Raw genomic sequence first — 56542 nt, forward strand, 5'->3', positions numbered from 1 at the left:
CTGCTGCCGATCGCCTGCCATCGGCAAGGCCGCTACAGCACTTCCTGATAAATAGTCTGTGCGATACCCGGTTCCAGACTGCTGCCGATCGCCTGCCACCGGCAAAGCCGCTACAGCACTTCCTGATAAATAGTCTGTGCGATACCCAGCGCCAGACTGCTGCCGATCGCCTGCCATCGGCAAGGCCGCTACAGCACTTCCTGATAAATAGTCTGTGCGATACCCGGTTCCAGGTTGGTGCCGATTACCCGACGCGCGCGCGCCTTGATGGCGTCGTCAGCGTTGCCCATCGCCACGCCCAGCCCGACGTTTTCCAGCATGCTCAGGTCATTATAGTTATCGCCAAAGGCCAGCACATCGCTCATCCGATAGCCTTCAGATTCAACCCACTCCGCCAGCCGTTTGCCTTTGCTGTTGCCCGCTTTGGCAATATCGACCTGATCGTGCCAGGACCATTCGCAGGCCAGGCCCATTTCCTGCTCCACGCTGTCGGCAAACTGTTGCAGCGCGCGGGTATCGGGATGGGATATGGCAAATTTCCAGATCGATTCCGCTTCTTCTGCCGCCTTGCTCAGGCTCGGCACCTTAATAAACACCGGACGCTGATGTTCCGGCAGCGACAGCCCCCAGTTAATGGTGCGGGTTACATGGCCGGTTTCGGCCTGGTAAAGCATCGCGTTATCAACATACAGCAGGCCATGAATGGCGGCCTCGTCCAGCATCTCAATCACCCGCAGCGCCTGATCCTGCGGCAGCGGATCGGCAGATATCACCTTTTTTGCTTGATAATCATACAAATAGGTGCCATTACAGCAGATTGCAGGTGTGTCGAGCGCCAGCGCCTGATAAAAAGGGTGGATAGCGACGTGATGGCGGCCGGTCACTATCACAATTTTTACGCCAGCCTGCCGGGCCTTTTGCAGCGCTTCCAGCGATTCAGGAAGAATGGTCTTACGCGGCGTCAGCAGCGTACCGTCCAGATCTAAAGCAATAACGCGATAACTCATAAATCGTTCCGAATGTGGTTTGAAAACGAATTTTTGAGTCTACACCCTGTGGCGGCGCTGACAAAATCGTCCGGCACAAATCCGCCTGCGTGGCCTGCGAAAACGCGCTACGCTGAAGCAGACCCGATTGACCTGAAAAAGGAGCATTTATGAAACAAGTCGTTTATACCGCCAGCCCGGAAAGCGGGCAGATCCATGCCTGGCAGCTTGACCCGCAGGGCGCGCTGACGCTGCTGCAGGTGGTCGATCTGCCAGGCCAGGTTCAGCCAATGGTGGTCAGCCCGAATAAAGCTTTTCTGTATGTCGGTATCCGTCCTGATTTCCGCGTTATCGCTTTTCATATCGACAGCGAAGGCAAGCTGACCAAAGCGGCAGAAGCGCCGCTGCCGGGCAGCCCGACCCATATTTCTACCGATCGTCAGGGACGCTTTATTTTTACCGGTTCCTATAACGATGCCTGCGTCAGCGTCACGCCGATCGATGCGCAAGGCCTGCCGGGCGAACCGTTGCAGGTGATTAAAGGGCTGGATGGCTGCCACTCGGCTAACATCGATCTTAAAAACGAAACGCTGTTTGTCCCGGCGCTAAAACAGGATCGCATCTGTCTGTTTGATTTACAGGAAGACGGTCAGCTGCTGCCGCACGCGCAGCCTCAGGTCAATACGGTTGAGGGCGCTGGCCCGCGCCATATGGTGTTTCATCCGAACCAGCAGTACGCCTACTGCGTAAACGAACTGGACAGTACGGTCGACGTCTGGCAGCTGAATAACGCGCATGGCGAAGTCGAACGCGTGCAGAGCCTGGATATGATGCCCGCAGGCTTCAGCGACACGCGCTGGGCGGCGGATATTCGCCTGACCCCGAACGGCCGTCACCTTTACGCCTGCGACCGTACCGCCAGCGTACTGACCACGTTCAGCGTCAGCGAGGACGGCGGACTGTTGACGATTGAGGGCCATCAGCCAACGGAAACGCAGCCGCGCGGCTTTAACATTGACGCCAGCGGCCGCTACCTGATTGCGGCGGGACAGAAGTCGCACCATATTGCAGTCTATAGCATTGCGGAAGAGAGAGGGCTGCTGACGCCGTTGGGACGTTATGCGGTAGGGCAGGGGCCGATGTGGGTGACCATCACGGAAATTTAAAGGACAGGCGGCGATAAGGCCGCCTGTTTTTTATCAGCTGTAGATAGCGGTAAGCGAAGCGCTCGCCAGCTGATGGAAATGCACGTTAAAGCCCAGCATCGCGCCGCTCGCCTGTTCGTCCACCTCCAGCTTTTCCACGTCCAGCGCATAGACGGTGAAAATGTAGCGATGGCTTTCGCCTTTTGGCGGCGCCGCGCCGCCATAGCCCGCTTTGCCGAAATCCGTGCGGGTTTGCACCGCACCGGAAGGCAGTTCGGCCACGCCGGAGCCTGCGCCCTGCGGCAGCACGCGCGTGTCGGCAGGCAGGTTGGCCACGCCCCAGTGCCACCAGCCGGAGCCGGTTGGCGCATCGGGATCAAAACAGGTGACGACAAAACTTTTGGTGCCGGCGGGCACGTCATCCCAGGTCAGATGCGGCGACAGGTTATCGCCTTCGTAGCCCATCCCGTTAAAAACCTGGCGCGCCGGTAGCTTGTCGCCGTCGTTAAAATCCTGACTAAAGAGTTTCATTTCCCCTCCTGGCATTATTGATGAAGCAGTTTCAGCAGCTCCTCGGCTGCGGCGACGGAGGATGCGGGATTCTGGCCGGTCACCAGGTGACCGTCCGTAATGGCGAAACTGCCCCAGTCATGGGTTTTTTCATAGTTGCCGCCCAGCCCTCTCAGCGCATCCTCAACCAGGAAAGGTACCACATTCGTCAGCCCGACGGCGCTTTCTTCACTGTTGCTGAAGCCCGTCACGCGTTTTCCGGCCACCAGCGGCGAACCGTCCGGCTTTTTCGCCCGCTTCAGCACGCCCGGCGCGTGGCAGACCGCGCCGACCGGTTTGCCGTTAGCGTAAAAACTCTCAATCAGTTCAATGCTCTGCCGATCCTCCGCCAGATCCCAGAGCGGGCCGTGGCCGCCGGCATAAAACACCGCGTCGAATTTGCTGCTGTCGATGTTGCCCAGCTGCTGGGTATTGGCCAGCGCCTGCTGAGCGGCAATATCTTTACGGAAGCGTTCGGTATCGGCGGTTTGCGCATCCGGCTCGTCGCTTTTGGGATCCAGCGGCGGGTGTCCGCCAGCGGGCGACGCCAGCACCACGTTGATGCCCGCATCGCGGAAAATGTAATAAGGCGCTGCGAACTCCTCCAGCCAGAAACCGGTTTTTTTGCCGGTTTCGCCAAGTCGGTCATGCGAAGTCAGCACCATTAAAATTTTCATTTCAGGCTCCTGTTGGCGTGTCGCCAGCCACTTTAATCAGCACTTTACCGAAGTTTTTACCTTCGAGCATGCCGATAAAGGTTTCCGGCGCGTTGTCCAGACCCTCTACTATGTCTTCGCGGAAAACAAAACGATCCTCCGCGACCCACTGACTCATTTGCTGGAAAAATTCGTTAAAGCGATGACCGTAATCCTGATTGATAATAAAGCCCTGAACGTGCAGGCGTTTACGCAGGATGGCGCTCTGGAAAAGCGGCAGGCGATTTGGCCCTTCCGGCGCATCCTTGCTGTTGTAGTCGGCGATCAGGCCGCAGACCGGGATACGGCCTTTGGTATTCATCAGCGGCAGGACGGCGTCAAATACCGGGCCGCCGACGCTTTCAAAATAGACGTCGATACCGTCGCGGCAGTAGCGTTTAAGCGATTCTGACAAGTCGCCTGACCGATGGTTGAGGCAGCGGTCAAAGCCCAGCACATCTTCGGCGTAGCGGCATTTTTCTTCGCCACCGGCAATACCCACCACGTAACAGCCTTTCAGCTTCGCTATCTGGCCTACCATAGAGCCGACCGCGCCGGTTGCCGCCGCCACGACCACGGTTTCGCCCGGCTGCGGATTACCAATATCCAACAGGCCCATATAGGCGGTAAAACCGGTCATCCCCAGCATGCCGAGCGCCCACGAAGGGTGTTTCAGCACGGGGCCGCTGAGCTTAAACAGATCTTTGCCGTCCGACAGGGCAAAATCCTGCCAGCCGCTCTGGCTGACTACCCAGTCGCCAGGCTGGTAATCTTCATGATTTGATTGTTCAACGATGGCGACGGTGCCCGCGCCCATGACGTCGTTAACGGCGATCGGCGGCACATAGGAAGGCGCGTCGCTCATCCGGCCACGCATATAAGGATCCAGCGAGAGCCAGATCGTCCGAAGTAGAATCTGGCCTTTCCCTGGCGTTGGTACGTGCTGTGACTCCAGACGAAAGTTAGCTTCAGTCGGTGCGCCATGCGGGCGCGAGGCGAGCACGATACGGCGATTTGTCTGTTTGTCTTGCGGCATGGTTTTTCTCCTTTACAAAATACAACCCGTAAAAAGCGTAGTGCATATGTCTCGTGCTCGCTTTGCTCTGGGCCGTAAAACAGGTAAAACAGCGCCACTGAAATTTAGTGAGGCTTTTTAATCTTTTTCTGCTTGCCTGTGGGTTAAAAACTGGGTGGTGACGCAATCATTATTAACAATTTTTAAAAACTTTATCGCGCAATCAATGTAAAAGCGTTCATATAATTAACGCAAAAATAGAGCTTGTATTGGGATATAAATAGGTTAGTTATTGCGTATTTCCTGATGAAGATGTGCGTTTTATTAACAATGTTTTAATTATTGTCCGGGCGAGAAATTCAGAATTTTAGGTATAAATTATGAATCTTCTGACAAAACTTAGTTTAACTTAAGAGTATTGTTAGTTAATTAATGTATTTATATTTATTTTTATCGTTACCCTTAACATAATTTACTATTTATCTAAACAATAGCTAAGCTTTTTGATGGGACTGTTTAATTAGATTTGTCCTAAAAACTATTTACAAGAAATTAGAAATAGGGCGATAATAAGGCTCGGGGCCTTCTTAAGGAATGCTATATTCCTGAGCTGGAATGTTCTTGATGAATTTATATCTAAAAAGTCAGCCACATAAACATGTGAAGTAGAGGGAATTTATGGAAGAATTTAAAAAATTATTATTAGCTACCGCTATGGCGGGTACCCTTTTTACTGGCAGCGTATATGCAGCAACCGGCACCTCTGTCGCCGGGGGCACTATTACCTTTAACGGCGCGGTCAGCGACACAACCTGTAATGTCACCACGAATAGCGGGTCGGACTTTACCGTTAACGTGTCGCCTGTCACTAAAGAAGACATGGGCACCACGCCAGGCGTGATCGGCAGCAGCGCCACGCCTTTTACGATTACCGTTTCGGGCTGTAGCGGTTTTGATGACGCCAGCACGGCTGCACAGTCGTTGAATATTGTCTTCACCGGCGCCAATGTTTCGGATGATATGAATTACCTGAAAAACGAATCGGGTTCAGCCGAAGGTGTCGGTATCGCCATCACTAAAAACGGTAGCGATCTGGTAAAAATGAACGAGGCTCTGGCAACAGGACTGGCTACAAGCCAATCCGCTGCCAGTGGGAATTACGATACGGCTGCGGCAGGCGACATTAATCTTTACGCGCATTATTACAACTACGGCGGCAGCAACGTTTCTACTGGTTCAGTAGTGACTACCGCAACTTATACGTTCAGCTACGAATAATCTACCTTGCACCCGGACAGGAGAGCGTCGGCTTTCCTGTCTCTTCCGGACGGCATTTCAGGAGTGTTTGTGAAAAAGTTTTTGCTTATTATCGTCTGTTATGTCTTCAGCTGTGCCGCCAGCGCCAATGTTATTATTAATTCAACCCGCGTGATCTTTCCTGCCGACGCTAAAAGTGTTTCAGTGCAGCTAATCAATAAAAGTAAAGAACAGCATCTGGTGCAGGCATGGATAGATGACGGCAGACAAAACGAAAAGCCTGAAAATATCTCAACGCCCTTTATGGTGGTTCCCCCGGTGGTAAAAATTCAGGGTAACGATGGCCAGGTTTTAAGGATTAATCACAACGATCAGGTCAGAACCCTGGCCAAAGATCGCGAGTCTCTGTACTGGCTGAACGTGCTGGATATTCCTCCTGTACCGAAAAAGCTGGATGCGGCGGCTAACTATATGCAGGTCGCTATACGCAGCCGGATAAAAATTTTTTGGCGTCCGACAGGACTAAAGATCTCGCCTGAAAATATTGGTCGGTACCTGAGCCTGAAAAGGAAAAACCAGAATGTCTGCATCAATAATGCATCGCCTTTTTATCTGACTGCCATACAGCTGATGAGATGGGACGGAAAAAGCACGCGCGTTCAGCAAGGAAAAAAACAGGATAATCTGATTAGTAAAACCGTTTCGGTACCGCCTTTTACCTGTCAGCCTCTTGATGCAGGAAAAGTATCCGCTTCAGGCGGCAAGTATCAGCTGACTTATATTGACGACTATGGCAGCAGAGTCCCTGTTACAATTGATTTAGTAAAATAAAAGGAATTATTCAGGAGCAAATAATGAAGGCGACAGTAAATTTGCTTGCCCCAACAGGCTATGGAAAGCTATTTTATCTCACCTGTATTATTCTGAACTGCTCTGTAGTCAACGCGGCTGAAACATTCAATACCAGTTTGATGGTAGGGGATTCTTCTCAGGCTGACTGGAATAATCAGGGACAGACCATTTTATCCGGAGTTTACGATCTGGATATTTATATTAACGGCAGCTGGAGCGGTAATTTTCCGGTGAAAGTGGATTCAGGGGAAGCTTTCTGGCTGTCAGGCGCAACGCTTAAAGCTCTGCCAATTAAATATATTGATAAAAAAGCGATAACTAAAAAAGAGTGGGTACCGGTAGCCGAAATACTTTACGGCGGACAGGCCACGCTTAACAGAGGAATGCTGCGCCTGAATCTGACTATTCCTCAGGCCAGGATAGATAAAAAAGATCGCCGCTGGATCGCGCCGGAACTGTGGGATGCAGGGATTAATGGCGCTTTTACCAATTACAGCCTCAGCTATAATAACCTCCAACAGCATAACAACGATGGCAATGCGGATAACGTTTTCCTTTCGCTCAGCAGCGGCATTAATTTAGCCCACTGGCAGTTGGTCGATAACAGCCAGTTTCAACGTACGCGTAGTCGCCAGGGAGAATGGAATACGCAATCCCGCTATGTCGAACGCGCGCTGCCAGCTATTAATTCGTTATTCAGGATAGGGGACAGCTATACCAATTCGCCCTGGTTCGATAACGTACGTTTTCGCGGCGTCACCTTAAAACAAGACCAGCGCATGTATCCCGATTCTTATCGTACCTATATGCCGGTTATTCGCGGTAACGCCACGGCGAACGCCGTAGTCAGCGTTTATCAAAACGGCAGCGCCATTTATCAAACAAACGTGCCGCCGGGACCTTTTGTTATTGACGATCTTATGCCTGGCGGATCGCGCAGCGATCTCACGGTAGAAGTTGCCAACGCTGGCGGCATCACCGAGCGTTTTACCGTCCCTTACTCTACCGTTTCCGATATGTTGAGAAGCGGCTCGTCAGAGTGGCTGTTAACGGCGGGTAACGTTCAGCTGCATGACGTGGATTTACACCCGGTCTTTGTTCAGGGCAATGGCTCACACGGCATTAATAACTATCTGACGCTCTATAGCGGCGCCACACTAAGCCAGGATTATGCTTCTTTTCTGCTGGGCGGCGCGTTCAGTTTGCCACGGGTCGGGTCGTTTTCAACCAATGTGGACATGGCCCGCGCGCATCTGAACAGTGGGGAATCGATGCAGGGAGAGCGCTGGAAATTAGCTTACAGCCGCTTCTTTATGACCAAAACCAACCTGACGTTGGCGTCTTACTATTACAACACGGCGCGCTATCTTTCCCTGTATGACACGGTACAAACCAATGCGCTAGCGCGTGAGGAGAACGGTAAGCAATACCTGCGAAGCAAACAGAGCTTCAGCGTTAACCTCGATCAGACCCTGCCGCCGGGCTGGGGACGGATTGCGATTGACGGCTTGTGGCGTCAGTACTGGAACAGCGATCGCATGCTAAAGCAATACAGCCTGACCTACAGCAACCTGTACAAAAAAGCGACGTGGAGCCTGGCCTTTCGTCGCAATCACTATGAATATGACGGCAGCGAAGAAGAGCGGCGTTACAGCAGCAAAAGCTACGATGAGCAGCGGATCGACCTGGCTGTTACTATTCCGCTCTCTCTGTCCGGCAACCGCCACAGCGTCACGCTGCGTACCTCGTCGCAGGACGGTAAATATAGCGGTATGGAAGCCGGGGTCAACAGCTCGCTGGAAAGCCTGGACTACAGCCTTAACTTCAGCCATGACCGTACCGGACACAGCGCAAAGTTTGGGGCCTACAGCGCCTGGCGCACGCCTTATGCAAAGTTAACGGGTCAGTACAGCGAGGCGAGCGATTTCCGCCAGCTTGGCATAGGCGCCAGCGGCAGCGCCGTACTCTGGCGCGATGGCGTGTTGGCTTCAGGCAACACGGGCAATACTTTTGTGATCCTGGACGCGCCGGGTATTGCTCAGGCCACGGTCAACGGCAATCCCAATATGAGAACCAACCGCGCAGGCCGGGTTCTGGTGCCTTCCGTCACGCCTTACCGTATGAACACTTATCTGTTGGATAACCCTCGCGGTGAAAGCGAGGGCGAACTGCTGGGCAATATCGGACGCGTGACGCCCTGGGCAGGCAGCATTAACTATGTGCAATATAAAACCGACACGCGTGCCGTGTTTACCTTCAAAGCGCTGTTTGATAACGGGCAGCCTTTGCCTTTTGGGGCCGGCGTCACCGATGCAGAAGGCAACTCGCTGGGCTACGTAGCGCAGGGCAGCCTGATTTATCTCAAAGCGAAGCAGCTTCCCGAATGGCTGCACGTGCAGCTGACGGAAGGGCAGGAAAGTAAAACGTGCCGGATCCATTTAGCCAACGCGGCGCAGACCTCTTTTTGCGTGCGCTAAGCCGAAAAGGCGCCGCATTCGTTTTCAGGGAGTCATCATGAAAAAATACTGGATAGCGTTACTGCTCGGGCTGTGCGCTGTTTCCGCAGGCGTGCAGGCGGGCTGTACCCTTATAAGCGGTTCGACGGTAAAGGCCAACGACAGCCTGAACCTTTCAGGTTTGCTGACCGCGCAGGATAGCCACAGCGAAACCCGAACGGCAACCTGGTCAGTGCCGGTAACATGCTATCTTATTTTCAATAGCAACGCGGTGCACTTTGTCAGCCCGATACAAAATGGCTTTTGGGTGAAGTTTGTTAACGCAGCGGGCACGGCACGCTGGATAAAACTTCAGACCAGTGGATTTATCGAAAAGATAGATTATGAAAACGGCGACAGAACGCTGCAAGGCTCAGATTTTAGCTATCAGCTTACCGCCACCTTACTGGACAGCGATCCGGGCGTAACCGACAGCAAATTTTACAAGGTGACCGACGCCGGGAGCGCGGAGATCGTGACCATGGTGATGCATAACGCCAACTTTATTGGCTCCACGCCTACGGTGGATCAGGCGGCTGAAGTGGCGGCTTCGGGCAACTGGAACAATGATTACCTGGGCTATCAGTCCCTGACGGTGACCTTTAACCCGGCGGAAACCACCTGTGAAATGCCGGATCAGCAGGTGACGCTACCCAGGGTGTCGTTGAATATGCTGCGTAACGGCATTGCCACCGACAGTACCTCTTTTACGCTGCCGATCAGCTGCTCTGCAACCCTGGCGGGTGGCGCTACGCGTTCGGTTAATGCCTGGCTCTATAGCGCCGACCTGGTGGAGAACAGCCAGCAGATTATGCGTAACAGCCGCTCCAGCTCGCAGGGCGTCGGCATCGTCTTGAACGACAGCGCCGGTAAGGCCGTTTCTCTGTCAGGCGGGACGGCGGCAGGTGAAGCCACTTCGCTGCTGTCGATTACCAAAGGCGCCGACATTCATGCCAGCGCCATTAACCTGAACGCTGCCTATAAGGTGTTCGATCCGGCTAATCTCAGTCCAGGGTCGGTCGTTGCCACCGCGACTATTTATTTTGACTATGACTGATCGCCGTCGTCAGGATAAAAACAGCGTGGGGCAGGCAACCGCCGCCGCTATCGCTGTCGTCAGCTTTTGCAGCGCTTCCGGCTCGATAACGTAAGGCGGCATTAAATAGATAAGCCTGCCGAAAGGACGGATCCAGACGCCGCGCTCAACGAAAAAGCGCTGCAGCGCCGCCATATTCACCGGTCGACGAGTTTCGATAACGCCAATCGCACCCAGTACCCTGGCATCCGCCACTTCCGGCTGCGCTTTTAGCGGCAGCAGCGCGGCTTTCAGCTGCGCTTCAATCGCGCTTACCTGCCGCTGCCAGCGATTTTCCTGCAGCATCGCCAGGCTTTCGCTGGCCACCGCGCAGGCCAGCGGATTGCCCATAAACGTCGGGCCGTGCATAAAACAGCCCGCCTCGCCGTTGCTGATGGTATTGGCAACCTCGCGCGTGGTCAGCGTGGCGGAAAGCGTCATGGTGCCGCCGGTCAGCGCTTTGCCAACGCACAGAATATCAGGCGATATCCCGGCGTGATCGCAGGCGAAAAGCTTGCCGGTACGGCCAAAGCCTGTTGCGATTTCATCGGCTATCAGCAGCACGTTGTGGCGATCGCACAGCTCGCGCACGCCTTGCAGATAGCGCGGATGATAGAAGCGCATTCCGCCCGCGCCCTGCACGATGGGTTCCAGGATCACCGCGGCCAGTTCGTGCGCCTGTTCGCCAATCAGACGGGCAAAATCGGCGATATCGCTTTCCTGCCACTCATCGTCGAACCCGCAGCCCGGCGCGGCGGCGAACAGGTGGTTCGGCAGATAGCCCTGATAGAGCGAATGCATGGAGTTCTGCGGATCGCATACCGACATCGCGGCAAAGGTATCGCCGTGATAGCCGTTGCGCAGCGTCAGAAAGCGCTGACGCCTTTCGCCGCGCGCCTGACAATATTGCAGCGCCATTTTCATGGCAACCTCAACGGCTACCGAGCCCGAATCCGCCAGAAAAACGCACTCCAGCCCCTGCGGCGTCATCTCTACCAGACGACGACAGAGCGCCACGGCCGCAGGATGGGTGATCCCGCCAAACATCACGTGCGACATCTGCTCGATCTGCGCGTGCATCGCCTGGTTCAGGCGCGGATGGTTATAGCCGTGGATAGCTGCCCACCAGGAAGACATGCCGTCCACCAGCTCGCGGCCGTCAGCCAGCTGCAGCGAGGTGCCAGAGGCCGCGACCACCGGATACACCGGCAGCGGTTTGCTCATTGACGTGTAGGGATGCCAGATATGGTCGCGGTCAAAAGCGAGGTCGAGAGGGGTCATAAAATACTTGTAAACCAAAATTAAAAAATTTAGTTTACAAGTATAACCGTAAAATGAACATGAGATCTTTTCTTTTGGAGCAAGCAATGGCAAATCGCTGGACAGTCGCCCAGGCCCAGGCCCTTTTCGACAAGCCTTTTCTGGAGCTGATGTTTGAAGCGCAGCAGGTGCATCGTCAACATTTCGATCCGCGTCAGGTGCAGGTCAGCACGCTGCTGTCGATCAAAACCGGCGCCTGTCCGGAAGACTGTAAATATTGTCCGCAGAGCGCCCGCTACAAAACCGGCCTGGAAGCGGAGCGCCTGATGGAAGTGGAAGAGGTGCTGACCTCTGCCCGCAAAGCCAAAGCCGCAGGATCTGACCGCTTCTGCATGGGCGCGGCGTGGAAAAACCCGCACGAACGCGATATGCCTTATCTGGAGCAGATGGTCAAAGGCGTTAAAGCAATGGGGCTGGAAACCTGTATGACGCTGGGCACGCTGAGCGATGAGCAGGCGCAGCGGCTGGCGCACGCCGGGCTGGATTTCTACAACCATAACCTGGATACCTCGCCGGAATTCTACGGCAGCATTATCACCACCCGCAGCTATCAGGAGCGCCTGGACACCCTGGGCAAGGTACGCGACGCGGGCATTAAAGTCTGCTCCGGCGGCATCGTCGGCCTGGGCGAAACCGTTAACGATCGGGCCGGTCTGCTGGTGCAGCTGGCTAACCTGCCGGTGCCGCCGGAAAGCGTGCCGATCAACATGCTGGTCAAGGTCAAAGGCACGCCGCTGGCCGACAACGACGATGTCGATCCTTTCGATTTTATCCGCACCATCGCCGTGGCGCGCATTATGATGCCGACCTCCCACGTGCGTCTTTCCGCCGGCCGCGAGCAGATGAGCGAGCAGACGCAGGCGATGTGCTTTATGGCTGGCGCTAACTCGATTTTCTACGGCTGCAAGCTGCTGACCACGCCGAACCCGGAAGAGGACAAGGATCTGATCCTGTTCCGCAAGCTGGGCCTGAATCCGGCGCACACCACCACGGAAGCGGGCGACAACGAGCAGCAGCAGGCGCTGGCGGGTCAGCTGCTGAATGCCGATACCGACCAGTTCTATAACGCGGCCGTGTAAATGGGCTGGCAACAACGCATCAGCCTGGCGCTTGCGGAGCGCCGGGAGAAGCAGCAGTTTCGCCAGCGCCGCGTCAGCCAGCACGACGACGTGCGCACCCTGTGCGTGAACGACCGTCGCTACCTGAACTTCTCCGCTAATGACTATCTGGGGCTGAGCCGGGATCGGAACGTTATCGCCGCCTGGCAGCAGGGGGCCGAACGCTACGGCGTCGGCGCAGGCGGATCGGGTCACGTTACCGGCTATGGCGCGCCTCATCAGGCGTTTGAGCAGCAGCTGGCCGACTGGCTGGGCTATCCGCGCACGCTGCTGTTTATTTCAGGCTTTGCGGCGAATCAGGCAATCATTGCCGCAATGCTGCAGAAAAACGATCGCATCTTCGCCGATCGCCTGGCGCACGCTTCGCTACTGGAAGCGGCCTCGCTCAGTCCGGCTACGCTGCGCCGCTTTGCGCACAATCAGCCGGAAGCGCTGGCGAAACTCTTCAGCCCTGCCGACGGCGGCGAAACGCTGGTGGTGACGGAAGGCGTTTTCAGCATGGATGGCGACAGCGCGCCGCTGCAAGAGCTGCATCAGCTTACCGCTCTGCACAACGGCTGGCTGCTGGTGGATGATGCGCACGGCATCGGCGTAACGGGCGAGCAGGGGCGCGGCAGCTGCTGGCAGCAGAACGTGCGTCCGGAGCTGCTGATCGTGACTTTCGGCAAGGCATTTGGGCTGAGCGGCGCGGCAGTGCTCTGTAGCGAAGAGACGGCGGACTACCTGTTGCAGTTCGCGCGTCATCTGATCTACAGCACGGCGATGCCGCCCGCGCAGGCTTTCGCGCTCCAGACGGCTTTACGCGCCGTACAGCAGGGCGACGACCTGCGCGCGCGGCTGCAAAAGAATATCCGCCTGTTTCGCGAAGGCGCGGCGGCTGGCGGGCTGGCGATCCTGCCTTCTTCAACGGCCATTCAGCCGCTGCTGGTAGGTGAAGAGCAGGCGGCGCTGCGGCTGGCGGAACGGCTGCGGGAAAGGGGATGCTGGGTAACGGCTATCCGCCCGCCCACCGTGCCGCCGGGAACGGCGAGGCTGCGCATCACGCTGAGCGCGGCGCATCAGGAAGAAGATATTCAACGACTGCTGGAGGCGCTGCATGACGCAAACGGTCAATAAAGCGGCGATCGCCAGAGCCTTCGGCCGGGCGGCGCAGAGCTACAACCGGCACGCGGAGCTGCAGCGGCTGAGCGGCGAAGCACTCTTTTCGCTGGCGCGCGGCCGTGAGCAAAAGCAGGTGCTGGATGCGGGCTGCGGGCCGGGCTGGTTCAGCAAGCGCTGGCGCAGTGCGGGCAACAAGGTCACCGCGCTGGATCTTTCTCCGGCCATGCTGAACGAGGCGCGGCTTGGCGACACGGCCGATGCCTATCAGCTGGGCGATATCGAAGCGCTGCCTTTTACCGATGCCGCTTTCGACGTGTGCTGGAGCAATCTTGCCGTGCAGTGGTGCAGCGACTTACGGCTGGCGCTGGCCGAAATGCGCCGCGTGATCCGGCCTGGCGGCCAGGTGCTGTTTTCAACGCTGGCCGCCGGCTCGCTGAACGAGCTTAACCAGGCCTGGCAGGCGCTGGATCTGCCCGCGCCCGTTAACCGTTTTCTGAGCGAGGCGCAAATAGCGGACGCAGGAAGCTCGCTCGGGCTTCGGCTGGAGGCGCAGACGCAGACGCTGGCTTTCCCGGACGTGCTCGGCGCGCTGCGTTCACTGAAGGGGATCGGCGCCACGCATCTGCATCAGGGCCGCCGTGATGGCCTGCTGAGCCGTCATCATCTGAGTCAGCTGGCGCAGAGCTGGCCGCGCGACGAGCGCGGTTTCCTGCTCAGCTATCATCTGCTGTATGGAGTGATTGATTGTGAGTAGCTGGTTTATTACCGGAACGGATACGGAAGTAGGGAAAACGGTCGCCAGTACCGCGCTGTTGCAGGCTGCCCGCGCCGCCGGATTGCGCAGCGTAGGCTATAAGCCCGTTGCTTCCGGCTGTGAAATGACGGCGGAAGGTATCCGCAACAGCGACGCGCTGGCTTTACAGCGCAACAGCGTGCTGACGCTGCCTTATGAGCAGATCAATCCGCTGGCCTTTCTGGAGCCGACGTCTCCGCATATCGTCAGCGCGGAAGAAGGCAGGCCCATTGAGTTTACTCAGCTTTCGGCTGGCCTGGCGGCATTGCGCGAGCAGGCGGAGTGGGTGCTGACCGAAGGCGCGGGCGGCTGGTTTACGCCGCTTTCAGCCACGACGACCTTCGCGGAGTGGGTGACGCTGGAACAGCTGCCCGTGGTGCTGGTGGTCGGCGTCAAGCTGGGCTGCATCAATCACGCCATGCTGACGGCGCAGGCCGTCACGGCCAGCGGTCTGCGTCTGGCTGGCTGGATAGCCAATACGGTGCAGCCGCCGGGCAGGCGTCATGCGGAATACATGGCGACGCTGCAACAGCGGCTGCCCGCGCCGCTGCTGGGTGAAATCCCTTATCTCACCGACAGCGCCGATTTTGACCGGCTTGGTCACTACGTGCGCCTGCCGGAATAAGGCGATGCCCTCTGGCAGCGCGCCGGAGGGCATGACTAAACGGTAAGCCAGGTGTTGACTATTCTCTCATCCAGCTGCGCCACGCTGCCGTGGGCCACGTTGCGCCCACGATGCAGCAGCAGGAAATAGTCCGCCACTTTACGGATAAAAGAGATCCGCTGCTCAAGCAGCAGAATGGTCAAGCCGAAATCGTGATTCAATCGATGGATCAAATTCCCCATCTCCTCTTCCAGCCAGGGCGACATGCCCTCCGTCGGCTCGTCCAGGATCAGCAGCTTCGGCTGGAGCACCAGCGCTCTGGCCAGCGCCAGCTGCTGCTGCTGATCGAGCGGCAGTTCGCCGCTGCGCCGGTGACGAAGCGAATAAAGCGCGGGAAAAAGATCGAAAACCATCGGCGGAATGGCCGGATGGCGCTGTTGTCCTGCGCCCGCCAGCAGCGCTATCTGCAAGTTATCCTCGACGCTGAGCTGCGAGAAAATATGCCGCCCCTGAGGCACATAGCCGATGCCGAGCGCCGCGCGTTTTTCTACCGGCTGCTGCAGCAGATTTTGCGGCGGCAGATTGCCTTCCTGCCACATAATGGTGCCGCTGTTAATCGGCAGGTGGCCCATAATGCAGTTGACCAGCGTGGTTTTCCCCATTCCCGGCCTTCCCAGCACGCCCGTACAGGTGCCCGGCGGCAGTTCCAGATCCACATCCCATAAAATATGATCCTGCCCGTAAAACTGATTTATCGCATGTAAGCTCAGCATCTGACACTCTCCTCCAGACAGTTTTCGAGCGCGCCTTCGTAGCGTGACGAAGGATTGACCATGGACGCAGCGTCCATGGCTTGGGCTTCTCGCTCTGGTATGTTGAAAGCGTGAGGCGGTCAACAGGAACTGCAATTCGCAGGCCAGGTTTTAAAATGCAGAAAAAAACGACCGGCAAATCAGGAAAGCAGGGCGGGTAATTGGTCAGAAAAGGTTAACAATTGCCCACGGAAATTTCCGACTGCACTTTGATGGTGCCCTAAACCCAACATTTATGGTGCAGGCGCCTGCCTGTAAGGCAGATCGGCCGCCCGACCCGCTGAAAAAAAAGCCTTAATGGGGATAGCCCTGAAGGCAGAAGTATGCTTCAGGTCGGACAAGACCGCGCAGGACAGGTAAAAAATTTAAGGAAAAAATTTTTTTTGCGTACGCGCTCACAGGACGCTGCGTTTTATACACAGCAGACGGGTTGGGCGTTGAAATCAGTTATCCACCATTCCTGTGGATAACCATGTGTATGAATGACTGAAAACCTGTAAAAGGCGAGAGCCGGCGCGGCTTAAGCTTGAGTTGGTGCTAAACTCGGCTGAAATAACATTGCGTTAAATTTCAAGGCGTTAGTGAAAATCAAGCGGGGAAGGATCGCAGCATATTTTGCCCGCGCCATTTTGTCAGGATGTCTTGACAAATGTTAAAGTTTCAGTCCGGCTGGGGATAACCCCTTCACTTTCTTGCCGCTTAAGCATCCGTTCAACGCTGTTGGCCCACACGCGCGCTGCCTTCCCTTTGTTCTAATCGATAACTGGAGATATATCCAGTATTTTTTGCTGGCAAAATCGTCATAGCAGAGTAAAATTACCACCCTGTCCGCGCTTTTCATCATCAGGTAGCCATGCAATGAGCAAAGTCTTTAAACTTAATTCCGCCTTTCAACCTTCCGGCGATCAGCCTGAAGCCATTCGCCGCCTTGAAGAAGGGCTGCAGGATGGACTGGCGCATCAGACGCTGCTCGGCGTAACGGGGTCGGGCAAAACGTTTACCGTTGCCAACGTCATCGCCGATCTCAATCGGCCTACGATGGTGCTGGCGCCGAATAAAACCTTAGCGGCGCAACTTTACGGGGAGATGAAGGAATTCTTTCCGGAAAACGCCGTGGAGTATTTCGTCTCCTACTACGACTACTATCAGCCGGAAGCCTACGTGCCCAGTTCGGATACCTTTATCGAAAAGGACGCCTCCGTTAACGAGCATATTGAACAGATGCGTCTGTCGGCGACCAAAGCGCTGCTGGAGCGTCGGGATGTCATCGTGGTGGCGTCGGTGTCGGCGATTTACGGCCTGGGCGATCCGGATTCCTATCTGAAAATGATGCTGCATTTGACGCGCGGCATGGTTATCGATCAGCGCGCCATTCTGCGGCGTCTGGCGGAGCTGCAATACAGCCGCAACGACCAGGCTTTTCAGCGCGGGACTTTCCGCGTACGCGGCGAAGTGATCGATATCTTCCCGGCGGAATCGGACGACTATGCGCTGCGCGTCGAGCTGTTTGACGAAGAGGTCGAACGGCTGTCGATTTTCGACCCGCTGACGGGCCAGATCACCTCGGTGATCCCGCGCTATACCATCTATCCAAAGACGCACTACGTGACGCCGCGCGAGCGCATCATACAGGCGATGGAAGACATTAAAGTCGAGCTGGCCGATCGCCGTAAAACGCTGCTGGCGAACAATAAGCTGCTGGAAGAACAGCGTATTTCCCAGCGCACGCAGTTCGATTTAGAAATGATGAACGAGCTGGGCTACTGCTCGGGCATTGAGAACTACTCGCGCTACCTTTCCGGCCGTGGGCCTGGCGAGGCGCCGCCGACGCTGTTTGACTATCTGCCGGCGGATGGCCTGTTGGTGATTGACGAATCGCACGTCACCATCCCGCAGATCGGCGGCATGTATCGCGGCGACCGGGCGCGTAAAGAAACGCTGGTGGAGTACGGCTTCCGCCTACCGTCGGCGCTGGATAACCGTCCGATGAAGTTTGAAGAGTTCGAGGCGCTGGCGCCGCAGACCATCTACGTTTCCGCTACGCCAGGCAAGTACGAGCTGGAAAAATCGGGCGGCGAAGTGGTGGATCAGGTGGTGCGTCCGACCGGCCTGTTGGATCCGCTGATCGAAGTGCGTCCGGTCGCTACTCAGGTTGACGATCTGCTGTCGGAAATCCGCAAGCGCGTGGCGATTGACGAGCGTGTGCTGGTGACGGTGCTGACCAAGCGTATGGCGGAAGACCTGACCGAGTACCTCACCGAACACGGCGAGCGGGTGCGCTATCTGCACTCGGATATCGACACCGTAGAGCGTGTGGAGATCATTCGCGACCTCCGCCTCGGCAAGTTTGACGTGCTGGTCGGCATCAACCTGCTGCGTGAGGGTCTGGATATGCCGGAAGTTTCGCTGGTGGCGATCCTGGATGCCGACAAAGAGGGCTTCCTGCGTTCCGAACGCTCGCTGATCCAGACTATCGGTCGCGCCGCGCGTAACGTTAACGGCAAGGCTATTCTCTACGGCGATAAAATTACGCCGTCGATGGAAAGGGCGATTGGCGAAACTGAACGTCGCCGCGAGAAGCAGGAGATCTACAACAAGGAAAAAGGCATTGTGCCGCAGGCGCTCAACAAGAAGATCGCCGACATTCTGGAGCTGGGCCAGGGCATCAACAAAAATAAACCGAAACGCCTTAAATCGCCTCGCGATGTGGTGGAGGACGATGCGGCGGTGGTCGATTTATCGCCAAAAGGGTTGCAGAAGCGTATCCGCGAGCTGGAAACGAAAATGCAGGAGCACGCCAAAAACCTGGAGTTCGAAGAGGCCGCCAACGTACGCGATCAGCTGCATCAGGTACGCGAGCTGTTTATTGCCGCTTCCTGAGACGCGGCACCAGGCCGTCGCCGTCTCGTCCTGGGAGCAAGGGTTTCGGCGCGCTAGCCCAGTCGCTGGATCGCGTGCTCCAGCGCGCTGTGCAGCAGCTGGCGGTCGTGGCGGTATTTGATATCCGCCGCCTCCAGCGGCTCCTGCACGATCAGGCGTTCGCTGACGCCCGTAGTATCCACATGCGGGCCGACCACGACGGCATCAATCACCTTCCTGCCGATATATTTTTCCATGACGGTCAGCTTATCCGCCAGCGTCAGCTGTGCCGCCGCCGGGCTAAGCTCTTTGCCCAGATTACCGATAAACACCATCGGCGCGGGCGTGCGTCTGAGCGCCTGCGCCATATCCGGCAGCAGCAGCACCGGCATCAGGCTGGTATAGAAACTGCCTGGCCCAATCAGGATCAGGTCGGCCTCGTGGATTGCCTCAACCGCTTCTTTGGTCGCGTTGGCTCTGGCCGAAAGCAGCAGCTCGCGCGGCGGCATGGCAAGCTTGTCGATCGCCGTTTCGCCGTAAACCTGCTGACCCCGATCGTCAAGGGCTATCAGGTCGACCGGCTGTTCGGACATGGGGATCAGAAAAGCATCCACCTTCAGCAAACTGCGGATCAGATTGATCGCCTCGATCGGCCGCACGCTCAGGTGATCCAGCGCTTTCAGCATCAGATTACCCAGGTTATGTCCGGCCAGCTCGCCCTGGCCACCGAAGCGATACTCGAACATGGCGGAGGCCACGCTGGGTTCGGTAATCAGCTGGTTCAGGCAGTTGCGCATATCACCCCAGGCGATGCCGCCTTCCGCATGACGAATACGTCCCGTGGAGCCGCCGTTATCGGTGGTCGTGACAATGCCGGTCAGGCGTGAGCCGAGCGACGACAGCGCGGATAAAACACGGCCCAGGCCATGCCCGCCGCCAAGCGCCACGACGCGATCGAGATCGGCCAGAGTACGGTTACGCATAAAATTCCTTCAATATGTTAACAGTGCAGCCAGCCTGTCAGTGGTTTTTGCCTTATTTTACGCTAAGGTGCCGTAAAACGGCGGTAAAAAAACGTTATATATCAAAATACATAGCGAAATTCCTTACTGGCAACCGCGCTTCGTTAGCAGTAGACTTTTACTACCATGGCTTACCATACCGGTAAGTCACACTTAGCCCTGGCGCCTAAGTCTTCGGATAGGGTGCTTTGGCCGCAACTTTACGTTGCCAGGGTGCAGAAAGAAATGCCTGCATCTCCCGATATTTGGAAAGGTGTTCTGGTGTCACAATTTACTGATAATTTCGACCGCAGCTTTTACTATCTGCGCCTGTCGATCACGGACGTTTGTAATTTCCGCTGTACCTATTGCCTGCCGGATGGCTACAAGCCGCAGGGCATCACCAACAAAAGCTTCCTCTCGCTGGATGAAATCCGGCGCGTCACCCGTGCCTTTGCGGCGGCGGGCACGGAAAAGGTGCGCCTGACGGGCGGTGAACCTTCGCTGCGTCGCGATTTTACCGACATTATCGCTGCGGTGCGCGAAAACAGCGCTATTCGTCAGCTGGCGGTCACCACTAACGGCTACCGGCTGGCGCGTGACGTGGCGTCCTGGCGTGAAGCGGGGCTGACGGCGCTGAACGTCAGCATCGACAGCCTTGATGCCCGTCAGTTTCACGCTATCACCGGTCAGGACAAATTCCATCAGGTCATGGCGGGTATTGACGCGGCCTTTGACGCAGGCTTCAGCAAGGTCAAAGTCAACACCGTGCTGATGCGCGACGTTAACCATCACAGCCTGCAAACCTTCCTTGACTGGATCCGCGACCGGCCAATCCAGCTACGCTTTATTGAGCTGATGGAAACCGGCGAAGGCGGCGATCTGTTCCGTAATCACCACGTATCAGGCGAGGTGATCCGCGACCAGCTGCTCCAGCAGGGCTGGGTTCGCCAGCTACGCGGGCGCAGCGACGGCCCGGCGCAGGTGTTCTGCCATCCGGACTATGCCGGTGAAATCGGCCTGATCATGCCCTACGAGAAAAATTTCTGCGCCAGCTGTAACCGCCTGCGCGTGTCGGCCGTCGGCAAGCTGCACCTCTGTCTGTTTGGCGATGGTGGCGTGTCGCTGCGCGATCTGCTGCAAAGCGACGATCAGCAGGCAGAGTTGCAGGCGCGCATTGCCGCCAGCCTGAAAACCAAAAAGCAGACGCATTTTCTGCATCAGGGCAACACCGGCATCACGCAGAATCTCTCTTTTATCGGCGGCTAACGCATGGAGTCTACAATGGCAAAATCGACGGCGGAATTTATCCCGCTTAACGTGGCGGTGTTGACCGTCTCCGACAGCCGCGACGCGGCGGAAGATACCTCGGGCGACTATCTGCGTGAAGCGCTGGCGGAAGCCGGGCATCAGGTGCTGGATCACGCGCTGGTGAAAGACAACCGCTACCGCATTCGCGCCGTGGTCTCCAGCTGGATCGCCAGCGCGGATGTCCAGGTGGTGATCGTGAACGGCGGGACGGGCTTTAACAGCAAAAACAGCACGCCGGAAGCGCTGCTGCCGCTGTTCGATCGTGAAATCGACGGCTTTGGCGAGCTGTTCCGCATGGTTTCCTGGGAAGATGTCGGCAGCGCGACCATTCAGTCGCGCGCCGTCGCGGGCATGGCCAACCAGACGGTGATTTTTGCCGTTCCCGGCTCCACGCGCGCCTGTCAAAGCGCCTGGGAAAGCATTATCCGCGATCAGCTCGACGCCCGCACTCGTCCCTGTAATTTTGTCTCGCACCTGAAGAAGCCCTGAACTATGTCCCAACTGACCCATATTAACGCCTCCGGCGAGGCGCACATGGTGGATGTCTCCGCCAAAAACGACACCGTACGTGAAGCGCGTGCGGAAGCCTTTGTGGTGATGCATCCCGATACGCTCCAGATGATCCTGGACGGCAGCCATCACAAGGGCGATGTCTTCGCCACGGCGCGCATTGCGGGTATTCAGGCCGCCAAGCGTACCTGGGAGCTGATCCCGCTGTGCCATCCGCTGCTGCTAAGCAAGGTCGAAGTGACGCTGAGCGCCGATACCGCCAACAGCCGCGTGCGTATCGAATCGCTGTGCCGTCTGACCGGCAAAACCGGCGTAGAGATGGAGGCGCTGACGGCGGCCTCGGTGGCCGCGCTGACCATTTACGACATGTGCAAAGCGGTGCAGAAAGATATCAGCATTGAACAGTGCCGACTGCTGAGCAAAAGCGGCGGCAAATCCGGCGATTTTAAGGCGGATAAGCATGATTAACGTCCTTTTTTTTGCGCAGGTGCGCGAGCTGGTCGGCACCGACAGCATCAGCGTTACCGAAGACTACGCCACCGTGGAAGCGCTGCGTGCGGCACTGGCGCAGCGAGGCGATCGCTGGTCGCTGGCGCTCTCGTCAGACAAGCTGCTGGCGGCGGTCAATCAGACTTTGGTTTCCGCCCAGCATCCGCTGAAAGCGGGCGACGAGGTCGCGTTTTTCCCACCGGTAACCGGAGGCTAAAATGGAAACCCGGATCAGAGTAGGGCAGGCGCCGTTTGAGATGGCCGAAGAGTACCGCTGGCTGGCCGCCTGTGATGAAGATGGCGCGGTGGTGACCTTTACCGGCAAAGTGCGCAATCACAACCTGGGCGATAACGTTTCTGCGCTGACGCTGGAGCATTATCCGGGGATGACCGAAAAGGCGCTGGCGGAGATTGTGGCCGAAGCGCGCGAACGCTGGCCGATGCAGCGCGTGACGGTGATCCATCGTATCGGCGAGCTGTTTCCCGGCGATGAAATCGTGCTGGTTGGCGTCAGCGGCGCACATCGAGGCGCGGCTTTTGCGGCGGCGGAATTTATTATGGATTATCTGAAAACCCGCGCGCCGTTCTGGAAAAGAGAAGCCACGCCGGAAGGCGAGCGCTGGGTTGATGCCCGCGACAGCGATAAAGAAGCCGCCTCGCGCTGGGCATAGCGGTTCTTTGCCGCCGGTCGGCAAGGGCGGGCCGTTCCGGGGCTGTTTTAGCCCGCTCTGATGGATTAATCATGTTTCGCTGTGTAACCTTGAGGTAAATTTTTTTTACACAGGGAAAGTCATGGTTTACTCCGCCGTTAAACGTCTGTCGCTGCTGGCCTTGCTGGTGCTGGCAGGCTGTAGCACTCAGCCTGAAAAGAAGCTGCCCGAGCGGCGCCCGGCCGATGTAAAAGCGCAGATCACCCGGCTGCTGCCGTCCAAAGTCAGCGATCGTCAGGGCTGGACCGACGACATCTTCGCCGCGTTCACCAGCCAGAAGCTCGATCCTTCCGTCAGCAACGTCTGCGCCGTTATTGCCGTCGCCGATCAGGAAACCACCTTTAATGCTAACGCCAGCGTGCCGGGCCTGCCGAAAATCGCCTGGGGCGAGATCGACCGCCGCGCGGGCAAGCTGCATATTCCCTCCTTCGTGGTGCGTACCGCGCTGCGGATCAAATCGCCGAACGGCGAGAGCTATACCGACAGGCTGGACAAGGTGCGCAGCGAAAAAGAGCTGAGCGCCATTTTTGATGATTTTATCAATATGGTGCCGATGGGGCAGACGCTGTTTGGCAACCTCAACCCTATCCACACCGGCGGCCCGATGCAGGTCAGCATTGCCTTTGCCGAGGCCCATGCCGATGGCTACCCTTACCCAATCGATGGCACTATTCGTCGGGAAGTGTTCAGCCGTCGCGGCGGCGTCTGGTTCGGCACCCGCCATCTGCTTGGCTATCCGGCTAACTACAGCAAAACGCTTTACCGCTTCGCGGATTTTAACGCGGGCTGGTATGCCAGCCGCAACGCGGCGTTTCAGGCTGCCGTGGCGCGGCTTAGCGGCATTAAACTGGCGCTGGACGGCGATTTGATCCAGTACGGTTCGGATGCGGCCGGCTCCACCGAGCTGGCGGTACGGGCGTTGCACTTAGGGTTAAGCGACGGCGCCATCCGCAGCGCGCTGGAGAAAGGCGAAACGCTGGCGTTTGAAAAAACCGACTTATGGCAGCAGGTGTTTGCCCGGGCGGATAAAAATGCCGGCAGGCGTCAGCCGCGCGAGATGCTGCCCGGTATTAAGCTGGAAAGCCCGAAAATCACCCGCAGTCTGACTACCGCATGGTTCGCGCAGCGCGTGGACGGACGTTATCAAAGCTGTCTGGGACGGGCAAACTAAGTCGATCTGGTGAAATATTGCGCTTTGCTACTGTCCTTAGTACGGTAGCATAAGCGCTGTCAGAGGCAGGAAGCACTGACCGCAGGAAAAATGCGAGAGGTTAAATTTGATGGTTGACCATTTAAAGGACTTACAGGAAATCGCCCACGACTTTCATGAAGTCGGCGGCGTTTCTGCTGAAACCGTGCACTACATTGATGCCCGTGTTCGATTGCAGGAGCTACGCCAGCGTCTTCCGGCGGTGCAGGATATGCCCGGCCAGGCGATACGGCAGCTGCGCGAGCGTTTCGATCTCAGCCAGGCGATGCTGGCCGAATACGTCAATATGTCGGTGGTAACCATTTCCAAATGGGAGCGGGGCGAAAAGAAACCTAACGGCGCGGCGTTAAGGGTACTGAATACGCTGGCGCGCAAAGGCCCGGATGCTTTTGCCTGACGTTATCCTGAGCGATTAAGGCAGCCTCACTAAGAGGCTGCCATCTTCCGTTATGCCGATTCCAGCCTGAAAATTTGTACCGTTTGCGCCAGCTGTTTCGCCTGATCTTCCAGCGAAGCGGCGGCGGCGGACATTTGCTGAACCAGCGCGGAGTTCTGCTGCGTCGCGCCGTCCATCTGGTTGACGGCCACCGTCACCTGGCCAATGCCCTGCGACTGCTCGTCGGAAGCGTGCACGATCTCGCCGATAATCGTCTTCACGGAATTCACGGCGGTATTCATCTCCTGCATGGTTCTGCCCGCGTCCTGCACCAGCGAAACCCCGGTATTCACGCGCTGCGTTGATTCGCCAATCAGCGCCGAGATGTCTTTTACCGCGTTGGCGCTGCGCTGCGCCAGACTGCGTACTTCCGACGCCACCACGGCGAAACCACGGCCCTGTTCGCCAGCCCGAGCGGCTTCCACCGCGGCGTTAAGCGCCAGAATATTGGTCTGGAAAGCAATGCCGTTAATGATGCTGGTGATCGCACCGATTTTCTGCGAGCTTTCGTCAATCTGCTGCATGATTTCCACCACCTGCTGCACCAGCTGCTCGCCTCGCTGTGCGATAGCGGTGGCGTTATCGGTCAGCTCGGTGGCGCTGTGCGCGTTATCGGCATTGTGCTTCACCGTGGCGGTAAGCTGTTCCATGCTGGCGGCGGTCTCTTCCAGCGCGGCGGCCTGCTGTTCGGTACGTGATGCCAGATCGAGGTTGCCGGAAGCGATCTCTTCTGCGCCCTGGCGGACGGAATCGCTGGCGGAAATGATCTCGCCAACCATCGTGCGCAGCTGCTGCTGCATGGTCTGCATGGCGAAGAAAATGCTTTGCCTGTCCTGCGCACCAACCGGAATATCCGCGCTGAGGTTGCCTTCCGCCACGCCAAGCGCGATTTCTGCGGCCTGAGAGGGTTCGCCGCCCACCGGCCGGGAGATTTTTCGGCTGAACAGCACACCCAGCACGGCGCAGACAATCACAATGCTCAGCACCATCATAATCAGCGCATGGATCAGCTGACGGTTGGCCTCAGCCATTACCGCACTGACCGGCGCCACCACGCCCAGATACCAGGGCTGCTGGCTGTTGCCGATGGTCACAGGGCGCCAGGTTTCCAGCACATCCTCGCCCAGCACGCGGTCAAAATGCTGCACCACATCCTGGGTAAAGCCGTTGGTTTCGCCTTTATACGCCTTGCCCGCTTCCGCTTTGTCAGGGCTGGACACCACCAGGCCTTTGTTGGAAAGCAGCAGCGCATAGCCGGTGCCGCTCCAGGGCTTCACCGCGCCCACGCTTTTTTGCAGCGAGGCGAGCGAGATATCGGACGTGGCGACCGCTTTCAGCTGGCCGTTATCCATAATCACCGCCGCCACCGAGGTCAGCAGCGTCGGCACGCCGTTATAGGCGTAGCTGTAAGGTTCAATCAATACATCCTTTTGCAGCTTTTGCGGGATCAGATAGTAGTCGCCCTGGCCGGGCGTGAAGATGGATTCCAGATTATGCATGGCGAAATTGCCCGCGCTGTCGCGATCGACAAAGCGCGCGAAACGTCCCTGCGGCGGCGTACCGGGCTGGGCGGCGAATTCCGCATCTTTGCCGTCAAAGGCATTGGCTTCAAAGGTGATCGACAGCGACAGATAGTCCGGATTCTGCTTCATGGCTGCCTTCATTAACTCTTCCGCGACTTTGCGGTCGGGCACGCCAGCGGCGGGCAGGGCGAGAATGCTCTGGCCCATATCTCTGGCTACCGTGCGGGCGTAATCAAGGCTTTGCTGCACGCTGAGCGCGTTGCTTTGGGCAATTTGTCCCAGATACTGCTCGGCGATTTTGCGCTGCTGCTGGCTGGACTGCCAGCTGAGCAGACCAATAGTGATGGTAAAACCGAGCGTGATAGTTAATGCGCCGGTCAGGAGCATCATGGTGCGCGTGCTCATTTTTCGCTTCTGGTGTGGCTTGTTCATCAGGAACCCCTGGAGTGAATTAAATTGTTCTCAGACTTCCCGGTAAGCGTTCTCCCTGTGTTCACTCTATCGGCAAAAAATGGTTGACCTTTATACAGTCGCGGGGCGTCAGGCCAGGTTTGTGGTGCAAGGGGAATTTTTGTCACGAAAAAGCTACAGGCGCTGCTGGCCCAACCCGGCCGGACTGTGCCAGACTTAGCAGTAAATTCACCTTAAAGGAGAGCATCATGGAAAGATATCCTCGTTCCAACGGTTCTATTGTTTCCGGCGCCACCACGGGCCTGCAAACCTACATGGCGCAGGTCTACGGCTGGATGACCTGCGGTCTGCTGCTGACCGCTTTCGTGTCCTGGTTTGCCGCCAACACCCCTGCGGTCATGCAGCTGGTTTTTGCCAATAAAATTACCTTTTACGGGCTGATTATCGCCCAGCTGGCCGTGGTCTTTGTGCTGTCCGGCATGGTGCACAAGCTGAGCGGCGCGGTCGCGACCGGTCTGTTTATGCTCTATTCGGCGCTGACCGGGCTGACGCTGGCCAGCATCTTTTTGCTATATACCTATTCGTCTATCGCCAGCACTTTTGTGGTCACCGGCGGGATGTTCGGCGTAATGAGCTTCTGGGGCTATACCACTAAGCGCGATCTGAGCCGGATGGGCAGTATCCTGTTTATGGCGCTGATCGGTATTCTGCTGGCGTCGCTGGTTAACTTCTGGCTGAAAAGCACCGCGCTGATGTGGGCCGTTACCTATATCGGCGTGCTGGTGTTCGTCGGGCTGACCGCGTATGACACGCAGAAGCTGAAAAATATCGGTGAGAATATTGATGTGCGGGATAAAGAGAATCTGCGCCGCCACTCGATTATGGGCGCGCTGACACTGTATCTGGACTTTATTAACCTGTTCCTGATGCTGCTGCGGATTTTCGGCAACCGCCGTTAATGAACAAGGGGCGTTTACCGCCCCTTTTTTTACGCCTGCTTTTGCATATCCTGCTGGTTTTTATGCCTCAGGCTTTTCGCCCGGCTCTCCAGCCACAGATAAAGCACCAGCGCCAACAGCAGCGGCGCGATAAAGTAGATGACGCGATAGGCCAATAGCCCGGCGATAATGGCGCCGTGCGACAGATGCTCGCCGCTCAACAGCGCCAGGAATACCGCTTCCAGCACGCCAATCCCGGCAGGGATATGAATAATCACGCCCGCAATACTGCTGATCAGCAGCACGCCCAGCACCTGAGGATAATCAACCTGCTGCGCAAACAGCAGCCAGATAATCATCCCCATCACCAGCCAGTTAGCGCTGGACACCGCAAACTGCAGCATCGCCATGCGGAAAGAGGGCAAAGCCAGCTTGTGGCCTTTTACCGTCCAGCGGCGACGTTTGGAGAAGGCGCAGAGCGCAAGATAAAACACCACAAAGGCCAGCAGCCCCACGCCGATCGCGCGCAGCGTGCCTTCGCCAATAAACCAGCCTTTGGGGATCGGCACCGCGCCGCTGCTGAAAACGATACCGGCCACCAGCACGTAGCCCAGCCAGTTGGTGGCGATACTGAGCGAAAAAATACGCGTAATGGTGCTGCCGCTCAGGCCGAGCCGCGAATAGAGCCGGTAGCGCATCGCCACGCCGCCTACCCAGGTACTGAGCGTCAGGTTAAAGGCGTAGCAGATAAACGACACCAGCATCACCTGCCGCTTTTGCAGCTTGTGGCCGCAGTAGGCCTGGCCGATTAAATCGTAGAGGCCATAGGTCAGATAGCTGACCACCACCAGAGCTACGGAGGCGAGAATAGCCGTGCGGTTATAGTTGGTAATAACGTTAAGCACGTCATGCCAGTTAACCTTGCGGGCGTAAATCACCAGCAGCACGATTACCGCGATAAAAAACAGGCCGGTCAGCCCTTTTTTTATCCATTTCCAGCGAGTATGTGACTGAGACATCAGGATTTAGCCCTCTCTTTTTCACTGTCAGATTCGACGCGATCCTGGGTTTCCATTTCAGGCTGCACCGGCGGCGCGATCTGCGCCAGCTTAGGCGTATGCGCGGGCAGCCAGCCGGCAATCGCCGGGAAATGCCGCAGGAAGTGGAAGACCACAATGCTTTTCCCCAGCTGCCACCAGTTTTGAGGAGGGAGCTTATCTTCATCCACCCGTACGCAATCTTCGGCCAGCAAACGCGCCAGTTCGGTGCGCAGGGTCTGGTTGAATGCGCGATCGTGAATGATCAGATTCGCCTCCAGATTCAGCGACAGGCTAAGCGGATCGAGATTGCTGGAGCCAACCGTTGACCAGAATTTATCCTGGATGGCAATTTTGGCATGGAGCGGACGCCGGATATATTCGTATACCTCCACGCCGCCGCCGACCAGATAGTTATACAGCAGCTCTGCGCCGACCTTGACGATCGGCATATCGGGCTTGCCCTGCACGATCAATTTCACCGATACGCCGCGCTGGGCCGCCGAGCGCATTTCGCGCAGCAGACGATAGCCGGGGAAGAAATAGGCGTTGGCGATAATCACCTCTTCTTTGGCCTCGCGCAGCATATCGATATAGTGTTGCTCGATATCGTCGCGGTGCTCGTCGTTATCTCGCCAGACAAACAGCACCTGCGCATCGCCCGGCGCACGGTTGCGCACGGCGCGGTGCGACCGTCCGTTCCACCAGCGCCTGACAGGCTGTTCGCTGTTGATCGCCTCCTTGACGTAGCGGGCAATATCTTCCACCACCGGGCCTTTGACCTCGACGGTGTAGTCCTGCTTCGCTTCCTCGCCGTAGCTGGAATTATGCTCGGCGGAATAGTTAATGCCGCCGACAAAAGCGATTTCACCGTCGCAAACCACGGTTTTACGGTGCATGCGGCGGAAAACGTTGGTTCTCATGCCAAGCACCAGCGGGCGCGGATCGTAAAAGATAAAGCGCACGCCAGCGGAGGTGAGACTGCGGATAAATTCCGGCGAAAGGTCGTTAGAGCCATAGCCGTCCAGCAGCATTTCAACCTTTACGCCGCGCGTGGCGGCATCCAGAATAACTTCCTGCAGGGCTTTCCCGACTTCATCCTCAAAAAGAATAAAAGTTTCCAGCAGCACGCTCTCTTTTGCGCGGCGGATCGCCTCGAAGACGCGGGGAAAATATTGTTCGCCATTGGCCAACAGGCGCAGGCGATTACCGTCACGCCATTCCGTTTTCATAAGTGTATCTCCACAGCCAGAGGCGCGTGATCGGACAGGTGCGACCAGGGTCGCAGCGGTATTTTGTGCGGATGACTGACGGCGGCATTACGAACGTAAATTCGATCCAGTCGTAACAGAGGAAAGCGGGCAGGGAAGGTACGTGCCGGGCGGCCGTTTTTCTGGCTGAATACCTCTTCCATCCCCGCTCCTCGTTGTAATATTTTATTGGCTTTTTGCTGCCAGTCGTTGAAGTCGCCCGCCACCACCACGGGTTCATCCGGCGGCAGACTATTAAGCAGCTCGCAGAGCATGGTTAGCTGAGCGGCGCGATGCGCGTCCCGCAGGCCCAGATGCACGCAGACGGTATGCAAAATCTTGTCGCTGTCGGGGAGCGTTATTTTACAGTACAGGAGGCCCCGCTTTTCCGTGCCCTCTACGGAGATATCCCGGTTTTCATAGGACAAAATGGGAAAGCGGGACAGCAGCGCGTTGCCATGATGGCCTTCAGGATAGACGGCGTTGCGCCCATAGGCGAAATCTTGCCACATCATCTCGGCAAGAAATTCGTAATGGGGCGTGTCGGGCCAGTTCTGCACCTTAATAGAGTGCAGATCGTGAGAGCCCATGACCTCCTGCAAAAAGACAATATCGGCCGAGGTATCTCTGACCGCATCCCTTAATTCCGGCAAAATAAAACGCTTATTGGTCGCGCTGAAACCCATGTGCGTATTGATCGTCAGGACTTTTAATGAAAATCCTTGCGGTTTTTGTGACATACTGTGCGCGCTCTCCTCTTCGGATCAGGAAGAGTAAAGTGTAGTCCTTGTCACAAAAGTGTGCCGCTAAGTGCAGAAATTTACGGCATTAATTAAGAACTACGGTAGTCTGATGAAATGCGTTGTCACTTACTGTGACAGCCAGGCTTGGGCAGACCTCAGTCAGGTCTGTCGGGAGATAAAATAATGAAATGGTCCAATCGTGTTCAGATTGTTACCGGACAAACCTGTGTCCATATCACGCTGCACCTGCTGCTGATTGCCGCCCTTGTCTGGGGCTGGCAGCATCATGCGCTGTTCCAGGTCAGCTCGGTGTTACTGGCGATGTACGCCAGCGTCTTTATCGTCATGCTGCCGGCCCAGCGCCTGCCGCGTTTACGTCGCCTGGGCGACTTCCTGGAAGACGTCACCACCACTTACTATTTTGGCGCCGCGATGCTGGTGCTGTATCTGCTGTCCCGCGTAGTGCATAACAACCTGCTGCTGGGCTGCGTTGGCGTGGTCATGCTGACCGGGCCCGCCGTGGTTTCGCTGCTGGCTAAAGAGCCGGTGCGCGTTCGCCGTTAACGCCGGGCGGGCCGCGACGGCCCGCCATCCTGCAGCTTCCCGCCATCCTGCAGCTTCCCGGCCCCTGTTTCCGTGATAAACCCGCCGCTTTTTTGACCGTGAAAGAATATTTCGCGCCGGGCGTGGAACATCTGTTATAATCCGGCCCTTACGCACCGTGGTTTGTGCCCCCTTTCAAGCGTCAGGCTGAGCCTGGCGTCATATTCTCCCCCTGGAAACTACACCGCTTGTCGCGGTCAGGGCGGAACCGGAGTCAGTCAACTTTATGTCATTTGATTCTCTCGGCCTTAATGCCGATATTTTGCGTGCAGTTAACGAACAGGGCTATAACGAGCCAACCCCTATTCAGCGTCAGGCGATCCCTGTCGTACTGGGCGGGCGCGACCTGATGGCCAGCGCCCAGACCGGTACCGGTAAAACCGCTGGTTTTACGCTGCCGCTGCTGCAGCTGCTGAGCAGCTCAAGCCCGCATCCAAAAGGTCGCCGCCCCGTTCGCGCGCTGATCTTAACCCCAACCCGCGAGCTGGCCGCGCAGGTTGGCGAAAACGTGCGCGATTACAGTAAATATCTGGATCTGCGCTCGCTGGTCGTCTTTGGCGGCGTCAGCATCAACCCGCAGATGATGAAGCTGCGCGGCGGCGTTGACGTGCTGGTGGCAACACCGGGCCGTCTGCTGGATCTGGAGCATCAGAACGCGCTGGATCTGTCACAGGTTGAAATCCTGGTGCTGGACGAAGCGGACCGTATGCTGGATATGGGCTTTATCCACGATATCCGTCGCGTGCTGTCCAAGCTGCCGGCTAAGCGTCAAAACCTGCTGTTTTCCGCTACCTTCTCCGACGAGATCAAAACCCTGGCGGAAAAACTGCTGCATAACCCGGAGCAGGTGGAAGTGGCTCGCCGCAACACCGCTTCCGAGCAGATTACCCAGCACGTGCACTTTGTGGACAAAAAGCGCAAGCGGGAACTGCTTTCTTTCCTGATTGGTCGCGACAACTGGCAGCAGGTGCTGGTGTTTACCCGCACCAAGCACGGCGCTAACCATCTGGCTGAACAGCTGAATAAAGATGGCATCACCGCCGCCGCCATCCACGGCAACAAGAGCCAGGGCGCGCGTACCCGTGCGCTGAGCGACTTTAAAGACGGCAACATTCGCGTACTGGTGGCGACCGACATCGCCGCGCGCGGTATCGATATTTCCGAACTGCCGCACGTAGTTAACTACGAGCTGCCGAACGTGCCGGAAGATTATGTGCACCGTATCGGCCGTACGGGTCGTGCTGCCGCCACCGGCGAAGCGCTGTCGCTGGTCTGCGTGGACGAGCACAAGCTGCTGCGCGATATCGAGCGCGTGCTGAAGCGTGAGATCCCGCGTATCGCTATCGAAGGCTACGAGCCGGATCCGAGCATCAAAGCGGAGCCGATTCAGAACGGTCGTCAGCAGCGTGGCGGCGGTGGCGGCGGTGCAGGCCGTGGTCGCGGCGCGCCGCAGGGCAATCGCGGCGGCGAACGCGGTCGTAGCGGTAACGGCGGTGGCCGTGGCCAGGCAGCCAGCGGCGAGCGTAGCCAGTCGGAGCGTCAGGGCAGCGGCCCACGTCGTCAGGGCGAAAGCGCTGGCGCACCGCGCACCAACAAAACCCGTCAGCGTCGTTCTAATCCGGCGTAACGGTAAATAAAGGGGATCGCCCGATCCCCTTGTTTTCGCTGGCGGTTAAGCCAGCCTCCTCTTTCCTTTATCAGCAACGGTTTGTGACATGCGCGTTTTACTTGCCCCGATGGAGGGCGTGCTTGATTCACTGGTGCGCGAACTGCTCACCGACGTCAACGATTACGATCTCTGTATCACCGAGTTTCTGCGGGTGGTCGATCAGCTTTTGCCTGCCAAATCCTTTTACCGGCTCTGTCCGGAGCTGCTTCACGCCAGCCGTACGCCTTCCGGCACGCTGGTGCGTATTCAGCTGCTGGGTCAGTATCCTGAATGGCTGGCGGAAAACGCGGCGCGCGCGGTGGAGCTGGGCTCCTGGGGCGTCGATCTGAACTGCGGCTGTCCTTCCAAAACCGTTAACGGCAGCGGCGGCGGCGCCACCCTGCTGAAAGATCCCGAGCTGATTTATCGCGGCGCGAAAGCGATGCGCGCAGCCGTTCCTGCGCATTTGCCGGTGACGGTGAAGGTGCGGCTGGGATGGGAGTCAGGCGCGCGACAGTTTGAAATCGCGGATGCGGTAGAGCAGGCCGGCGCCAGCGAACTGGTGGTGCACGGGCGAACCAAAGAAGATGGTTACAAGCCGGAGCGGATTAACTGGCAGGCGATTGGCGAGATCCGCCAGCGTCTGAGTATCCCGGTTATCGCCAACGGTGAAATCTGGGACTGGCAAAGCGCGCAGGATTGTCTGCGGGTAACGGGCTGCGACGCCGTGATGATCGGGCGCGGCGCGCTTAACGTGCCCAATCTGAGCCGGGTGATCAAATATAACGAACCGCCTTTGCCCTGGCCGCAGGTGGTGACGCTGCTACAGCGCTACGTGCAGCTGGAAAAACAGGGTGATACCGGGCTTTATCATGTTGCCAGGATCAAACAGTGGCTGGGCTATCTACGCAAAGCCTATCAGGAAGCCAGCGATCTGTTTAGCCAGGTGCGCGCGCTGAAAACCTCAGGCGAGATCGCGCTGGCGGTGGATCGCTATGCGTTAACGGTGAGATAACTCGCCGTTCCTATTACAAATTTGTAACATTTGGCCGCAGGATCTCACCTTGTGCTAAGGGTATGATGTGAGGCTTATCACACTTATTTTCCGGCTCTGACATGTCTGCGATCCCAGCCTTATCCAGCGCTCAGCTCAACAAGCGCATTATTTCCGTGGTGATTTTCACCTTCTTTTGCTACCTCTCTATCGGTCTGCCGCTGGCGGTTCTGCCGGGCTACGTGCATAACCAGTTGGGCTACAGCACCTTTATCGCTGGCTTAATTATCAGCCTGCAATACTTCGCTACCCTGATCAGCCGTCCACAGGCCGGGCGCTATGCCGATCTGCTCGGCCCGAAAAAAGTGGTGCTGATGGGCCTGGTGCTGTGCGGCGCCAGCGGTTTGTTCAGCATCCTGGCGGTGATGTTTAGCACGCCGCTAACCAGCCTGATTTTATTGGCTATCGGGCGCGTTATGTTAGGGCTGGGCGAAAGCCTGACCGCCACCGGCTCCATTCTCTGGGGCATTAATATTGTCGGCACCACGCAAAGCGCGCGGGTAATCTCCTGGAACGGCGTGGCGACCTATCTGGCGATGGCGATGGGCGCGCCGCTGGGCGTGATGCTTAACGCCGCCTTCGGCATCCCTGGTTTTGCCGGATTGATTGTGCTGATGGCGGTTTTTGGTTTCTGGCTGGCGTCTCGCCGTGCGGCGGTGGTGGTCACTACAGGCCAGCGCATTCCGTTTAACCAGGTGTTTTCCCGTATCTGGCCGTACGGACTCTGTCTGGGGTTGGGCACCATCGGCTTCGGCGTTATCGCCACCTTTATCACGCTCTATTTTGCCAGCCACGGCTGGCGCGGCGCGGCCTTTTCGCTGACGCTGTTCAGCGCGGGTTTTGTGGCGATGCGTCTGGTGTTCAGCAACTTTATCAGCCGGTTTGGCGGCCTGCGCGTTTCCGCCTGCTCTTTCGCTATCGAGTGCGTTGGCCTGCTGATTATCTGGCAGGCGCACTCGTCGCTGGTGGTGGATATCGGCGCGTTTCTGACCGGCTCCGGCTTTTCGCTGATCTTTCCGGCGCTGGGCGTGGAGGCTATCAGGCAGGTGGCGCCGCAAAACCAGGGATCGGCGCTCGGCCTCTATTCTGCCTTTCTGGATTTTGGCCTGGGCATCACCGGGCCGGTGGCGGGACTGCTGATAGGGCGCTGGGGTATTGATACCGTTTATCTGGCAGCGGCTGTGGTGGTGGCGTTTGCGCTGGTGGTAATAATGCGGCTACGCCTGCGGGCGGGCGCAGCGGTAGAAAACTAAGGCTGCATCAAGGTGATGCAGCCTGAAGCGGCGGTTAAAAGCGGGTAAAAAGCCAGTAAAGCGAGGCGGAAAGCAGGATCGACACCGGCAGCGTTAATATCCAGGCCATGGCCAGGTTGCGCAGCGTGGCAAGCTGTAGCCCGGAACGGTTAGCGGCCATGGTGCCCGCCACGCCGGAAGAGAGCACGTGCGTGGTGGAAACCGGCAGGCCAAAACCATCTGCGGCGCCGATAGTCGCCATTGCCACCAGCTCCGCGCTGGCGCCCTGGGCGTAACTCAGGTGCGTTTTGCCGATTTTTTCACCCACCGTTACCACGATCCTGCGCCAGCCCACCATCGTCCCCAGACCCAGCGCGATAGCGACCACCACCTTCACCCACCAGGGAATAAAGCGCGTGGCGTTATCCAGCTCTGCCTTCAGCGCATCCAGATCCCGCTGCGTCTGCGCGGGCAGCCTGAACTGCGGTTCGCTCTTCAGATGCTTGATGGTTTCCGAAGCCAGATACATAGTATTGCGGGTATTAGAAACGGCCTGCGCCGGGATCTTATCCACGGTGCCGTATTGTCGGATCTGATCGCCAATAGCGCCGGTTAGCTGCGCCAGCGCGGGAAGAACCTGCGGCGTCAGCGTGGTGGTGCGCACGTAGGCCGTCAGCACGTCGTAGGGCGAAGCGGGCATCGGCACGCCGGACGACTGGCGCAGCAGCTCCTGTTGCGTCACGGTAGCCAGCGCCGCCACGCGCGGGCTTTGTTCAGCAGGGATAGAACGGTTCAGCGCGTAGGCCATCGGCATGGTGCCGACCAGGATCAGCATTATCAGCCCCATGCCTTTCTGACCGTCGTTGGAACCGTGCGCGAAAGAGACGCCGGTACAGGTTAAAATCAGCAGCCCGCGTATCCACACCGGCGGCTTGCGGTTGCCCTGCGGCGCGCTATACAGGCGACGATTTTTCACCACGCGCTTCATCACCAGCAGCAGCAGGCCCGCGCAGACAAAGCCCACTACCGGCGACAGCAGCAGCGCATAGCCCACTTTCAGCGCCTGATCCCAGTCCACGCCGCTGGTGCCGGTACGGCCGTGGATCAGCGCGTTCGCCACGCCGACGCCGATAATAGAGCCGATAAGCGTATGGGAAGAGGAGGCGGGCAGGCCAAACCACCAGGTGCCCAGGTTCCAGAGAATAGCGGAAAACAGCAGCGCATAAACCATCGCGAAGCCGCCGCCGCTGCTCGCCTGTAAAATCAGCTCCACGGGCAGCAGCGAAATAATGCCGAAGGCGACCACGCCGCTGGAAAGCAGCACGCCCAGGAAGTTAAAAAATCCCGACCAAATCACCGCCACGGTTGGCGTCAGCGAGTGGGTATAGATCACCGTCGCCACGGCGTTGGCCGTATCGTGAAAGCCGTTGACGAACTCAAAGCCCAGCGCAATCAGCAGCGCCATGCCGAGCAGCAGATAGGGAACGTAGCTGGTGCTGGCGCCGCCCGCGTCGCTGACGTCACGAAAGAGGTTCACGCCGGCGAAGGCGATGCCCAGCACCAGCAGCAGAATAAACAGCAGCACGGAGAGCCGACTGTTCTTTTGGAAAACGGGGCGACTGCTGGCCGCCGGATAGTGCGGTACTGCGCTATTGTCGCTCATAAATCCTCTCAGCCGTCAGCGAAAAAGAGACACCTGTCTGAAGATGTACGCAGGCTTGATGACAGTAAGATGACCGAAATAGTGTCTGATAACGCCTACTAACGCAGCATATAACGTTAATCGCCTTATTTATCAGATATATTCCCGTGCTTAGCGCCCGCGTTATCAACCAGGATATAAAGACACTCGTCCACCGTTTCAGAGGATTCTGTTCACGCCTATGTCTTATTCTTTATTTCGCCCGCGGCTTACCGGCCTGCTATTACTGCCCGTGCTGGCGACGGGGGCTGCCCGCGCCGATACGGTCTGGATGAAAAATGGCGATCGCCTCAGCGGTACCATCCGCTCGTTAAGCGACGGCAAACTGGTGATGGACAGCAGCTACGGCGGTACGCTTTCGCTGGACTGGGGGGCGGTCAGCACGCTTTCCAGTGAAAAGGCGATAGATCTGCGCAGCGGCGATACGGTGTTTAAAGCGCAGCTGGAAGCCGCCGATCGGGGCTATATTGTGGTGCGGCGCGGCGATGACGAGCAACGCGTTCAGGTTGCGAAGTTCGACGAATTTATGAAGCCTAAACCCAAAACCGACGCGCTGACCTGGACCGGCAATATCGATGTGGGCGTCAGCCTGAAAAAAGCATCTACCCATACTCAGGACTCGCATTTCGCTTACAACAACAAGGTCAACGTGGGCAAATGGCGTAACGATTTCGGCGGCACCTATACGCGCGAAAAAGAAGACGACAGCATGAACACCGAAAACTACAGCCTTCGCTATGCGCTGGACTATAAGTTTCAGGATCGGCTGTTCTGGCAGGGCAGGGCCAGCTACAAGCGCGACTGGGTGGAGGATCTTTCCGAACAGGCGCTGCTGGGCACCGGTCCTGGCTATCAGTTCTGGGATGACGAGCTGGGTTCTTTCTCGCTGGCCCTGCTGGGCGGCGCGTTTACCTATGGCTATAGCGACGGCAGTTATGACAGTCATTTAGGCGCGTCGCTGCGCTGGGACTATCAGCGCTTTCTTGAGGGCAGAAAGATTGCGCTGTTCAGCCACGGCGACGCGGGGCATTCGCTGGATGGCAACATCTTTACGCTGGATGCGGAAGTCGGCCTGCGTTACCAGCTGACCAGCTGGTCTTCGCTGAACGTCAGCTACGGCCATAACCTGGTCAGCGGCACGCGCGATACGCTCAACGAGCGTAACTTTACCACCGGCCTGGGCCTGAAATGGTAGCGCCCGGAGGTCTTCGCCGCAGACGGACTAACGCTCCGTCATTTTTAGCGGCCTTTTCTCAGACTACCAGCAGCTTGCCGGCGGCCTGTTTGCGTTTGTAAATCGCCATCGTAAGCAGCAGCGGAATAACAATAGCGACGACCATCGCCATGCCAAACACGGCCCAATATTGCGTTTTAACCGACAAAATAGCCGGCAGCCCGCCAACGCCAATCCCGTTCGCCATCACGCCGGAAAGCCCGCAGATAAGACCGGCGCAGGCCGATCCCACCATGCCGCACAGCATGGGAAAACGGTATTTCATGTTGATCCCGTACATGGCCGGTTCGGTTACGCCCAGATAAGCGGAGATAGCCGCTGGTACGGAGATTTCACGCTCGTTCACTTTTTTGCTCATAAAGATGATGCCGAGCACCGCTGACCCCTGCGCCATGTTCGACAGGGCGATAATGGGCCAGACCGGTGTGCCGCCAAGATTCTGGATCAGCTGTAAATCTACCGCCAGCGTGGTCTGATGCACGCCGGTGATAACCAGCGGGGCATACAAAAAGCCAAACAGCGCGGAGCCGACGGGGGCAAAAGGCCCGGTCATCAGGTGGCTTACGCCCCAGGCGATACCGTTACCGACAATGCGGCCAAAAGGCCCAATAAGGGTATGCGCCAGAAACACCGCGATCAGCAGCGATACCACCGGCACCACCACCAGCGTTAAATAATCCGGCACGATACGCTTCAGCTTAAGCTCAATCCATGCCAGCGTCAGGCCAGCCAGAATTGAAGGGATAACCTGAGACTGATAGCCGACCTTATCGATAGTAAACCAGCCAAAATTCCACGACTCAGGCACCTGCTGGCCTAACAGGTAAGCATTCATCAGCTGCGGCGAAACCAGGGTGATCCCCAGCACGATCCCTAAAATCGGGGTACCGCCCATTTTTTTAACCACAGACCAGCACAGGCCTACCGGAATATAAAAGAAGATCGCCTCGCCAATTAACCACAAGAAATCGTAAACGCTTTTCCATACTACCGACGCGGCGGTAAGCGGAGCATCGTTATAAAGCGGTAAATCCCCAATCAGATTACGGAAGCCTAATATTAACCCTCCGCTGATAAGCGCCGGCAGCAGCGGGAAAAAGATTTCGGCAAAGTGCGAGATCAGGCTTTCGTGCCATTTCATATTCTGCCTGGCGACCCGCTTGGCGCTTTCTTTATCGGTGCCGCTAAGCTGTGTTTGTTTGAGCAATACCTGATACCAGTCATCGACATCCGTGCCGATAACCACCTGAAACTGACCGGCATTGGTAAAACAGCCTTTCACCATCGGCAGCGTTTCAATCTCTTTGGGCCTGGCTTTCGCCGGATCGTTAAGCACAAATCTGAGCCTCGTAATACAATGGCTCACCGTTGCTATATTTTCTTTTCCGCCCACCAGTTCGATCAGTTTATCAATATCCTGAGCATTACTTTTTTTCGCCATTTTTGCCTTCCAGAGGTGAAAGATAAGTCTTGCTGGCCATTATTGTTTTAATGGGATGTCGTTGCGTTTTTAAAACGTAGCCGTTTAAAAAATAATCTCTGGCAGGAATGTAGTAATTATTGAAAACGATCACAGAACAGGTTGAGAAAAAAATGAAAGTTGCGGGAGAGAACGGTCAGAAAGCCCACGGCGTGCAATAAAAAACGGGCCATAAGGCCCGTTTTTGCTGGTGAGTGAGCGAGTTCGGTTACGACTGCGCTGGCACCGCGACTTTCGCTGCCGGTTTGGTGGTCTTATCGTAAACCGGGCCAGGCTGCGCCGGCACGACAAAGCCGTTGTCGCCTGCCGCCGGTGCCTGCGGCGCGTCGGTTGCGCCTTCGCCGGTGGCCTGACCGTCTACGGTCGCGGGCTGGCCGTCTACCGTAGCCGCCGGAGCCGCCTCGCCGCCCACGTTAGCGCCCTGCGGCGTAACTGGCGTGGTTGGCTGCTCTGTTGGCTGCGCACTGTTGTTCTCCTGAACAGGGATCGGGGCCGCATAGCCGTTGCCGGACGCACCGTTGACCTTGGTCGGCATGCCGGTACGGGCTTTCAGCGCGGCTTCGAGGCTTGCGCTGTCCACGCTGGCGTCGCCAACCACTTTATTCACGGCGGCGGTCAGCGTCAGCGGTACCGGCTCGCGAGAGTTGAACTGCTCTTCGGTCTGCGACAGCGGGTTGTGCACCTCGATATAGCGGGTGCCGTCCGGCTCCACGCTCGCCTTCACCGGCTGGTCGATAAACTGTACGCGCGTACCGACAGGCACGTTGTCGAACAGCCATTTGATATCGTCGGCACGCAGACGCACGCAGCCGTGGCTGACGCGCAGGCCGATGCCAAAGTTAGCGTTGGTGCCGTGGATAGCGTACAGGCGGCCGATATAGAGCGCGTAAAGGCCCATCGGGTTATCCGGGCCGGCCGGGAAGATCGGCGGCAGCGGCGAACCGGCCGCCGCGGCGTCTTCATGCATCTTTTTCGTCGGCGTCCAGGTTGGGCCGTCTTTCTTGCTTTGTACCGTTGTCGTCCAGTTTACCGGCGTATCTTTACCCAGTTCGCCCACGCCGACCGGCAGCACGACCACGGTCTTACCGCCTTTCGGATAGTAATAAAGACGCATTTCAGCGCTGTTGATCACCACCCCTTCGCGCGGCGCGTCGGGCAGGATCAGCTGCTGAGGCACGATCAGTTTTGAGCCTGCTTTCGGCAGATAGACATCCACGCCGGGATTGGCTTCGAGCATATTGCTCAGGCCCATCTGATACTGTGCGGCAAACGCCTCCAGCGGCAGTTTGCTGTCCTGAGGCACGGTAATTTCAATGTTTTCGCCAATAAGACGGCTGTTGGCGGCGGGCAGATTATAAACCACGGCAAAAGCAGACTGGCTGTAAGCGGTGGCGGCCAGCAGTAAAGTGGCTAACGCGCGGATGCTTTTTTTCATATTCTTCAAGGTATTGCGCCATGTAAACTGTGGATAAAGGAGCCTGTGCAGGTCGGCTGTGACCGGCTGCACATTATATGGTCATAACTCAGCAGGAATAAACCTGCATTTGCGGCCAAAGGCCAGCTTTACGTAAATTTAGCCGCAGAGCGTTCTCTGCGGCACGCCGCGTCAGGGCTGCCATAGCGGATCGTCGCCGTTCAGCTTGCGGTTCAGGAAAAAGGCCGCGCTGATCAGCGCCAGATGGCTGAGCGCCTGCGGCGTATTGCCTAACGCATAGCCCTGGTGATCGAACTCCTCGGCATAAAGCCCGAGCGGATTGGCATAGCTTAGCAGTTTTTCAAATTCAAAATGGGCTTCGTAAACCCGCCCGGCGCGCGCAAGGCACTCTACGTACCAGAACGAACAGGCGGTAAAGGAGCCTTCCGTGCCTTCCAGCCCGTCAGCCGGCGTTTCGGTTCGGTTATAGCGTTTAACCAGGCCGTCACTGACCAGCTTATCTTTAATGACGTCGAGCGTCGCCAGCCAGTCAGGATCGGTCGCGCCGACGAACCTCACCAGCGGCATCAGCAGCATTGAGGCGTCAACAAAGTCGCCGTGGCGTGTGGCAACGAAATGGCCCTGTTCTTCATTCCAGAAGTTTGTCCAGATATCTTCGCGGATCTCGTCGCGGATGCGTAGCCAGCGCTCATAGGGAAACGACAGCGAGCGCTTCTGGCCCAGCCGTATCGCCCGATCCAGCGCCACCCAGCACATCAGGCGCGAATGCAGAAAATGCTCCGGTTCACCGCGCATTTCCCAAATCCCCGCATCGGGCTTGTTCCAGTTTTCGCCGACGTGATCGATCATTTTACTGACGTGTAGCCAGCCGCGATGGGAGATGGCCTCGCCATATTTATTAGCCAGGTAAACGGCGTCCATCAGCTCGCCATAGATATCCAGCTGCGTCTGATTCCAGGCGTCGTTGCCGATGCGTACCGGCGTGGAGTTCGCGTAGCCGGAAAGATTAAGCAGCTCGCTTTCGTGCAGCTCGGTACCGCTGTCGATGCGATACATTACCTGAAGTTTTTCCACGTCGTGATGGCTGTTTTCGACGCAGCGCCCAACCCAATGCGTAAAGTGGCGGGCTTCATCGACGTAGCCCAGCCGCATCAGCGCGTACATGCTGAAAGAGGCGTCGCGCAGCCACGAGGCACGATAGTCCCAGTTGCGTTCACCGCCCAGCTCCTCCGGCAGGCCGAAGGTGGCGGCGGCGGCGATCGAGCCGTGCTTCCACGAGGTCAGCAGCTTCAGGGTCAGCGCCGAACGGGTCACCATTTCCTGCCAGCGGCCGCGATAGGTGCTTTTCGCGCTCCAGTCCCGCCAGAAACGCAGCGTATCCTGGAAACACAGGGCGGTCTTTTCCTCATCCACCTTCTCGTCGTCCGCGCAGCCCAGCACGAACTCGCGGTGTTCGCCAGCCTGTAAGGTAAAAGTAGAAGTTGCCGCGTTGCGCGCCAGCTGGAAGTCAGCTTTACCGCTCAACCGCAGCGTGGGCTGGTTCTCCGCGCTGAAGAGTACGTCGCCCTCGCTCAGGCTGGCCGTGGTCTCCGCGCGGGCATAGTCATGAACCGGCGCGCAGCGCAGCGTAAACGTTGCTTCGCCATGAATGACCTTAACCCGTCGGATCAGGCGTGGCTGCCGGTCTTCCGGCTGGCAGAGCGGCATATAGTCGGTAATTTCCGCCACGCCTTTGCGATCCAGCCAGCGGGTTTGCAGAATATTGGTATCAGGCAGATAAAGCTGCTGGCGGCGCGCCTCCGGCCAGTCAGGCTCAATGCTGAACAGGCCCGCTTCGTCGCCGTCCAGCAGCGCGGTAAACACGGACGGGCTGTCCAGATCCGGCCAGCAAAAGTAGTCGATTGCGCCATCGTTGGCGACTAAAGCACAGGTGCGTAAATCCCCGATAACGCCATGATCCTCGATCTTTCTTTTTATCTTGCTCATGCCCCTTCCTCGGGTAGCCGGTTGTTTTTTAACTATAGCCAGCGTCCGGCGGGACGGGCGTCAGGAAGCGCAAGCAAGTGTAAATGCCGCTGAATCTCCCTCATCTATACTTAGCTTTTTTACAGCGACCGAGGAGAAACCCATGAGTAAAGCAGAGCAGAAAGTTGCCGTTGTTACCGCTTCCGATTCCGGGATAGGCAAGGCCAGCGCGATTATGTTAGCGGAGCAGGGGTACGATATCGGCATTACCTGGCGCTCGGATGAAAAGGGCGCGCAGGATACGGCGGAACGGGTGCGTGCACTGGGCAGGAGAGCGGAAATTCAGCATCTTGACCTGGCGGATCCGCAGGAGGGCGGCAAGGCGCTGGAGGCGTTAATCAGTAAACTCGGCCGCATTGACGCCCTGGTCAATAACGCCGGCACCAACGATAAATCTCCTTTTCTGGAAACCTCGTTTGATTCGTGGCGGAAAGTCTTTACCGTGGACGTGGACGGCGCTTTTATCTGTGGGCAAATTGCCGCGCGCCATATGGTTGAACAGGGCGAGGGCGGCAGGATTGTCAATATTACCTCTGTACACGAGCACACGCCGCTGCCGGATTCGACGGCCTACACCGCTGCCAAACATGCGCTGGGCGGCCTGACCAAATCGATGGCGCTGAGCCTGATGCCGCATAACATTCTGGTAAATTCGGTAGCGCCCGGCGCGATCGCCACGCCGATGAACGACATGAGCGATGATGATGCCCGTAACGTTTCTATTCCGGAGATCCCGGCAGGCCGACCGGGCGATCCGCGTGAAATAGCCAGCATGGTCGCCTGGCTCTGTTCCGAATGGGCCAGCTACACTACCGGGCAGTCTTTTGTGATAGACGGCGGCTTTACGCTGGCGAACCCGCAGTTCTATATTCAGAAGTAGCCGATGACAAAGGGCGACCTCGCCCTTTATCTGTCAGCGTTACTCTTCATCCGTCTGGTGCGCCGCGCGGCGCTTAAACCAAATCCTTACTCCCCAGACCAGCGCCACAATCAGCACCACCCAGAAAATCTGCTTGAGGTGGCGATCCAGCGTATGCAGCCACGGCGCGATAACCTGGCCGCCGATATAGCCCAGCGAAACGAAAATTAGCGCCCACAGCACCGCGCCAATCACGTTCAGCAGCATAAATTTTTGTGGCTTCAGGCGGCTGGAACCGATGATAATCGGGCCGACAATTCTCAGGCCGTACATAAAGCGTACGCCGATCACAAACAGTACCGGCCGCTTACGGATTAACGAGTTGGCTTTTTTGATCTGCTTCTGATGTTTTGTAAATTTTTTAAGGATATTTGCGCCGTAGTAACGGCCGAGGAAAAAGAGCGCGGTATCGCCCAGAATGCCGCCCGCCATCGCCACCAGCACCACCAGACCGTAGTGCAGCAGGCCTTCATGCGCCGCCACGCCGCCCAGCAGCGTGAAGGTTTCCCCTTCGGCAATACAGCCTAAAAACAGCGCCACGTAACCGTACTGCGTGATCAGTTGATTGATATCCATTTGCCTTTGCTCCTGCGGTTAATGCGCTAAAAGACTCTTAGTCTAAACGTTGATGGCCAAAGCGGGACAAAAGTTGCCGTAAAGCGCACTTTTTTTCGTAACAAACAGAACCGCTTAGCCTGAGGATGCAGCGTTTAAAAAATAAACAGTTTACGATCGTTTATACTTTATCCTGACCCGCCAGTCCGCTGCGGCCTCTCAAAGCTAAAGGAGTGAAGATATGAACCATGTCTGGGGACTTCTTGCGCATCCTGACCGTGAAATGCGCGATATCCGGCAAGAAAACGAAACCGTTTCGCATCACTATACCCATCACGTTTTATTGATGGCGCTGATCCCGGTGATTTGTGCGTTTATCGGCACCACCCGATTAGGTTGGGACTTTGGCGCGCAGCGTACCGTTCAGCTGTCACTGATGACTGCTTTCGCCCTCGCCATTCTGTTTTATGGCCTGATTTTAGGCGGCGTTGCGGTGATGGGCCGGGTGATCCACTGGATGGCACGGAACTATCCGCAACGTCCCAGTCTGCAACGCTGTACCGTTTTTGCGGGCTATGTCGCTACGCCGCTGTTTATCAGCGGGCTGGTCGCGCTTTATCCGCTGGTCTGGCTTTGCGTTTTTGTCGGCGCGCTGGCGCTGGCCTATACCGGCTATCTGCTGTACCTCGGCATCCCTATGTTTCTGAATATCGACCGGGAAGAAAGCCTGCGCTTTTCCGGCTCGACGCTGGCGATTGGCGTGCTGGTCTTTGAAGTGCTGCTGGCCATGACCGTGGTTCTTTGGGGCTACGGCTATCGCCTGTTCTGACTGTCGCCGCCGTCGGGTCGCCGACGGCGGATTCGTTACGCCCGGATACGAATATCCCTTAGGAAAAAGATGAGTCACCATCGTATGATGACGCCGCCAGCCCCCGCGTGGCGTGCATTGTGCGGCGGCGGCGTATGGCCTGGCCATACCTGAATCACTACCCGATTAAGTTTTCAATAATGCCTGCAAAAATTCGCTTGTCTCTTTTAAGTTTGGCCCTGCTTTTTTCCGGACAGGTTGCTGTGCATCAGGCCGCTGCCAGCCCGCACGAGGTCTCGCTGGCGCAACCGCAGATTGCCTCCGGCAGCGCGATGATTGTCGATCTCAATACGAATAAAGTGATCTACGAAAGCCATCCAGATCTGGTACGGCCGATGGCCTCTATCACCAAGCTGATGACGGTGATGGTGGCGCTCGATGCGCATCTGCCGATGAACGAGATGCTGAAAGTGGATATCAGCCATACGCCGGAAATGCGCGGCGTCTTTTCCCGCGTGCGTTTAAACAGCGAAATCAGCCGCAAAGATATGATGCTGCTGGCGCTGATGTCCTCGGAAAACCGGGCGGCCGCCAGCCTGGCGCATCACTATCCCGGCGGCTACGACGCCTTTATCCGGACGATGAACGCGAAAGCGCGCGAGCTGGGCATGACCCATACCCGTTACGTAGAGCCTACCGGGCTGTCGATTCAGAACGTGTCGACCGCGCGCGATCTCACTAAGCTGCTGATCGCCAGCAAGCGCTATCCGCTGCTTGGGCAGCTGAGCACCACCCATGAAGAGATGGCGACCTTCGCCAATCCACCCTATACGCTGCCGTTCCGCAACACTAACCATCTGGTTTACCGGCCGGACTGGAATATCCAGCTGACCAAAACCGGCTTCACCAATCAGGCGGGCCACTGCCTGGTAATGCGCACCGTCATCAAACAGCGTCCGGTGGCGCTGGTGGTACTGGACGCTTTTGGAAAATATACCCACTTTGCCGACGCTAATCGTCTGCGCAGCTGGTTGGAAACGGGGAAAGTTTCGCCGGTTCCCGCCGCCGCCCTGAGCTATAAAAAGCAGCGCGCGGCGGAAATGGTCAGCAATGGCGGTAACGGCGACGTTACTGAATAGTTAAGCATCTGCTGGTTTTCAGGCGGGCAAACCCCTAAAATAGCGCGCGTTTGCCCGCCCGATTGTCTGATATCTGGAACTTTTCATGTCTACCATAGTGACTTTTTTACGCGCCTGTCTGTTTGCGCTGATCGCGTTTTCGCCCGCGCTGAGCTGGGCCGCTGACGATGATGCCAGCCAGCAAACCGCCGAGGCACCGGCCAAACTCAACGCCGCCGTTGAGCTGCCTAAAATGCAGAAGGTGCTGGATAAAATCAAACAGCAGGTTTCCGGCGAAACCAACGACAGCAAGCTTAGCGCGCTGAACGAGATGGCGCAGGAGCTGTCCGGCGACGCCGACACGCTGGTGCAGGCCATTACGCCGCAGCGTGCTCAGCTTCAGGCCCAGCTTGACGTGCTCGGCCCGCCGCCGAAGCCGGAAAGCGGTGTTAAAGAGACTTCGGAAGTCACCAGCAAGCGTAAAAATCTGCAAAACCAGAAGGCAAAAATCGACGATCAGATTAGCCAGGCGGAAGCGATTAAAAGCGGCGCGACCAACCTGTCTACGCAGATCGTCAGCCTGCGCCGCGATGCGTTAAAGACCCAGCTGGCCCTGAACGCGGGCAGTATTTTCGGGCCACGCTTCTGGTCGCCGCTGTACAACAGCCAGAGCAACGACAATGAGAAAGTGAAAGGCTTTCTTGACGAGCTGGCCGATACGGCGGTGCTGGCCTGGCAGCCGGACTGGCGCATGGGCACGGTGGTGTGGATAGTGTTAGCGGGCCTGGTGGCGACGTTCGGACGCCGCTATATGGAAGAGTTTCTGGCGTGGGTGGGTATTCATCGTCTGCCGGAAGGACGTTTGCGCCGCAGTTTTCTTGCCGCCGCGATTGCGCTGACCACGCTGGCCGCCGTGGTGCTGGCCTTTAACTTCCTCAACCTGGCCTTTACCCGTCATCCTGACGTGACGGACGACGTGCGCGCCTTTGCAGATAAGCTGGTCGGCCTGAGCATCTTCTGCGGTCTGATTGCGGGCCTGGGCCGGGCGTTTCTCTCCACGCGTCGGCCTTCCTGGCGTCTGCCGACGATTTCCAACGAAGTAGCGCTGGCGTTAAAACCCTTCCCGCCGCTGATGGCGGGACTGGTGTTTGTGTTTCAGGCGCTGGAAAACCTTAACAGCAGCGCCAATACCAGCGTCGCCACCACGGTGATGGCAAACGGCATCACCGCGCTGCTGATCGGCGCGGCGGCGCTCTCTATCAGTTTCCGCACCAACCGCGTGCGCCGCAAACTGGCGCTGGAAGGCGCGCAGCCGGAAGCCAAATCGACGCTGGTTGGCCTGATCCAGATGGCGATCACGCTGACCGGCGTGGCGATTATGGCGGCGCTGGTGATCGGCTACGTCACGCTGGCGCGCTTTCTGAGCTACGAGCTGGTTTGGGCGGGGATCGTCTGCGGCTCGTTTTATATTCTCAGCCACCTGGTGGCCGACGCCAGCGAATCGCTGTTTTCTACCAGCAACGCCACCGGCAAAGGCATTCAGCGCTCGCTGAATATCGACGAGCGCCACCTTTCCCAGGTCGCTGCGCTGCTGGGCGCGCTGGGTAAAACCGTGCTGGTGCTGATCGCCGCGATAGCCTTGCTGAACGGCACCTTCAGCAGCGCCACGCCGATTGAGCTGGTGCAAAAAGCCATTGAGTTCTGGGGCGGCAAAGGGCTGGAGTCGCTGAACATCGTGCCGGCGCACGTGCTGAACGCGCTGCTGTGCCTGATTGTCGGCATCTATGTGCTGCGTTCGGCTCGCCGCTGGCTGGATCAGGATTTCCTGCCGAAAACTACCATGGACACCGGGATGCGGGTGTCGCTGATTACACTGTTCAGTAACCTGGGCTATGTGTTGGTGATCCTGCTGGCGCTGTCGGTGATGGGGCTGCAGTGGAACAAGCTGGCCTGGATCGTCAGCGCCCTGTCGGTCGGTATCGGTTTCGGCCTGCAGGAGATCGTTAAAAACTTTATCTCTGGTCTGATCCTGCTGACCGAACGGCCGGTAAAAGTGGGCGATCTGGTCAGTATCAGCGGCATTGAAGGGGATATCCGTCGTATTAACGTGCGCGCCACCGAGATCCAGCTGGGCGATAAATCCACGGTGATCGTGCCGAACTCGCAGTTTATCTCGCAGAACGTGCGTAACGCGACAATGGGTAACGCGCAGGGCGTGGCGACCATTACGCTGACGTTCCCGCTGGATATCGATCCGGTCAAGGTGCGCCAGCTGCTGCTGGACGTTTATGTCGATAACGAGCGCATTCTGGACACGCCGGAGCCTTCCGTCACCTTTAAGGATCTTACCCCGGCCGGCATTGTGCTGTCGGTGACCGGCAACGTCACCAGCCCGCGCCAGGTTTCCGGCGCGAAGAGCGATCTGCTGTTTGATATTCTGACGCGGCTGCGCAAAGAAGGCATCGTGCTTTCCACGCCGCAGACGATGATCGTCGAGCAGCGTAACGGTCAGAAAGTGGTGGTGCAGGACGGCGAGGCGTAAACGCCAGGCGGCATGACTATCGGTCATGCCGCTATCTGGCTTAGCGTTCCGCTTTCCCTGTACAGCCACACTCCGCCCAGTTTTTCGCCCGGGTGGTTTTGCCGATACCGGGGTTAAAACTGTTGGTGGGATCGAGCTGCTGATAAAAAGCTTTCAGCTGCGGTTTGGCCTGATAAAGATGGCCTACGTTATGTTCGGCAGGATATTCCGCGCCGCGCTCGCTGAGGATCTGCAACATCTTCTCCTTCAGGGCATGCGCGTCAACGCCCTTTTTCACGATGTAATCCTGATGGAAGACGTGGCAGAAAAAGTGGCCGTAATAAAGACGATGCACCAGCGCGTCGTCAAATTCCGGCGGCAGCTTTTCAAACCAGTCGCGATCGTTACGGCGCAGGGCGATATCCAGCGCCAGAATATCCTCCACTTCCTGCTGATGCACCGCATGATAGCGAACGGCCGCGCCTGCTGCGGCAAAGCGATGCAAAAAGGCCTTGCCGCCTTCTTCCGGCGTGCACTCAAAATAGTCGCCGTCCGCCTGCTGAAAGTAATCTTTCAGGTACTGGCGCGCTTCTTCCACGCCCGGCCCGGCCATTTTCAGCATCAGATGATGCTCGAAACGATCGCGGTAAGCTTTCAGCCTGGCGGGAAGGTGTGAAGGCAACAGGCCGCTGATTTTTTGCATCACGCGGTCGGTAAGGTTGGGCTTAATAAACGAGAAGCGCTTCAGCAGCGCGTCGGTATGGCCTTTCAGCGCGAAAAACAGCGGCATTTTATCGGTGCCGAGTTTATCGATCATCACAAAGGTGTCTTTACCGTAGGTTTCGGCAATATCAAACATATCGCGGTGCAGATATTCGCCTGCCACCGGCAGTTCGTTAAAGTGTTGCAGGATATGGCGGCGCAGCTCGTCCAGCACGGCAGGCTGATTGGTGCCGATATAAAAAACCTGCTGGGCTTTTTCGCTGGTGAAGGTATCCAGCCGCACGGCGAAGACGGCCAGCTTGCCCGCACAGCCGGAAGCCTCAAACAGCCGCCGCGCATCGGCGTTAAAGCGGGAGGGCGTATCCGCCTCGACTTCGCGCACGCGTTCCGCGTAGTCGTGATCCGACGCGTGTCGCCTGTCGTAGCGCACATCTTCAGGCCGCCAGGTTTCATCATCAAGCCGGCTGAGAATTTGCTCCGGCGTGCTGCCCAGCTCAATACCAAGATGGTTTACCAGCACCAGCCTGCCGCTGGCATCTTTTTGCGCATAGAGCGCCATTTCGCTGTAGGCCGGGCCGCGCTTAATCAGCGAACCGCCGGAGTTGTTGCAGATGCCGCCCAGCACCGACGCGCCAATGCAGGAGGAGCCAATCACCGAATGCGGTTCGCGCCCCAGCGGCTTAAGGATTTTTTCCAGCTGATAAAGCGTGCTGCCGGGAAACGCCAGCACCTGTTTGCCGTCATCCAGCAGCTGAATTTTATCCATCCGGCGGGTGCTGACAATCACGATGTCGCGATCGTAATCGTTGCCGTTTGGCGTCGAGCCTTCGGTAAGGCCGGTATTGGCCGCCTGCATCAGCACGATGACGTCTGCCGCCACGCAGGCCTGTAAAATGCGCCACTGTTCCAGCAGCGTGCCGGGAAACACCACGGCCAGCGCTTCGCCTTCGCCAGAGCGGAAGCCTTTGCGGTAGCGTTCGGTTTTTTGCGGATCGGTCAGCAAGTGGGCGCGGCCGACGATGCGGCCCAGTTCCGAAACCAGCCTGCTGCCGGTTGATGAGGGTCTGTTCATATCCTTGTGTCCTTTTTTATCGCACGCCCTAACTTTAGCACCGCTGAACTAAAGCAGGCTCAACCGGCTTGAAAACTACCTGCTATCCTCAACTTATGGCACACTCGCCGCACGATTTTCTGTCGTTTACCTGAGAGAAACTACCCTGATGAAATGGATTTGTTCTGTTAGCTTCGCCGTTGCGCTGGCGCTACAGCCTGCCTTTGCCGACGATAACCACGGGCAGCACCCGCTGACGCCCGAAGCTCGCGATGCCTTTGTGAGCAACCTCCTGCAGAAAATGACGCTGGATGAAAAAATCGGCCAGCTCCGGTTAATCAGCGTCGGCCCGGATAACCCGAAAGAAGCTATCCGGGAAATGATCAAGCAAGAGCAGGTCGGCGCGATCTTTAATACCGTCACGCGCCACGATATCCGCGCGATGCAGGATCAGGCGATGCAGCTCAGCCGCCTGAAAATTCCGCTGTTCTTTGCCTATGACGTGGTGCACGGTCAGCGTACCGTTTTCCCTATTCCGCTGGCGCTGGCGGCAAGCTGGGATCTGGATGCTATCGCAACCGTGGGGCGCGTGTCGGCTTATGAAGCGGCGGACGACGGCCTGAACATGACCTGGGCGCCGATGGTGGACGTCACGCGCGAACCGCGCTGGGGCAGGGTATCGGAAGGGTTCGGCGAGGATACCTGGCTGACCTCGGAGATGGGCCGCATGCTGGTGGAATCCATGCAGGGCAAAAGCCCGGCGGATCGCTATTCGGTGATGACCAGCGTGAAGCACTTCGCCGCCTATGGTGCGGTAGAGGGCGGTCGCGATTACAACACGGTGGATATGAGCCCGCAGCGGCTGGCGCAGGACTATCTGCCGCCTTACAAAGCGGCGCTGGACGCGGGCAGCGGCGGCGTGATGGTCTCACTGAATTCAATCAACGGCGTGCCTGCCACTTCCAATAGCTGGCTGCTGAAAGATTTGCTGCGGGATGACTGGAAGTTCAAAGGTATCACCATCAGCGATCACGGCGCGATCAAAGAGCTGATGAAGCACGGCGTGGCCAGCGATCCGCAGGATGCCGTACGTGTCGCCATCCAGTCCGGCGTGAATATGAGCATGAGCGACGAATACTACAGTAAGTATCTGCCGAACCTGGTAAAAAGCGGCGCGGTCAGCATGGCGGATATCGACGATGCCACGCGCCATGTGCTTAACGTCAAATATGATATGGGACTGTTTAACGATCCCTACAGTCATCTTGGCCCGGCGGAGAGCGATCCCAAAGACACCAATGCCGAAAGCCGCTTACACCGGCCGGAAGCGCGTGATGTCGCTCGCAAAAGCATCGTGCTGCTGAAAAACCGCAATGACACGCTGCCGCTGAAAAAAGCGGGCACTATCGCGCTGATCGGCCCGCTGGCCGACAGCCAGCGCGATATTATGGGCAGCTGGTCGGCGGCAGGCGTCGCCTCGCAGTCCGTTACCGTCATGCAAGGCATTAAAAACGCTACCGCAGGCAAAGCCACGCTGCTTTACGCCAAAGGCGCTAACGTCAGCGACAACAAGGGCATTCAGGACTTTCTGAACCTCTATGAAAAAGCGGTCACGGTAGATGCGCGCACCCCGCAGCAGCTGTTGGACGAAGCGGTAGAGACGGCGAAAAAAGCGGATGTGGTGGTTGCCGTCGTGGGCGAAGCGCAGGGCATGGCGCATGAAGCGTCCAGCCGCAGCGATATCACCATTCCGCCTTCGCAGCAGGCGCTGATTAGCGCGCTGAAGGCGACCGGCAAGCCGCTGGTGCTGGTGCTGATGAACGGGCGCCCGCTGGCTATCGTTAAAGAGAGCCGCGAAGCGGATGCGCTGCTGGAAACCTGGTTCAGCGGCACCGAAGGCGGCAACGCCATCGCGGACGTGCTGTTCGGCGATTACAATCCGTCCGGCAAGCTGCCGATGTCTTTCCCTCGTTCGGTAGGGCAGATCCCAATCTACTACAACCACCTGAACACGGGGCGGCCTTACGATCCGGCAAGGCCAAACAAATATACCTCGCACTATTACGATGCGGAGAACGGCCCGCTTTATCCGTTTGGCTACGGGCTGAGCTATACCAGCTTTACGGTATCGCCGGTCACGCTTTCGGCTAAAACCATGCCGCGTAACGGTCAGGTTTCGGCTTCGGTCACGGTGACCAACACCGGCAAGCTTGACGGCGCGACCGTGGTGCAGCTTTACCTGCGTGACCAGGTCGCCAGCGTTAGCCGCCCGGTGAAGGAGCTGAAGGGCTTTAAGCGCATTATGCTGAAAGCGGGCGAGTCGCAGACCGTGACCTTCCCTGTTGACGTGAAGGCGCTTAAATTCTGGAACGCCAAAATGCAGCAGGTGGCGGAACCGGGTAAATTCAGCGTGATGATCGGGCTGGATTCTGTTCACACCAGCGATGCGGAATTTAATTACCTGTAAATATCACCTTTAATTAAACCGGCAGCCTGAGGAGGGCGGCCGGTTAATTATTGATAGCTATGATTTTAATCGCGAATTTTTGACAGTCGCTGGTTATGCAAATGCCGCTAAACCAAATTTCTCCATGACTACCGACCATGATCCCGCTATCTTTCGCGAACAAGTTTTCATATTTTTGTTCTGCCACTATTTTTTTAATTTTTCATTAAATATATAATCAAAATTATTAATAAAATCCTGTTTGTTTGCCAGGAAAACCGGCTGTCCGTTAACAGAAACAGTAACAGGATAATCTATCATAGCAGCAACGGATCTTTTATCCGCAATAGCTACCGCATGTTGTAAATTTTCCAGAAACTGATGATATTGCTGATGCGTTGCTGGCCCCATCAGTTTATCAAGCCTTGCATCTGTCTCTTTATCCGCTATAGCGCTACCCATCAAAAAAAGCATTGCACCGGCTATAATTTTTTTCATGAGGGACTCTTTATTGAAAGGGGGCAGATTCTTCAAGCCTTCGTTGATAAAGCGGGGCTAAAATTTGTGGCTTTCCGACCTTACGGCCCTGAGCATCACGTTTATAGACATAGATATAATTTAGCATTTTATCATGTATCGCTTTCGTGTCCCCGCGATCGGCTGCGGCCATCACGGCAGAAGGACTCCCCACGTTATAAGAAAAGGAAACCAGAGCATCGAACTGCTCCTGCGTCAGCCGATAATGCTTGACTTTGCGGCGTATATAGCGTTCAACCTGATGAACATGCTTCGCCAGCGCTGCGTTAATATCGTTTGTTGTTACTTCTCTTTGTAATTCCTCTTCGGTACAAAGACCATAGTGAGCAAGCGTTCCAACTCCCCATGTACAATTCCCTGCATTAAAGCCTAAGTCATTTTAATAATGATAAACAACACCTTCACGGGTGCGTGAATTTTTATAGCCTGTAGTGCTAAGAGAAAGATCGTTATTAAGGCCGTCCATAATTGCTCCTTGCTGGACTATATTAGGGATTATGCGCGCTAACGTATAAAAACAACAGGCCGATAATACGGCCTGTTGTCTGAATTATATTTTCCGGCCTTATTCAAATCTGTTGAAACATTTTATGGCTTCTACTTTCCTGCTTCGGCAAATTTCAGCAGCGCGTCGCCGTCCAGGCGATAACGCACCCATTCGCTTTGCGCCACGGCGCCAATGCTTAAATAGAAGTCGATAGCGGGCTGATTCCAGTCCAGCACGCTCCACTCCAGACGACCGCAGCGGCGCTGCACGGCCAGCTGCGCAATATGCTTAATCAGCGCTTTGCCCGCGCCGTTGCCGCGCGCATCGGGCGAAATATAGAGATCTTCCAGATAAATGCCGTTGCGGCCAAGCCAGGTTGAGTAGCTGGTAAAAAACACCGCATAGCCGACGGCGGTGCCGTCCACTTCGCAAATCAGCGCTTCGGTTTTGCTTTCTGCGCCAAACAGCGTCTCGCGAATTTCCTCCGGCGTGGTCACAACTTCTTCCGGCGCTTTTTCATAAACGGCCAGTTCATAAATCATCGCGTAAATGGTTTGCGCGTCTGCCGGACGGGCCTGGCGGATAGTGATACTCATGGCTTTTCCTTTTCCCTGCGGGTTAAAGCGGATAAGCATAAAGGTTATTGCGTGCGGAATTAAGCGCAATCAAACTTTTTACCTGCGCCCGACTCTCCCTGTGATGCGAAGTTTCCGCACCGATATGGTGGATTTTTCAGTCAGGAACCACGCGTGACCTTTTTACATAATCTGGATAACAGCTGGAAAGCTTTCGCCGCCGCTACGATCGCCAGCTTGCCGCTGCAGAGGGCATTTGTGCATTTCGTCGTGGTATGGCCGCCGATTTGCTACCGTAGACGGCGTTTGTACATTCCTGCCCCCTGGCGGCAAGAAAATCCGGGCAACTAACGGTGAGCATACCGGCTGGCGTGGCTTGTACTGGTTAAATATTGGCTATCATTTCTGCCAGCTCCGTGACTCTTTTTTCCGACATATCAGTAACACATTGATTAATTGCCGCGGTATGACGCTGGTTATTTTCGTCGATCTGAAAGGCATAAATATCACAAGTAGCGTGCATATAATTAAGCCATGCTATCTGAGATTTTTTAATTTTAGCCAGAAGATCCTCACCAATATTTTTATGCTCAGTGTAGCTATGAGTAACTTCAGTTAAATACTTACTGTAAACAGCATCCAGCCTTTTGGTAGCGGCCTCCTTTTTGATATATGAGCAGTTATAGTACTGCTCGCTATTGGTGATCGTCGCGCAATTCTCCTGAGCAAAGCTCGTCTGGCAGATAAGTAATACGAACGCGAGAGATTTTTTCATCGCGACTCCAGTAAATAGTTTACTCTTTGTCTGGCAGGCTCATCATCACGAAGGGTCGGCGTATTTCTTATATAATAAATAAGTTCCTGTGGATTGTTATGTGCACCAGCCAGCATAGGGCGCGCGCTTTTGGTATAGCCTTGATAAACGAAATCAATTAAAACATTTTTGATGGCCAAACTTAGGGATCCCCAGGGAACGATATCCGATCTGTTTTTTAGCCAGGAGTTATAGTTGTTTTTCGCCCTTACTTCATAATCAGGATATATTTTTTCAAACAATTTTACCTGTTGAATTTCAGTAATAATGCCAATTTCATGATGATGCTTTTTTACAAAATTTCGTGCATCACACCCTGTCAGGCGTGATGCTTCAGCAAGCTTTTTCGCTTTACTGACCGGCAAGCCCGCATAAGTAAGGTCACTGATGATTTCTGACCGGCTACGGTGACCCAGGTCGTAGCCTCTGCCGAGCGTGACGCCTGACAAAACGCCATCACATCTTTCTGCATCCTGCGGGAAATGAATTTTTCTGGAAAAATAAAGGCTACTTTTACTATTGCTGCCTTCAGCTCTGAAGGTTAATAATCCTTTTTCTGGTTCAAGCATATTCCCTTATCCTTTTGATATCTGATTTAAAGGCTGAGTAAGCTACTCGAGAAATATAACGAAGTATCATCTTGCTTGCAAAGTCTAAAAAAGAACAAAGGAATATTATATAATTTATTACATCGGCAAGGCCGGATGTCACGTTGGCACGAAGATGAACTGCCCGAAAACGCAGCCTGGGCTGTATCAGACGTCATTAACGCCCCAAAATCAGGAAAATAATGTTTTCACTCAGAGACAGGATCCAGCAGCAGGTCTTTCGCCTGAACGGGCTGGCGATGAACGACTTCGACCTCAGCCAGCCGCCTGGCGATCCCGGTCTTTACGGGCCGGACAGCGTTATCTGGCAGGTGCACGGCGATTTCTCGTCGATGCTGTGCGGCGGCATCTCCGCGCTGCTGATGCAGATGCTGCATCCGCAGGCGCTGGCAGGCGTCTGGGATCACTCAACCTTTCGCGAGGATATGTCAGGCAGACTGCGGCGCACCAGCCAGTTTATCGCCGTGACCACCTTTGGCAACACGGCGGACGCCCATACGTTAATTGAGCGCGTAAAACGGATCCATCTGCGGGTAACGGGCGTTGATGGCCAGGGCAACCCCTATGCCGCCAGCGATCCGGCGCTGCTGACCTGGGTACACGTGGCGGAAACCAGCCGCTTTCTGGCTGCCCATTTGCGCTATAAAAATCCGCAGCTCAGCCGCGAGGATCAGGATCGCTATTATGCGGAAGCCGCCGTGGTGGCCGAAGCGCTGGGTGCG

At 56.7% G+C, this 56542-nt stretch carries 50 protein-coding genes, 1 pseudogene and 1 riboswitch (1 of these 52 cut by a window edge); of the genes and pseudogenes, 29 read left to right on the forward strand and 22 right to left on the reverse strand.

What is annotated here, in order from left to right; translation table 11 throughout:
• Positions 1-188: 188 nt before the first annotated feature.
• A complete protein-coding gene (locus tag AB3U87_RS13110; protein ID WP_394149316.1) occupies positions 189-1007 on the reverse strand; it encodes a pyridoxal phosphatase in 819 nt (272 codons plus the stop codon).
• Positions 1008-1156: 149 nt separating this feature from the next.
• Here AB3U87_RS13110 and pgl point away from each other — a divergent pair, with 149 nt between their 5' ends.
• Positions 1157-2152 carry a 6-phosphogluconolactonase gene (gene pgl, locus AB3U87_RS13115; protein ID WP_301251304.1) on the forward strand — a complete coding sequence of 332 codons (996 nt, stop codon included), beginning with the start codon at positions 1157-1159 and terminating at the stop codon, positions 2150-2152.
• 33 nt (positions 2153-2185) lie between these two features.
• Here pgl and AB3U87_RS13120 read toward each other — a convergent pair whose 3' ends face one another.
• From AB3U87_RS13120 to AB3U87_RS13130, 3 genes are read right to left on the reverse strand one after another with little or no spacing between them, the layout of a single operon-like run.
• Entirely contained in the window at positions 2186-2662 is a 477-nt protein-coding gene (locus AB3U87_RS13120) for a kinase inhibitor (RefSeq protein WP_125288857.1), read from the reverse strand.
• A gap of 14 nt (positions 2663-2676) precedes the next feature.
• Positions 2677-3357: a type 1 glutamine amidotransferase domain-containing protein gene (locus tag AB3U87_RS13125; RefSeq protein WP_394149318.1), complete on the reverse strand. Its 681-nt coding sequence runs from the start codon at positions 3355-3357 to the stop codon at positions 2677-2679.
• A 1-nt stretch (position 3358) separates the two neighbouring features.
• Positions 3359-4411 carry an NADP-dependent oxidoreductase gene (locus AB3U87_RS13130; RefSeq protein ID WP_253454845.1) on the reverse strand — a complete coding sequence of 351 codons (1053 nt, stop codon included), beginning with the start codon at positions 4409-4411 and terminating at the stop codon, positions 3359-3361.
• Positions 4412-5068: 657 nt separating this feature from the next.
• On the opposite strand from AB3U87_RS13130, the gene AB3U87_RS13135 reads away from it, so the two are divergent.
• The 4 genes from AB3U87_RS13135 to AB3U87_RS13150 all read left to right on the forward strand — a co-directional run bounded on the left by AB3U87_RS13135 (position 5069) and on the right by AB3U87_RS13150 (position 10051).
• Positions 5069-5668, forward strand: coding sequence for a fimbrial protein (locus AB3U87_RS13135; RefSeq protein ID WP_253454844.1), 600 nt, complete (start codon positions 5069-5071; stop codon positions 5666-5668).
• Positions 5669-5737: 69 nt separating this feature from the next.
• Positions 5738-6478, forward strand: coding sequence for a fimbrial biogenesis chaperone (locus tag AB3U87_RS13140; protein WP_253454843.1), 741 nt, complete (start codon positions 5738-5740; stop codon positions 6476-6478).
• 23 nt (positions 6479-6501) lie between these two features.
• Positions 6502-8976 (forward strand): fimbria/pilus outer membrane usher protein, encoded by a 2475-nt coding sequence (locus AB3U87_RS13145; protein WP_394149321.1) that lies wholly within the window; start codon positions 6502-6504, stop codon positions 8974-8976.
• Between the two features lie 37 nt (positions 8977-9013).
• Positions 9014-10051, forward strand: coding sequence for a fimbrial protein (locus AB3U87_RS13150; RefSeq protein ID WP_394149323.1), 1038 nt, complete (start codon positions 9014-9016; stop codon positions 10049-10051).
• Between the two features lie 9 nt (positions 10052-10060).
• Here AB3U87_RS13150 and bioA read toward each other — a convergent pair whose 3' ends face one another.
• Entirely contained in the window at positions 10061-11350 is a 1290-nt protein-coding gene (bioA, locus tag AB3U87_RS13155; RefSeq protein ID WP_253454840.1) for an adenosylmethionine--8-amino-7-oxononanoate transaminase, read from the reverse strand.
• Between the two features lie 86 nt (positions 11351-11436).
• Here bioA and bioB point away from each other — a divergent pair, with 86 nt between their 5' ends.
• Genes bioB through bioD form a run of 4 tightly spaced genes read left to right on the forward strand, consistent with a single transcriptional unit; the run spans position 11437 to position 15026 of the window.
• A complete protein-coding gene (bioB, locus tag AB3U87_RS13160) occupies positions 11437-12468 on the forward strand; it encodes a biotin synthase BioB (RefSeq protein WP_253454839.1) in 1032 nt (343 codons plus the stop codon).
• Positions 12469-13623, forward strand: a complete 1155-nt coding sequence (gene bioF, locus AB3U87_RS13165) for an 8-amino-7-oxononanoate synthase (RefSeq protein WP_301729820.1) — start codon at positions 12469-12471, stop codon at positions 13621-13623.
• Positions 13604-14362, forward strand: a complete 759-nt coding sequence (gene bioC, locus AB3U87_RS13170) for a malonyl-ACP O-methyltransferase BioC (RefSeq protein WP_301729819.1) — start codon at positions 13604-13606, stop codon at positions 14360-14362. Before bioF ends, bioC begins: the two co-directional genes overlap by 20 nt.
• A complete protein-coding gene (bioD, locus tag AB3U87_RS13175; RefSeq protein ID WP_253454836.1) occupies positions 14355-15026 on the forward strand; it encodes a dethiobiotin synthase in 672 nt (223 codons plus the stop codon). The genes bioC and bioD overlap by 8 nt, the downstream gene beginning before the upstream one ends.
• Positions 15027-15061: 35 nt before the next feature.
• Here bioD and AB3U87_RS13180 read toward each other — a convergent pair whose 3' ends face one another.
• The gene (locus AB3U87_RS13180; RefSeq protein ID WP_301729818.1) at positions 15062-15778 is read right to left on the reverse strand and encodes an ABC transporter ATP-binding protein; all 717 of its coding nucleotides are present in this window, start codon (positions 15776-15778) and stop codon (positions 15062-15064) included.
• Between the two features lie 897 nt (positions 15779-16675).
• On the opposite strand from AB3U87_RS13180, the gene uvrB reads away from it, so the two are divergent.
• Complete coding sequence (uvrB, locus tag AB3U87_RS13185; protein ID WP_301251296.1) at positions 16676-18697, forward strand: excinuclease ABC subunit UvrB; 2022 nt, start codon at positions 16676-16678, stop codon at positions 18695-18697.
• Positions 18698-18750: 53 nt separating this feature from the next.
• Here uvrB and AB3U87_RS13190 read toward each other — a convergent pair whose 3' ends face one another.
• Positions 18751-19659, reverse strand: coding sequence for a gluconeogenesis factor YvcK family protein (locus AB3U87_RS13190; RefSeq protein ID WP_301251295.1), 909 nt, complete (start codon positions 19657-19659; stop codon positions 18751-18753).
• Positions 19660-19836: 177 nt separating this feature from the next.
• Positions 19837-19970, forward strand: a riboswitch (molybdenum cofactor riboswitch).
• On the opposite strand from AB3U87_RS13190, the gene moaA reads away from it, so the two are divergent.
• The 7 genes from moaA to AB3U87_RS13225 all read left to right on the forward strand — a co-directional run bounded on the left by moaA (position 19957) and on the right by AB3U87_RS13225 (position 24304).
• Positions 19957-20946, forward strand: a complete 990-nt coding sequence (gene moaA / locus AB3U87_RS13195) for a GTP 3',8-cyclase MoaA (protein WP_301729924.1) — start codon at positions 19957-19959, stop codon at positions 20944-20946. (Overlaps the previous riboswitch by 14 nt.)
• A 15-nt stretch (positions 20947-20961) precedes the next feature.
• Positions 20962-21477 (forward strand): molybdenum cofactor biosynthesis protein B, encoded by a 516-nt coding sequence (gene moaB, locus AB3U87_RS13200; RefSeq protein ID WP_253454832.1) that lies wholly within the window; start codon positions 20962-20964, stop codon positions 21475-21477.
• 3 nt (positions 21478-21480) lie between these two features.
• Positions 21481-21966, forward strand: a complete 486-nt coding sequence (gene moaC, locus AB3U87_RS13205; protein WP_253454831.1) for a cyclic pyranopterin monophosphate synthase MoaC — start codon at positions 21481-21483, stop codon at positions 21964-21966.
• Positions 21959-22204 carry a molybdopterin synthase sulfur carrier subunit gene (gene moaD, locus AB3U87_RS13210; RefSeq protein WP_253454830.1) on the forward strand — a complete coding sequence of 82 codons (246 nt, stop codon included), beginning with the start codon at positions 21959-21961 and terminating at the stop codon, positions 22202-22204. Before moaC ends, moaD begins: the two co-directional genes overlap by 8 nt.
• A gap of 1 nt (position 22205) precedes the next feature.
• On the forward strand, positions 22206-22658 hold the full coding sequence (gene moaE / locus AB3U87_RS13215) for a molybdopterin synthase catalytic subunit MoaE (RefSeq protein ID WP_125288839.1): 453 nt from the start codon (positions 22206-22208) through the stop codon (positions 22656-22658).
• A 121-nt stretch (positions 22659-22779) separates the two neighbouring features.
• Complete coding sequence (locus AB3U87_RS13220; RefSeq protein WP_253454829.1) at positions 22780-23868, forward strand: DUF1615 domain-containing protein; 1089 nt, start codon at positions 22780-22782, stop codon at positions 23866-23868.
• A gap of 109 nt (positions 23869-23977) precedes the next feature.
• On the forward strand, positions 23978-24304 hold the full coding sequence (locus AB3U87_RS13225) for a helix-turn-helix domain-containing protein (protein ID WP_301251287.1): 327 nt from the start codon (positions 23978-23980) through the stop codon (positions 24302-24304).
• A 50-nt stretch (positions 24305-24354) separates the two neighbouring features.
• Here the strand turns inward: AB3U87_RS13225 and AB3U87_RS13230 are convergent, their stop codons facing one another.
• A complete protein-coding gene (locus AB3U87_RS13230; protein WP_301729817.1) occupies positions 24355-26298 on the reverse strand; it encodes a methyl-accepting chemotaxis protein in 1944 nt (647 codons plus the stop codon).
• 227 nt (positions 26299-26525) lie between these two features.
• Here AB3U87_RS13230 and AB3U87_RS13235 point away from each other — a divergent pair, with 227 nt between their 5' ends.
• A complete protein-coding gene (locus AB3U87_RS13235) occupies positions 26526-27236 on the forward strand; it encodes a Bax inhibitor-1/YccA family protein (RefSeq protein ID WP_125288836.1) in 711 nt (236 codons plus the stop codon).
• 29 nt (positions 27237-27265) lie between these two features.
• On the opposite strand, the gene AB3U87_RS13240 is transcribed toward AB3U87_RS13235, so the two are convergent.
• Genes AB3U87_RS13240 through AB3U87_RS13250 form a run of 3 tightly spaced genes read right to left on the reverse strand, consistent with a single transcriptional unit; the run spans position 27266 to position 30242 of the window.
• Positions 27266-28234 carry a lysylphosphatidylglycerol synthase domain-containing protein gene (locus AB3U87_RS13240; RefSeq protein WP_301729816.1) on the reverse strand — a complete coding sequence of 323 codons (969 nt, stop codon included), beginning with the start codon at positions 28232-28234 and terminating at the stop codon, positions 27266-27268.
• Positions 28234-29484 carry a cardiolipin synthase ClsB gene (gene clsB / locus AB3U87_RS13245; protein WP_301729815.1) on the reverse strand — a complete coding sequence of 417 codons (1251 nt, stop codon included), beginning with the start codon at positions 29482-29484 and terminating at the stop codon, positions 28234-28236. Before clsB ends, AB3U87_RS13240 begins: the two co-directional genes overlap by 1 nt.
• Positions 29481-30242 (reverse strand): endonuclease/exonuclease/phosphatase family protein, encoded by a 762-nt coding sequence (locus AB3U87_RS13250; protein ID WP_253454823.1) that lies wholly within the window; start codon positions 30240-30242, stop codon positions 29481-29483. Before AB3U87_RS13250 ends, clsB begins: the two co-directional genes overlap by 4 nt.
• A 186-nt stretch (positions 30243-30428) precedes the next feature.
• Between AB3U87_RS13250 and AB3U87_RS13255 the strand changes: the two genes are divergently transcribed.
• The 4 genes from AB3U87_RS13255 to AB3U87_RS13270 all read left to right on the forward strand — a co-directional run bounded on the left by AB3U87_RS13255 (position 30429) and on the right by AB3U87_RS13270 (position 34803).
• Positions 30429-30809 carry a YbhQ family protein gene (locus AB3U87_RS13255; RefSeq protein ID WP_253454822.1) on the forward strand — a complete coding sequence of 127 codons (381 nt, stop codon included), beginning with the start codon at positions 30429-30431 and terminating at the stop codon, positions 30807-30809.
• A gap of 265 nt (positions 30810-31074) precedes the next feature.
• The gene (gene rhlE, locus AB3U87_RS13260) at positions 31075-32475 is read left to right on the forward strand and encodes an ATP-dependent RNA helicase RhlE (protein WP_301729814.1); all 1401 of its coding nucleotides are present in this window, start codon (positions 31075-31077) and stop codon (positions 32473-32475) included.
• A gap of 88 nt (positions 32476-32563) precedes the next feature.
• Entirely contained in the window at positions 32564-33511 is a 948-nt protein-coding gene (gene dusC / locus AB3U87_RS13265; protein ID WP_301729813.1) for a tRNA dihydrouridine(16) synthase DusC, read from the forward strand.
• Positions 33512-33612: 101 nt separating this feature from the next.
• Positions 33613-34803 carry an MFS transporter gene (locus AB3U87_RS13270; RefSeq protein ID WP_394149333.1) on the forward strand — a complete coding sequence of 397 codons (1191 nt, stop codon included), beginning with the start codon at positions 33613-33615 and terminating at the stop codon, positions 34801-34803.
• A 34-nt stretch (positions 34804-34837) separates the two neighbouring features.
• Here the strand turns inward: AB3U87_RS13270 and AB3U87_RS13275 are convergent, their stop codons facing one another.
• Positions 34838-36445, reverse strand: coding sequence for an inorganic phosphate transporter (locus AB3U87_RS13275; RefSeq protein ID WP_253454818.1), 1608 nt, complete (start codon positions 36443-36445; stop codon positions 34838-34840).
• 220 nt (positions 36446-36665) lie between these two features.
• On the opposite strand from AB3U87_RS13275, the gene AB3U87_RS13280 reads away from it, so the two are divergent.
• Entirely contained in the window at positions 36666-37679 is a 1014-nt protein-coding gene (locus tag AB3U87_RS13280; RefSeq protein ID WP_301251281.1) for a DUF481 domain-containing protein, read from the forward strand.
• 58 nt (positions 37680-37737) lie between these two features.
• On the opposite strand, the gene treB is transcribed toward AB3U87_RS13280, so the two are convergent.
• The 3 genes from treB to AB3U87_RS13295 form a co-directional block, all read right to left on the reverse strand.
• Positions 37738-39159 (reverse strand): PTS trehalose transporter subunit IIBC, encoded by a 1422-nt coding sequence (gene treB, locus AB3U87_RS13285; RefSeq protein ID WP_253454816.1) that lies wholly within the window; start codon positions 39157-39159, stop codon positions 37738-37740.
• Between the two features lie 247 nt (positions 39160-39406).
• The gene (locus AB3U87_RS13290) at positions 39407-40633 is read right to left on the reverse strand and encodes a L,D-transpeptidase family protein (RefSeq protein WP_253454815.1); all 1227 of its coding nucleotides are present in this window, start codon (positions 40631-40633) and stop codon (positions 39407-39409) included.
• A 171-nt stretch (positions 40634-40804) separates the two neighbouring features.
• Positions 40805-42619, reverse strand: coding sequence for a glycoside hydrolase family 15 protein (locus tag AB3U87_RS13295; protein ID WP_253454814.1), 1815 nt, complete (start codon positions 42617-42619; stop codon positions 40805-40807).
• Between the two features lie 142 nt (positions 42620-42761).
• Here AB3U87_RS13295 and AB3U87_RS13300 point away from each other — a divergent pair, with 142 nt between their 5' ends.
• Positions 42762-43538, forward strand: coding sequence for an SDR family oxidoreductase (locus AB3U87_RS13300; protein WP_253454813.1), 777 nt, complete (start codon positions 42762-42764; stop codon positions 43536-43538).
• Positions 43539-43577: 39 nt separating this feature from the next.
• Here AB3U87_RS13300 and AB3U87_RS13305 read toward each other — a convergent pair whose 3' ends face one another.
• Positions 43578-44153: a DedA family protein gene (locus AB3U87_RS13305; RefSeq protein ID WP_253454812.1), complete on the reverse strand. Its 576-nt coding sequence runs from the start codon at positions 44151-44153 to the stop codon at positions 43578-43580.
• 220 nt (positions 44154-44373) lie between these two features.
• Between AB3U87_RS13305 and AB3U87_RS13310 the strand changes: the two genes are divergently transcribed.
• The 3 genes from AB3U87_RS13310 (at position 44374) to AB3U87_RS13320 (ending at position 48600) form a co-directional block, all read left to right on the forward strand.
• A complete protein-coding gene (locus AB3U87_RS13310) occupies positions 44374-44961 on the forward strand; it encodes a Yip1 family protein (RefSeq protein WP_125288822.1) in 588 nt (195 codons plus the stop codon).
• Between the two features lie 179 nt (positions 44962-45140).
• The gene (pbpG, locus tag AB3U87_RS13315) at positions 45141-46079 is read left to right on the forward strand and encodes a D-alanyl-D-alanine endopeptidase (RefSeq protein WP_394149338.1); all 939 of its coding nucleotides are present in this window, start codon (positions 45141-45143) and stop codon (positions 46077-46079) included.
• A gap of 85 nt (positions 46080-46164) precedes the next feature.
• Positions 46165-48600, forward strand: coding sequence for a DUF3772 domain-containing protein (locus AB3U87_RS13320; RefSeq protein WP_370733844.1), 2436 nt, complete (start codon positions 46165-46167; stop codon positions 48598-48600).
• A 40-nt stretch (positions 48601-48640) separates the two neighbouring features.
• Here the strand turns inward: AB3U87_RS13320 and dld are convergent, their stop codons facing one another.
• Complete coding sequence (dld, locus tag AB3U87_RS13325) at positions 48641-50374, reverse strand: D-lactate dehydrogenase (protein ID WP_394149340.1); 1734 nt, start codon at positions 50372-50374, stop codon at positions 48641-48643.
• Between the two features lie 148 nt (positions 50375-50522).
• Between dld and bglX the strand changes: the two genes are divergently transcribed.
• Positions 50523-52820 (forward strand): beta-glucosidase BglX, encoded by a 2298-nt coding sequence (bglX, locus tag AB3U87_RS13330; protein ID WP_253454808.1) that lies wholly within the window; start codon positions 50523-50525, stop codon positions 52818-52820.
• 186 nt (positions 52821-53006) lie between these two features.
• On the opposite strand, the gene AB3U87_RS13335 is transcribed toward bglX, so the two are convergent.
• The 5 genes and pseudogenes from AB3U87_RS13335 to AB3U87_RS13355 all read right to left on the reverse strand — a co-directional run bounded on the left by AB3U87_RS13335 (position 53007) and on the right by AB3U87_RS13355 (position 55781).
• Positions 53007-53297 carry a hypothetical protein gene (locus AB3U87_RS13335; RefSeq protein ID WP_394149342.1) on the reverse strand — a complete coding sequence of 97 codons (291 nt, stop codon included), beginning with the start codon at positions 53295-53297 and terminating at the stop codon, positions 53007-53009.
• A 10-nt stretch (positions 53298-53307) separates the two neighbouring features.
• Positions 53308-53685 (reverse strand): annotated as a pseudogene (locus AB3U87_RS13340) (lysozyme); the annotation flags it as partial.
• Positions 53686-53933: 248 nt separating this feature from the next.
• Positions 53934-54419 carry a GNAT family N-acetyltransferase gene (locus tag AB3U87_RS13345; protein ID WP_253454807.1) on the reverse strand — a complete coding sequence of 162 codons (486 nt, stop codon included), beginning with the start codon at positions 54417-54419 and terminating at the stop codon, positions 53934-53936.
• Between the two features lie 364 nt (positions 54420-54783).
• Positions 54784-55173 (reverse strand): lysozyme inhibitor LprI family protein, encoded by a 390-nt coding sequence (locus AB3U87_RS13350; RefSeq protein ID WP_394149344.1) that lies wholly within the window; start codon positions 55171-55173, stop codon positions 54784-54786.
• Positions 55170-55781 (reverse strand): pesticin C-terminus-like muramidase, encoded by a 612-nt coding sequence (locus AB3U87_RS13355; protein WP_394149346.1) that lies wholly within the window; start codon positions 55779-55781, stop codon positions 55170-55172. Before AB3U87_RS13355 ends, AB3U87_RS13350 begins: the two co-directional genes overlap by 4 nt.
• Before the next feature lie 221 nt (positions 55782-56002).
• On the opposite strand from AB3U87_RS13355, the gene AB3U87_RS13360 reads away from it, so the two are divergent.
• Positions 56003-56542, forward strand: the 5' portion of a protein-coding gene (locus AB3U87_RS13360) for an oxygenase MpaB family protein (RefSeq protein WP_394149348.1). The gene runs 333 nt beyond the window's last position; the window shows 540 of its 873 coding nt (coding positions 1-540); it begins with the start codon at positions 56003-56005; its stop codon lies beyond the right edge, outside the window.

The sequence above is a fragment of the Erwinia plantamica genome (assembly GCF_043420595.1).
Classification (GTDB): domain Bacteria; phylum Pseudomonadota; class Gammaproteobacteria; order Enterobacterales; family Enterobacteriaceae; genus Erwinia; species Erwinia aeris.

Bases quoted from the DNA above. Each gene is read 5' to 3' on its own strand.
- AB3U87_RS13110 (WP_394149316.1), bottom strand. From the start codon at position 1,007: ATGAGTTATCGCGTTATTGCTTTAGATCTGGACGGTACGCTGCTGACG.
- pgl (WP_301251304.1), top strand. From the start codon at position 1,157: ATGAAACAAGTCGTTTATACCGCCAGCCCGGAAAGCGGGCAGATCCAT.
- AB3U87_RS13120 (WP_125288857.1), bottom strand. From the start codon at position 2,662: ATGAAACTCTTTAGTCAGGATTTTAACGACGGCGACAAGCTACCGGCG.
- AB3U87_RS13125 (WP_394149318.1), bottom strand. From the start codon at position 3,357: ATGAAAATTTTAATGGTGCTGACTTCGCATGACCGACTTGGCGAAACC.
- AB3U87_RS13130 (WP_253454845.1), bottom strand. From the start codon at position 4,411: ATGCCGCAAGACAAACAGACAAATCGCCGTATCGTGCTCGCCTCGCGC.
- AB3U87_RS13135 (WP_253454844.1), top strand. From the start codon at position 5,069: ATGGAAGAATTTAAAAAATTATTATTAGCTACCGCTATGGCGGGTACC.
- AB3U87_RS13145 (WP_394149321.1), top strand. From the start codon at position 6,502: ATGAAGGCGACAGTAAATTTGCTTGCCCCAACAGGCTATGGAAAGCTA.
- AB3U87_RS13150 (WP_394149323.1), top strand. From the start codon at position 9,014: ATGAAAAAATACTGGATAGCGTTACTGCTCGGGCTGTGCGCTGTTTCC.
- bioA (WP_253454840.1), bottom strand. From the start codon at position 11,350: ATGACCCCTCTCGACCTCGCTTTTGACCGCGACCATATCTGGCATCCC.
- bioB (WP_253454839.1), top strand. From the start codon at position 11,437: ATGGCAAATCGCTGGACAGTCGCCCAGGCCCAGGCCCTTTTCGACAAG.
- bioF (WP_301729820.1), top strand. From the start codon at position 12,469: ATGGGCTGGCAACAACGCATCAGCCTGGCGCTTGCGGAGCGCCGGGAG.
- bioC (WP_301729819.1), top strand. From the start codon at position 13,604: ATGACGCAAACGGTCAATAAAGCGGCGATCGCCAGAGCCTTCGGCCGG.
- AB3U87_RS13180 (WP_301729818.1), bottom strand. From the start codon at position 15,778: ATGCTGAGCTTACATGCGATAAATCAGTTTTACGGGCAGGATCATATT.
- uvrB (WP_301251296.1), top strand. From the start codon at position 16,676: ATGAGCAAAGTCTTTAAACTTAATTCCGCCTTTCAACCTTCCGGCGAT.
- AB3U87_RS13190 (WP_301251295.1), bottom strand. From the start codon at position 19,659: ATGCGTAACCGTACTCTGGCCGATCTCGATCGCGTCGTGGCGCTTGGC.
- moaB (WP_253454832.1), top strand. From the start codon at position 20,962: ATGGCAAAATCGACGGCGGAATTTATCCCGCTTAACGTGGCGGTGTTG.
- moaC (WP_253454831.1), top strand. From the start codon at position 21,481: ATGTCCCAACTGACCCATATTAACGCCTCCGGCGAGGCGCACATGGTG.
- moaD (WP_253454830.1), top strand. From the start codon at position 21,959: ATGATTAACGTCCTTTTTTTTGCGCAGGTGCGCGAGCTGGTCGGCACC.
- moaE (WP_125288839.1), top strand. From the start codon at position 22,206: ATGGAAACCCGGATCAGAGTAGGGCAGGCGCCGTTTGAGATGGCCGAA.
- AB3U87_RS13220 (WP_253454829.1), top strand. From the start codon at position 22,780: ATGGTTTACTCCGCCGTTAAACGTCTGTCGCTGCTGGCCTTGCTGGTG.
- AB3U87_RS13225 (WP_301251287.1), top strand. From the start codon at position 23,978: ATGGTTGACCATTTAAAGGACTTACAGGAAATCGCCCACGACTTTCAT.
- AB3U87_RS13230 (WP_301729817.1), bottom strand. From the start codon at position 26,298: ATGAACAAGCCACACCAGAAGCGAAAAATGAGCACGCGCACCATGATG.
- AB3U87_RS13235 (WP_125288836.1), top strand. From the start codon at position 26,526: ATGGAAAGATATCCTCGTTCCAACGGTTCTATTGTTTCCGGCGCCACC.
- AB3U87_RS13240 (WP_301729816.1), bottom strand. From the start codon at position 28,234: ATGTCTCAGTCACATACTCGCTGGAAATGGATAAAAAAAGGGCTGACC.
- clsB (WP_301729815.1), bottom strand. From the start codon at position 29,484: ATGAAAACGGAATGGCGTGACGGTAATCGCCTGCGCCTGTTGGCCAAT.
- AB3U87_RS13250 (WP_253454823.1), bottom strand. From the start codon at position 30,242: ATGTCACAAAAACCGCAAGGATTTTCATTAAAAGTCCTGACGATCAAT.
- AB3U87_RS13255 (WP_253454822.1), top strand. From the start codon at position 30,429: ATGAAATGGTCCAATCGTGTTCAGATTGTTACCGGACAAACCTGTGTC.
- rhlE (WP_301729814.1), top strand. From the start codon at position 31,075: ATGTCATTTGATTCTCTCGGCCTTAATGCCGATATTTTGCGTGCAGTT.
- dusC (WP_301729813.1), top strand. From the start codon at position 32,564: ATGCGCGTTTTACTTGCCCCGATGGAGGGCGTGCTTGATTCACTGGTG.
- AB3U87_RS13270 (WP_394149333.1), top strand. From the start codon at position 33,613: ATGTCTGCGATCCCAGCCTTATCCAGCGCTCAGCTCAACAAGCGCATT.
- AB3U87_RS13275 (WP_253454818.1), bottom strand. From the start codon at position 36,445: ATGAGCGACAATAGCGCAGTACCGCACTATCCGGCGGCCAGCAGTCGC.
- AB3U87_RS13280 (WP_301251281.1), top strand. From the start codon at position 36,666: ATGTCTTATTCTTTATTTCGCCCGCGGCTTACCGGCCTGCTATTACTG.
- treB (WP_253454816.1), bottom strand. From the start codon at position 39,159: ATGGCGAAAAAAAGTAATGCTCAGGATATTGATAAACTGATCGAACTG.
- AB3U87_RS13290 (WP_253454815.1), bottom strand. From the start codon at position 40,633: ATGAAAAAAAGCATCCGCGCGTTAGCCACTTTACTGCTGGCCGCCACC.
- AB3U87_RS13295 (WP_253454814.1), bottom strand. From the start codon at position 42,619: ATGAGCAAGATAAAAAGAAAGATCGAGGATCATGGCGTTATCGGGGAT.
- AB3U87_RS13300 (WP_253454813.1), top strand. From the start codon at position 42,762: ATGAGTAAAGCAGAGCAGAAAGTTGCCGTTGTTACCGCTTCCGATTCC.
- AB3U87_RS13305 (WP_253454812.1), bottom strand. From the start codon at position 44,153: ATGGATATCAATCAACTGATCACGCAGTACGGTTACGTGGCGCTGTTT.
- AB3U87_RS13310 (WP_125288822.1), top strand. From the start codon at position 44,374: ATGAACCATGTCTGGGGACTTCTTGCGCATCCTGACCGTGAAATGCGC.
- pbpG (WP_394149338.1), top strand. From the start codon at position 45,141: ATGCCTGCAAAAATTCGCTTGTCTCTTTTAAGTTTGGCCCTGCTTTTT.
- AB3U87_RS13320 (WP_370733844.1), top strand. From the start codon at position 46,165: ATGTCTACCATAGTGACTTTTTTACGCGCCTGTCTGTTTGCGCTGATC.
- dld (WP_394149340.1), bottom strand. From the start codon at position 50,374: ATGAACAGACCCTCATCAACCGGCAGCAGGCTGGTTTCGGAACTGGGC.
- bglX (WP_253454808.1), top strand. From the start codon at position 50,523: ATGAAATGGATTTGTTCTGTTAGCTTCGCCGTTGCGCTGGCGCTACAG.
- AB3U87_RS13335 (WP_394149342.1), bottom strand. From the start codon at position 53,297: ATGAAAAAAATTATAGCCGGTGCAATGCTTTTTTTGATGGGTAGCGCT.
- AB3U87_RS13345 (WP_253454807.1), bottom strand. From the start codon at position 54,419: ATGAGTATCACTATCCGCCAGGCCCGTCCGGCAGACGCGCAAACCATT.
- AB3U87_RS13350 (WP_394149344.1), bottom strand. From the start codon at position 55,173: ATGAAAAAATCTCTCGCGTTCGTATTACTTATCTGCCAGACGAGCTTT.
- AB3U87_RS13355 (WP_394149346.1), bottom strand. From the start codon at position 55,781: ATGCTTGAACCAGAAAAAGGATTATTAACCTTCAGAGCTGAAGGCAGC.